The sequence below is a fragment of the Pantoea sp. SORGH_AS_0659 genome (assembly GCF_031453915.1).
Classification (GTDB): domain Bacteria; phylum Pseudomonadota; class Gammaproteobacteria; order Enterobacterales; family Enterobacteriaceae; genus Pantoea; species Pantoea leporis.
The window spans coordinates 226,546-283,537 of the sequence record NZ_JAVJAK010000001.1 but is presented as its reverse complement, the minus strand read 5'-3'; the positions used below and the strand labels follow the sequence as shown (position 1 = coordinate 283,537).

Below are 56,992 nucleotides of genomic sequence, written 5' to 3'. Positions count from 1 at the left end.
TTCTGGACGCGCATTGCCCTGATCGTTTCCGCGATTGGCGTGAGCTACTCACACGGCGCTAACGATGGTCAGAAAGGCATTGGCCTGATTATGCTGGTGCTGATCGGCGTTGCGCCGGCTGGTTTTGTGGTGAACCTGAATGCGTCGGGTTATGACATCACCCGCACGCGCGATGCCGTAAACCATCTGGAGCAGTATTATCAGCAGCACAACGAATCACTGACGCACATGGTGCAGATGGCGCCGCCTGTGGTGCCAACGCCAGATGAATCGCTTGGCGGTCCGCAGGAGTTCCATTGCGACAGCAGCCGTGCGCTGCAGGCTATCGATCGTGCGCAGCTGCTGCTGAACAATCTGCAGAGCTACGATCAGCTGACGGTTGATCAACGCAGCCAGATGCGTCGCCTGCTGCTGTGCGTTTCCGATACCGTAGATAAAGTGGCCAAGCTGCCGGAAACCAGCGCGGACGATAAGCGCTTCCTCAACAAGCTGAAAAGCGATTTGCTGGGCACCGTTGAGTACGCACCGATCTGGATTATTGTGGCTGTGGCGCTGGCGCTGGGCATCGGCACCATGATTGGCTGGCGTCGTGTTGCCACCACCATTGGTGAGAAAATCGGTAAGAAAGGCATGACGTATGCGCAAGGGATGTCGGCGCAGGTGACGGCCGCGGTATCGATTGGCGTGGCCAGTTACACCGGTATGCCCGTTTCTACCACGCACATTCTGTCGTCGTCGGTGGCCGGTACCATGCTGGTCGATGGCGGTGGATTGCAGAGTCGCACCATCAAAAATATCGCTATGGCGTGGGTGTTCACCTTGCCGGTGTGTATTTTGCTGTCGGGTTCGCTCTACTGGATTGCACTGAAACTGATCTGATGGATACCCTAAATAATTCGGATGACAGCAAGGCGGCAAGTGAGTGAATCCTCAGGAGCTTACTCAAGTAAGTGACTGAGGTGAACTCGCGCAGCTAACGCGGCTGTGATTCGAAGTATGACGGGTATGAGGGCGACGCGATGTCGCCCTTTTTATTGCCCTTTTTTATTGCCAGATAGCCATCGCAATCAAACTCACCACCACCAAAAAGCAGAGCCCGCTGGTCAGCACAAACTGCCCGCGCACGCGCTCACAGCGGCGAATGAACTCGTCGTCATGATGATCGTGATAGCGCTTCTCCCAGATATAGCGCACCAGCCGCACCTGCTTACTCGGCTGCCCGTGCGACGTGAAGAAACCCGCACCATCCACGTATTGATATAACAGCGGATCGCAACCGCGCAAAACGGCTAAAAGTGAGCGCAAAGAAGAGAAATAGCGCGCCATATTCACCAGACAAACCACACACAGAGCCCAAAAAAGCGCGATAGTGCTGATCATGTTCCCCTCCCGGCTGGAGCCGCAACGACGTCGAACGCAGCGGGGAATTGCTGTAGACGCCGCACGGGAAATAAACCAGCCATTGAATGATGTCGATTGCATTGTTGTTATGCGAACCTGAGTGCGCAACGCATATGGCAGTGGCACTTATTTTCAGTGTAGGAGATCTGTTGAATTTTTTTCCAGCGATGATTTTCGTTCAGGGCGAGTGAAAAAGCCGATAACGCTTGATCTTCCTCACAAGCGAACTTGCGCTTGCAGCATTTGTTAACAACTCTGGCTATACTCAGGACATAACAAAAACCGCCTGCAAGGCTGAAATAGTTGGTTGGTGGCGCTTCATCGCCGTCTCGCGCAAAGGAATCGCCGACCGTGAAAGCAGGAAGATTGCCCCGAATCTTGAGAAAGGAGTTTTATCATGGCTTATAAACACATCCTGATTGCAGTAGACCTTTCCCCGGAAAGCCAGTTGCTGGTTGATAAAGCCGTTTCGCTGGCCCGTCCTTATGATGCAAAAATCTCGCTGATCCACGTTGATGTGAACTATTCAGACCTCTACACCGGGCTGATTGATGTCAATCTGGGCGACATGCAGAAGCGTATTTCTGAAGAGACGCACACCGCGCTGAAAGAGCTGTCTATTAACGCCGGTTATCCGATCAGTGAAACTCTGAGCGGCAGCGGCGATCTTGGCCAGGTGCTGGTGGATGCGATTAAGAAATATGATGTGGATTTGGTGGTGTGTGGTCACCATCAGGACTTCTGGAGCAAGCTGATGTCATCGGCGCGCCAGTTGATTAACACCGTGCATATCGACATGTTGATTGTGCCGTTGCGCGACGAAGACGAAGAATAAAAATCAGGCCGGGTTACCGGCCTGATTTTTTGTAGCGGCGCAATGTATTGCGCATTGTTTGCGTTATTACCCCAGCGGCGGATAAATATCAAAGCGATGGCTTTTGGTGACCACCGCATCCTGCGTCACCACGCCCGCTAACGGCGGCGCGTAATCCGGACGCTTCACCACAATGCGCTTCTTCGCCAGACGGCGCGCCGGTTCCAGCAACGCATCAGCATCATCATCCGCACCGACCAGCGACTGAAACACCCGCATCTCTTTCTTCACCATCGCGCTTTTCTGGCGATGCGGATACATCGGATCGAGATAGACCACATCCGGCGCGGGCGTGATATCGCTCAGCGCTTGCTGGCTAACAGCGTGCAGCAGCGTCAGCCGATCGCGCAGCCAGCCGCCAATCTCCGCATCCTGATAACCGCGACGCAAACCATCGTCCAGCAAGGCCGCCACCACCGGATGGCGCTCCAGCATGCGCACGCGACAGCCCAGCGCCGCCAGCACAAATGCATCGCGCCCCAAACCGGCCGTTGCATCAACCACATCTGGCAGATAACCACTTTTAATGCCGACCGCTTTTGCCACCGCTTCGCCGCGACCGCCGCCAAACTTACGCCGATGCGCCATCGCGCCCGAGACGAAATCCACGAAGATGCCGCCGAGTTTCGGCTCATCCAGTTTACGCAACTCAAGATGCTCTGCGGTTAACACCAGCGCCATCGTCGCCTGTTCGTCCTGCTGCAAACCCCAGCGCTCGGCTAAATGTAATAAGGCGCCGTCTCCGGCGCCCGTTTCATCGATTAGACCAATTTTCACTAGCCGGTTTATCCCTGAATTCCGTAGTGTTCCAGCATCGCATCGAGCTGCGGTTCACGACCACGGAAGCGTTTGAACAGCTCCATTGGCTCTTCGGAACCGCCACGCGTCAGGATGTTGTCGAGGAACGACTGACCAGTCTGACGGTTGAAAATGCCCTCTTCTTCGAAGCGCGAATAGGCATCGGCAGCCAGCACGTCGGCCCACAGATAGCTGTAGTAACCGGCCGCATATCCGCCAGCAAAGACGTGGCTGAAGGCGTGCGGGAAACGGCCCCATTCCGGGCTTGGCACCACGGCAACCTGCTTCTTCACTTCACGCAGGGTTTCGAGGATGCGCGCACCTTGGGCGGGATCGAACTCGGTATGCAGACGGAAATCGAACAGGCCGAACTCCAGCTGACGCAGAATAAATAGCGCCGCCTGATAATTTTTCGCCGCCAGCATTTTATCCAGCAGTTCCTTCGGCAGCGGTTCACCGGTTTCGTAGTGGCCGGAGATAAACGCCAGCGCTTCCGGCTCCCAGCACCAGTTTTCCATAAACTGGCTTGGCAGCTCGACGGCATCCCACGGCACACCGCTGATGCCAGACACGCCCGGCGTTTCGATGCGCGTCAGCATATGATGCAGACCGTGACCGAATTCATGGAACAGCGTGATCACTTCATCGTGCGTGAATAGCGCCGGTTTGCCCTGCAGCGGACGGTTAAAGTTACAGGTGAGATAGGCCACCGGCTTCTGCAGGCTGCCGTCGGCTTTACGCATCTGGCCGACGCAATCGTCCATCCACGCACCGCCGCGCTTGTGTTCACGTGCGTAGAGATCGAGGTAGAAGCTGCCGCGCAGTTCACCGCTTTCGTCGAACAGGTCGAAGAAGCGCACGTCTGGATGGTAAACATCGACGTCTTTACGCTCTTTAGCGGTGATGCCGTAAATGCGTTTAACCACCTCGAACAAACCACTCACCGCGCGCGCTTCCGGGAAGTACGGACGCAGCTGCTCGTCGCTGATGGTGTAGAGATGCTGTTTCTGTTTCTCGCCGTAATACGTCAGATCCCACGGATTCATCTCGTCGACGCCGTACTCTTTCTTCGCGAAGGCGCGCAGCTGAGCCAGCTCTTTTTCACCCTGCGGACGGGCGCGTTTCGCCAGATCGGTCAGGAAGTCGATGACCTGCGCCGGATTTTCCGCCATTTTGGTTGCCAGCGATTTGTCGGCGTAAGAGTCGAAGCCCAGCAGCTGAGCCAGTTCATGACGCAGCGCCAGCTCTTCCGCCATCACCGGACCGTTGTCCCATTTGCCGGCATTCGGGCCCTGTTCGGAAGCACGCGTTGAATACGCGCGGTACAGCTCTTCACGCAGCGCAGCGTTGTCGCAGTAAGTCATGACCGGCAGATAGCTTGGGATATCCAGCGTCAGCAGCCAGCCTTGTTGCTCTTTGGCTTCGGCCTGCGCTTTGGCGGCGGCCAGCGCGCTTTCCGGCATACCCGCCAGCTCCGCTTCATCGGTCACCAGCTTGCTCCAGCCCATGGTGGCGTCGAGCACGTTGTTGCTGTAGGTCGAACCCAGTTCAGAAAGACGTGCCGCGATTTCGCCGTAGCGCTTTTGCTTCTCTTTATCGAGGCCGATACCGGACAGCTCGAAATCACGCAGGCTGTTATCCACCGCTTTCTTCTGCGCGGTATCCAGCGCCGCGTAGCTATCGCCCTCTTTCAGGTTGCGATAGGCCTGATACAAACCTTCATTCTGGCCGACCCAGGTGCTGTATTCGGACAGCAGCGGCAGCGTTTGCTCGTAAGCTTCGCGCAGTTCCGGGCTGTTTTTCACCGAGTTCAGATGGCTGACCGGCGAGAACAGGCGACCTAAGCGATCGTCAACTTCAGCCAGCGGCTGCACCAGATTTTCCCAGGTGTAAGGCGCGCCTTGCGCCACAACGCGCTCCACCGCTGCGCGACAGTCGTTCAGCGCTTCGGTAACCGCAGGAACCACATGTTCAGGTTTGATAGCAGAAAACGGGGGCAGCGAAAAAGGCGTGAGTAACGGATTGGTCATAAGCGCAGTCCTTTCATGATGAAGTAGTGGCGCGAATGCTCGCGCGACGCATTTTACTAACATGCGGCTTGATGACAGGAAAATCAATGCCACTGAGACCGGACCCACGAAGAAAAGGCTGCGCTAAGACTCAGGCGGAGAGTAAAAACACGGTAATAATCCAGCATCACGGCCGATGACGTTGTCTCATCACATGTTCCTGTCACGGCCAAAAAGCAACAAAGGCTTCAGCGCTATTGGTTTAATAGTGCTGAAGCCCATGCAAAGCGGGAATTATCGTACGGCAGCTTAATGCTCAGGGGGTTAAATACAGATGTTTAACCGGCCTGACGAATAATTAGCTGTGACAGACGTGTCTTAATACGGAAGCACAATTCACGAATCTGGAATTGATAACGCGGCATCACTAAGTCGTTAATATCCGCGCCAATGGAATCTTTAATTTGCAGATATTTATTGGTCTGGGCACCGATTTTCTGGAATTCGGCCTGATAGCTGTCAAATGACGCCTGGCTATACAGACGCATCGCGTCGAGCTCTTTACGGCACTGCTGAATGTTGCTGGAACGGTCGTCACTGAGTGAAGCCGTCGCGGGTTGCGCCGGCGCTGAAGCCACAAATGGCGTACCTTGCTGCTCTGGCGCGGTTTGCGCGGCGGATTGTTCGTCCGCAGTCGGCGGCGTTACTAAACTATGAACGGGTTGTTGTTTCGCGCAGCCAGTCAGTACCAACAGGCTTGCCACCGCGACACCAGTCATTTTTTTCATTATTGTCACCAGGAGTTGTTTGAGATGCTTTAAGCAAAAAATTATACGGTCTTCACCGGAAAGTTTCCTGCCAGAACCACCTGGCATTTCGCTCATGACCGCTTCGTTATCGGAAACTAACTTACTTAATCCGTGATGAAATTTCGAGTATCACGTCATTCCGTAGCAAATTTACCGGCAAGAAGTCTGATCGCACCGGGCTATAGCGGCGCATTGGCGCAAAACTTAAGCGGCAGCCAAAACGTCAGCAATTTTTATGCAGCGCGGCTATAATCGCGCCACACACGATGTTTTCACTCCCTTTGATCCAACCGCGGACCCCCTTTTTTTATGCTGAGTTATCGCCACAGTTTTCATGCCGGCAACCATGCCGACGTGCTGAAACACACCGTTGAAAGCCTGATCCTCACCGCCCTGATGGAGAAGGAAAAACCTTTCCTCTATCTGGATACCCACGCCGGTGCCGGACGTTACCTGCTGAGCGGAGAGCACGCCGAGCGTACCGGTGAATATCTGGAAGGCATTGGCCGCATCTGGCAGCAGCCGGATGTGCCGGAGTTGCTCAAGCCGTATCTCTCGGCGGTGCGTAATCTCAATCCGCACGGCACCTTAAAGTACTATCCTGGTTCGCCGTTGATTGCCCGCTTCCTGCTGCGTGAAGAGGACAAAATGGAGCTGACCGAGCTGCACTCCAGCGATTACCCGCTGCTGCGCACCGAGTTCAGCAAAGATTCACGTGCGCGCGTGGCGCGTGGTGATGGCTACCAACAGCTGAAAGCCAAGCTGCCGCCGCTGAGCCGTCGCGGCCTGATTCTGATCGATCCGCCATATGAGTTGAAAAGCGATTATCAGGATGTGGTGAAAGGCATTCAGGAAGGTCACAAGCGTTTCGCCACCGGCGTGTTTGCGCTGTGGTATCCAGTGGTGATGCGTCAGCAGATCAAACACATGGTTAAAGATCTGCAGGCCACTAATATCCGCAACATTCTGCAGATTGAACTGGCGGTGCGTCCAGACAGCGATCAGCGCGGCATGACGGCTTCCGGCATGATCGTGATTAACCCGCCGTGGAAGCTGAAAGCGCAGATGGAAGAGCTGCTGCCGTGGCTGCATCAGAAGCTGGTGCCCGCCGGAACCGGTCACTTCAGCGTCACGCAGATCGTGCCAGAGTAAGTTCGCCTTACCGCGTCGCCAGCCTATCAGGACTATTATCATGTGGATCATTCTGGCTGGCGCGCTTGCTGTGCTGTCGCCCGCCAAACGTTTTTCGGTACTGCTGCTCACGCTCGCCACCATTCTTGGGCTGTTCGAGGATGTGCTGGATTGGCCAGCAATGCTGCTGCTCGGCGCCATTGCCGTCATCGCCTGGATTCGCGTGGAAAATAACGCGCGCTGGATTCAGTGGGTGAGTGAAGCCGCGCTGGTTGCCATTGCCATCGGCCTGTTTGTACACTTTTTCCCGGGCTTCAAAAATCCGCGCCAGGTGGAAGATGTGCAGGCCGGGCCGCTCAGCCTGCCCTTTAGTTTCTCGTACAACTTCGATAAAGCGCTGATTCCGTTTGTGCTGCTCATCTGCTTGCCGCAGCTGTTCCGCACCCAATCCGCGCCGCCGCGACTTAAAATTTTGTGGCTGGCGCTGCTGGCGGCGATTCCGCTGCTGTTGTATGTCGCGGTGCAGTTTGGTGGCCTGGCCGTTGAACCCCACTGGCCGGAATGGTTGGGCAGTTTTATGCTGGCGAACCTGTTCTTCGTATCACTGGCAGAAGAAGCGTTCTTTCGTGGCTATCTGCAACAGCGTCTGCGCCAGCACATTGGTGCCGTGGCGGCCATGTTGCTGACGTCGCTGCTGTTTGGTCTGGCGCATTTCCCTGGCGGACCGCTGCTGATGATCTTCGCCACGCTCGCCGGATTGATTTACGGCCTGGCGTGGCAGTGGAGCGGACGCCTGTGGGTCGCCACCGGCATCCATTTCCTGTTCAACATGACGCATCTGCTGTTCTTCACCTATCCGGCGCTACAGCACTAAACCTCGAACACCGCGAAATCATGTGCCAGCTCGGTCGCTGCAAACACCGACTGGCACTCCGCCAACAGTTTTTCCCGATCCTTAGACAAATAGCGCGAGCTGAAATGCGTGGCGATCATGCGCTTCGCCCCCGACTGTTTCGCCACCTCCGCAGCCTGAATGGTGGTTGAGTGGCCGCGTCCATTGGCTTTCTCCTGCAGCGCCGCCTCCAGTGTGGTCTCATGCACCATCACATCAGCATTTGCGGCCAGCTGGAGCGCCACGTCGGTGGGCGCGGTATCGCCAAATATTGCCAGCACTTTGCCTTTGGTTGCCGGGCCAAGATAATCCGCGCCGTTGATCTCGCGACCATCTTCCAGCTGGATGCGCTTACCCGCTTTCAAATCCTGATACCACGGCCCGCGCGGTACGCCTTCGGCTTTCAGGCGCGGCGCATCAAGGAAGCCCGGTTTATCGTGCTGCTCAATGCGATAGCCATAACACTCGATCACATGATTCATCGGCCAGGCCGTCACGCGCACTTCGCCGTCATCCAGCACCAAACCGGCGTCGATCTCGATAATCTCCAGCGGATAAGAAGTGTACGAGCCACTCAAACTGAGCGCCGTCTCAATAAACTGGCGAATACCTTTCGGCCCGTAAATGGTCATCGGTTCGGGGATGCCGGCCATGGAGCGGCTGGTGAGCAAGCCCGGCAGCCCAAAGATGTGGTCGCCGTGCAGATGGGTGATAAAGATTTTCTCCAGCTTGCCCGGCTTCAGCGCAGAGCGCATGTATTGATGCTGCGTCGCCTCGCCGCAGTCAAACAGCCAGGTATCGCCGCGTTTCGACAGCGTCAGCGCTATCGCGGTGACATTACGTTGCAGGCTGGGCGCACCGCCGCCGGTGCCGAGGAATGTCAGTTGCATGCTATGCTTCCCTGTAATCGGACATAAAAATCAATGCTATTACAATCATAGGTGCAATCTTTGCGTCAATAATCGTCATAGCGTTAAACTCTATGCCAATTTTCTTCCAACAGACGGACATAACGGATGACCAGACATTTTGACTACCTCGCCATCGGCGGCGGCAGCGGCGGTATCGCCTCGATTAACCGTGCTGCGATGCATGGCCAGAAGTGCGCGCTGATTGAAGCCAAAGAGCTGGGCGGCACCTGTGTCAACGTCGGCTGCGTACCGAAAAAGGTTATGTGGCATGCGGCGCAAATCGCTGAAGCTATTCATCTTTATGGGCCAGATTATGGCTTCGATACCACGGTAAACCGGTTTGACTGGTCAATTCTGGTGAAAAACCGCAGCGCCTACATCGACCGCATTCACAGCTCGTACGACAACGTGCTGGGTAAAAACAAGGTTGAGGTGATCAAAGGTTTCGCGCGCTTTATTGATGCCAACACCGTGGAAGTGAATGGTGAAACACTCACTGCCGATCATATTCTGATCGCCACCGGCGGGCGTCCAAGCCATCCAAAGGTGCCGGGCGCGGAATACGGTATCGATTCTGACGGTTTCTTCGAACTCGATGCGCTGCCAAAACGCGTGGCGGTCGTGGGCGCGGGTTACATCGCGGTGGAGCTGGCGGGCGTGGTCAATGCGCTGGGTGCGGAAACCCATCTCTTCGTGCGTAAGCATGCGCCTCTGCGCAGCTTCGATCCGCTAATCGTCGATACGCTGGTAGAAGTGATGCAGGCCGAAGGCCCAACGCTGCACACCGAGTCGATTCCAAAAGCCGTGATTAAAAACGCCGACGGCAGCCTGACGCTGCAGCTGGAAAGCGGCCACGAGCAAACCGTGGATTGCCTGGTGTGGGCGATTGGCCGTGAGCCGGCGACCGACAACCTCAACCTGGCAGCAACCGGCGTGGCGCTGAACGACAAAGGTTACATCAAGGTCGATAAGTTCCAGAACACCAACGTGAAAGGCATCTACGCGGTGGGCGACAACACCGGCGCGGTGGAACTGACGCCGGTGGCCGTGGCGGCAGGTCGTCGTCTTTCCGAGCGCCTGTTCAACAACAAACCGGACGAGCATCTGGATTACAGCAACGTGCCGACCGTGGTGTTCAGCCATCCGCCGATTGGCACCGTGGGCCTGACCGAACCGCAGGCGCGCGAACAGTACGGCGACGATCAGGTGAAAGTGTATAAATCTTCTTTCACCGCGATGTATACCGCCGTTACCCAGCATCGCCAGCCGTGCCGTATGAAGCTGGTGTGCGTTGGCCCGGAAGAGAAGATTGTCGGCATTCACGGTATCGGTAACGGTATGGATGAGATGCTGCAAGGCTTCGCGGTGGCGCTGAAAATGGGCGCAACCAAGCAAGACTTCGATAACACCGTAGCGATTCACCCAACAGCGGCGGAAGAGTTTGTGACGATGCGTTAATATCGGTTTATTTAATAACCCGCTAATCTCGTGAATAATATCAGGATGCATAAGCATCCTGATATTATCTTATTAAATCTCGTCGCTATCTTTTTCCAGTTTAGCAGGTTTAACAAGTGATTTCTTTTCGGCTGAAGCCAATCTACGCGCAACTTTTTTTACATCTTCTGCAGCCGGTAAACATTCAGGTGTGATTCCCCGACTGAGTAACGTGTCTCTTACCGCCTGATTATTATTAACATGCTCACCAGATATTTGCCGCTCACTTTGCATTCGGAGTGTGCGAGCATTATGAATAGTAATCTCTGTGGCAAAATCCTTGGCTTTTAAAATAATGGTTGGTGCGAAATCGGCTAACGGACGACTTTCTGGTACTACCCATTGTGCTTTCATAACCTGGGTACTGCGATTAAACAGTGCAAAATCACCTTTACTGCGAATAAGTGCGAAGTTCTGGCTTCCACCCGTTTGTTCGTAGATAACGTTTGAAAGCTCTTTTTCAGTTCCGCTTAATTTTTTCCTGGCCTGCACCCGCTCAGTTTCCAGCAGCCTTAATTCAATAAGCTCAGCTTTACGCGTCTGCATGGCAAAGTAAGTCTGCGCAAAGGCAATCTCCTGCTTTCTGGGATCGCCGTTTTGGGCAATCAGATAACATGCGTACCGCGTAAGCATGACATCATCTATCTCGCGCTTCCCACCTTTGCCAAGTTCGATCATTTTCCCGACGTCGGCAAAATGATCCAGCACATCATGACCTGAGATCTCGCAAGCCGTTTTGGCTTTCAAAACCACACTTTGAAAGTTGTCCCATTTGCCATATCCCAGCAGATGTTGCACATCCCGCGCCAACCAGAACTCCACACCGCTATCAGTTTGTTGAGAACAGCCTACAAAAGCATCGGTCAGCATCTTAATATGTTTGTTTTCCATCATTCCCCCAGAGCTGCGTGTTCACATATCACTCGGAGGATCAAACTGAACAGCCTTCCGCTATACCGATAGCAGATCCGTCTTGTTTTTCGTTAATGCTTATTGAACCTCAACCGCAATCAGTCATTAAAGTAGGCGGGTATACTTCATTTCCTGAAATACAAAATCCGTTTTCTTCACTACTCAATAATCCACGCACAGGATAAGATTTATTTCGTTGCTGTAGGGTGCGCATTAATACGCACCGCAAACTTCATGGCATTGCCAGCTTATTTATTTTTACGGGGAGAACGGTGTGAACAAAGGTCGGAATCGGGCATGAATATTATTGATATCATTATGTCCGCAGGCAAAGCCTCGGTAGACGTGGCGCTCTACACATTGATTCCGATTATGGTGGTGATGTTATTCATCATGAAATATCTGGAGGTCAAAGGCGTACTGGATTTTGTTGTACGTCATGCCACACCGTTATTAAAACCCTTCGGTATTACCGGGCTGGCATTTTTTGCCATGATTCAACTTAATTTCGTAAGCTTCGCGGCCCCGCTGGCGGCGCTGGCCATCATGGAAAAGCGCGGTACGTCCGATCGTCATATGGCGGCCACGCTGGCGATGCTGTTTGCGATGGGCCAGGCCAGCACCTTTTATCCCCTGATTCCGGCGGGATTACACTGGAGCACAGCGCTAATTATTTCGATCTGCGGCGGTGTATTAGCAGCGGCGGCAACCTATCACCTGTTTGGCCGCAAACTTTCCGATGCGGCGCTATTAAATGAAGATGAGGCCGTTACCAACAGCGAAAATAAAATGGGGCTGATTGGCATCATTAATAGCGCCGGATCCGATGCGATTCGTCTGGCGCTGGGTTCGCTGCCGATGCTGATTATTTCATTATCGGTGGTTGGCATGTTGAAAGAAGCGGGCGGGATTGAAATGCTTACGCGTCTGGTGTCGCCGCTGCTGGATAAGCTGAATATTTCCGAAGTCTATATTCTTCCGGCGCTGACCAAATGTCTGGCGGGCGGCACCGCCTATTACGGCGTGGTGGCGGGATTGGTGGAGAAAGGATTATACAGCGCGCACAACATCAACGCCTCGGCGGGATTACTGATTCAGACCTTTGACCTGCCCGGCATCGGGATTTACCTTGGCCTGTCGAGCCGATTCCCGCGCCTGTTCCGCTTTGCCGTGCCTGGCATTCTACTCGGTATTGCGCTGCGTGCGACGGTGCACGCCATTCTATTCTGATGATGGCTCAAAAGCGTTGATGATGGATAGCCGCCAAACCCTCTGCTTTGTGATTATATAGAACTAAAACACAGTAAAAATCTATATACATTGCAGATATAGAAAAGAATATCTATAATATCTAAATCCAGTGAGGAGTGTTTGTAACAAGTGAGGTAAGGGAATGCCAGAGCTACATTGGCGCAAAGCTGCTCTGAAGCAGATGCGAGCCATTGCAGACGCTAACGAAAGGAAGAAGCTGAATGAGCAAGTGAATGAGTTAAAAAAGTTTCCGCTTGTTCCGCCCAATCTGGATGTTAAGTCTTTGAAAAATGGTCAGGCTGACTATCGGCTTAGATGGGGAAATTATCGTGTTTTGTTCGACTATAACAAAGGCGAGGAACCGAAAATCATCGCTATTCAGCAGGTAATGAGACGTACCAGCGGAACATATAAATAATCAAGGTAGAGATTTGCTGCCTTAATTCACAGATTCTCAACTCGTTTTCAAAAAACTGATAACGCTGAATACTGGAACATACATCCTATGATCGAATTCATCACTGACAGTGCTGGCAACCGCAAAGCGGCAATTGTTCCCATCGAGCTGTTCGAAAAAATGACTCAACATGCTGATTTCGCTGAACTATGGCAATCAATCCCTTACGAATCCGGTATTAATGATGACGCCTTGATTCCAGGTGACGTCGTAGACATCGCCATTAATAAGGGTGTCACCCTTCATGCCGCATGGCGTATTTATCGTAAGCTGACTCAAAAGCAGGTTGCTGAAGCGCTTGGCATCACGCAAGCGTCTGTCTCCGCCATGGAAAAAAGCGAAAAACCGCGTGATTTTAATCTCGCCAAGCTCGCTGAGCTTTACGAGTGCATGCCAGAACAACTTACCGATGATTAAACAAAAAGCCGGTCTTCCCGGCTTTTTTGTGCCACGCGTTCTGCATGGCACTCGCGTGATTTTTAAATTATACGATTACACATCCGCGCCGAATGCCACATCGCGTTGCCCGCGCAGCTCCGCCAACCGCCCTTCCAGCGCCGCTTCGATGTTCTGATACGCCGTACTGCCAAGCGCTAAACGCAGCGGCATGCTGGCCTGATCCAGCGTGGCGATCATCGCCGTAACGCATTTCCCGGCATCGCCAGCAATGGTGAAATCGCCTGAAAGAATTGCCTGGCGCAGCTGGCCCGCAGCGTTTTCACGATAAACTTCTAGCGCATCTGCCACGTCCAGCCCCGCGCCAAAATGGGTTGCGGTGGGGCCCGGTTCCACCAGTAGGAAATCGATACCGAAACTGGCGACTTCCTGGCGCACCGCCTCGACAAATCCTTCAATCCCCCATTTCGTGGCGTGATACAGGCTGAAATTGGGATAAGCGACCTGGCCGCCTTCCGAGGAAACCTGTGCGATGCGCCCGCCGCCTTGCTGGCGCAGGAACGGGATCACCGCACGAATCAGCTGGATTGAGCCGGTAAGATTGGTGGCGATCTGCCGATCAATCTGCGCATCGCTCAACTCTTCAGCTGCGCCGAACAGGCCGTAAGCGGCATTGCTCACCACCACATCAATGCGATCGATGGCGGCAAAGGCGCGTTTAATGGTGGGCGCGATGCTGGCGGTGTGCGCCAGATCGAGCGTAATAACCTGCAGCCGTTCGCCATAGGTTTGCTGCAGATTGGCCATCGCCTGTTCACTCCGCACCGTCGCTACTACGCGATCGCCGCGCGCCAGTAAACGTTCACTCATCAATCGGCCCAGCCCGCTGCTGGCGCCGGTAATCAACCAGGTTTTCATCTTGTGCTCCTCATATTGAAAACCTGATGGTAGATCGCTCTACTGGTGGAGATAATCAACCTAATCGCGCATGACCCGGTGAGGAAAAGCCACCAATGAGACGTCCTTCCTGGCACGAACTGCAGGCCATTAAAACGCTGGGCGAGCAGCGCAGCTTTCGTCGTGCCGCTGAAATGCTCGGCCTCAAGCGCTCGTCACTCAGCCATCTGGTGAAAACGCTGGAGCACAATCTGGGCGTACAGCTGTTTCAACGCACCACACGTAGCGTGTCGCTCACCGATGCCGGGCAGCAACTGCTGGATCGACTTTCGCCGCTGCTGAACCAGATGGATGACGTGCTGCACGACATCTCCGCCAGCCGCCATCAGCATTACGGCACGCTGCGCATCAGCGCCAGCGATGCCGCGATCGCTTTGCTGCTGGAGCACATGGTGGCGGACTTTAGCGCGCGCTATCCCGATATCCAGCTCGATTTTGCCGCGCAAGGTGCGTTGGTGGATATCACCGCCGCCGGTTTTGATGCCGGCATTCGGCTGATTGAGGATGTGCCGCAGGATATGGTGGCCGTTCCGCTTGGCGGCCCGCTGACGTTTGTCACCGTCGCCGCGCCCGCTTATCTGGCGAGAAACGCGGCGGTTAATCATCCGCGCGATCTGCTACAACAACAGTGCATTCGCCAGCGCTTACCGAGCGGAAAACGTTATCAGTGGGAATATGCGCAGGCGGAAGAAAAGCAGGAGATTGACGTGCCAGGCACGCTGACTTTGGACAGCAACGCGCTGATGGCGCAGGCCGCTCTCGCCGGTTTAGGCATTGCTTATGTGCCGTCGCTGTATGTCGAGAAAGAGATGCGCAGCGGCCAGTTGGTGGAGCTGCTGGCCGATTGGCGGGTGCAATCGGCGGGGATTGCGCTGTGGTTTCCGCCCAACCGGCATCAACCCATGGCGCTGCGGCTGTTTATCGATGCGCTGAAAGTCAGCCTGCCGCGTCATGCGTGAGGCGAGCAGCACGGCTTTTGTCTCAAAACCTGTAGCAATGGCGTTGATCACCTCATGCCTGGCGGCGTAACCTGTCGCCACAAAACCTAAAAAATACACCATCGCAAAATGATCGTACGTCCTCACCAACACTGGTTTCTCCGGCTGTTTGACTGGCATGGATCGGTGCTCAGCAACATCGTGTTCCGCCTGTCGCTTAACCTGCTGATGTCGCTGATCGCCATCTTTGGCTATCCGTGGTACTCCACTTTCGGCATTCACCTCACCACTGCGCCTTTTAGCCTGGTTGGGGTGTCGATCGCCATCTTCCTCGGCTTTCGCAATAACGCCAGCTATGCGCGCTTTCTTGAAGCCCGCACCTTGTGGGGCAGCCTGCATATCACCCAGCGCTCGCTGCTGCGGCAGATCAAAAGCATGCGTGGCGTGAGCGAAGAAAAGGTGCGGGAATTTACCGGCTTGCTGCTGGCGTTCTGCTGGTGCCTGAAACATCGCCTGCGTAAAACCGATGTGCAGGCCGATTTACAGCGTTTGCTGCCGGCTAACTGGCACAGCGCGGTGTTGCATCATCCGATGCCGACGTCGCAGATTTTAGTGTGTTTGAGTGAATGGCTGGCGCTACGCCGCGATGAAGGGTTGGTGTCGGATATTGTCTGGCAAAGCATTGATGAGAATCTGAATCAGCTATCGGCGATTCTGGGCGGTTGCGATCGCATTGCCAGCACACCGATTCCGTTCGCCTACAGCCTGATTCTGCATCGCACCGTTTATCTGTTCTGCACGCTGCTGCCGTTTGCGCTGGTGGCGGATTTGCACCTGATGACGCCGCTGGTGTCGATGTTTATCTCCTACACCTTTTTATCGCTGGAAGCGCTGGCGGAGGAGCTGGAACATCCGTTTGGCACCGCACCGAATCATCTGCCGCTCGATGCGCTGTGCGTCACTATCGAACGCAATTTGAAAGCGATGAATGGCGATATGCCGCTACCGGAACCACTGCAGCCGGATGCGCATTTCAATTTGACGTAATCAACTCTGATTATCCAACCAACGCACATACGCCTGATCCCACAATGCGGCAGGCGTGCCCGCTTTGCCGAGACCAAAACCGTGACCGCCGCTGCTGAGCTCAATCAGCTCAACCGGCACGCGCATGCGGCGGCAGGTATCGCGCATCAGTTCAGTATTATGAGGATTGGAGGTGCGATCGTCCTCGGCCTGCGCGAGGAACGTCGGGGGATAGTGACGTGTGACGTAATTTTGCACTGACCAGTTGGCTTCCTGGCTTGGCGTGGCGTTTTTCCCCACCATCATCAGATGCGTGTTGGTGTGCTGATATGGCGCTTCAAGGGTGATCACCGGATAAATCAGGCCAACGCTATCCACCTTCGGCCTGATCTGGTCAAGCGGATCCTGCGCCGGATAGGATTCGAAATCCGGACGCGCCGCCGCCATGCCAAGTAGATGGCCACCGGCAGAAAAGCCCAGCACATGCACTTTGCGCTCCATCGAACGCACCAGACGAATGGCGCGCTGCGCGTCCTGCAGCGGTGCCAGATTGCCCGCCTGCCACTTCTCACCCGGCAAACGGTAGCTGAGCACATACACGGTATAACCGTTGGCATTAAGCCAGCGCGCTACCGGCCAGGCTTCGCGGCCCATGCCGATAAAACGATAGCCGCCGCCCGCGGCCACAATCACCGCTTCGCCGTTGGGATTTTCCGGGCGGAAACGCTGAATCGCGGGTGAAACGATATTGGTCCAGGAGCCGTGCGAATTCACTTTAAGCAAGCCGGAAGGACCGCCGCCGCCCGGCGGATCGTCGGGCCACAACGGAATGACGTCATCGCGGGCAAACAGCTTGCCCGTGGTCATCGAGAGAACGGTTGCTCCAGTAGCCAACAAAAAGTGACGACGTGTAATCATCTTGCCCAGTGCCAGTATGCAAAAAATGCCAGCTTCAACAGCTGAATCTCATTATGTGACGCGTGTCTGATTTCGACGTTGGCGATTATGTACGTAAATCGTACAAAAAAGCCATAAAAAAACGCGCCTAAAAAGGCGCGAGCTTTTTCGAATACCCTAAATAATTCGAGCTGCAGGAAGGCGGCAAGGGGGTGAATCCCCAGGAGCTTACAAAAGTAAGTGACTGGGGTGAGCACACGCAGCCAACGCACCTGCAGCTTGAAGTATGACGGGTATTAGTCCTGTTGCTGGAACTGGGTCATTACCGTTTGTTCGCACTGCTGCTGATCTTTACGCAGTTTGCCGCGCTCATCTTCGCCCAACTCCAGCCATGCGCTAATCACTTCCTGCGCGATTTCTTCATTGAATTCAGGCTGCTGCATGGCCGATGAAGACTGGCTGGCCGCGAGTTGCGACTTCAGCTTCTCAGTGTAGCCATCCAAATCGCTGGTCTTCTTTTCACTGCTCACCAGATGACACAGCTGGCTGGCATAAACATTCTCTTCCTGATTATTGTCACCGTCGGCAGCCAACGCGCCGGCCGACAGCGACAGCCCAACGAGGGCGAGTAATAACGCTTTCATAATAGGCTCCAATAATTTCCAATAAATCATTTTTCGTTCTGTTCGGCGCGGGCGGCCTGACGGGCAGCACGCCAGTTCAACAATGGCGTGACCGTGATGCCGTGCAACACAATGCTGCACACCACTAACGTCAGCGCCATGTCCACCATCTGCTCCGCCTGCGGTCCACGCATGCCGTGCACCCATGCATAGGCAATATAATTGATACTGCCGATGCCGCGAATACCCAACCAGCCAATTAGCAAGCGTCGCATCAGCGGAATATCGCAGCGCCATGTGGTGATCCACACCGCCAGCGGGCGCACCACCACAAACAGCAGCAGCGCCAGGCCAATGCCGGTGAGATTCCAGTGCTGCGCCAGCGTAATACCGAGCACCACCATCATGCCCGCCGCCAGCAAACGCTCGATAGTATCACCGAAGGAGAGCGCATCGCCTATCACCAAACCCACCGATTTCACCATGCCGCTGCTGCCCTGCGCCATCCGCTGACCGGTATTCACGCGCGCTTCAGCCGGTAAGAAACGCTCCTCTTCAGACATCTCATCTTGCGGATAGTGCTTCACCACGCGCAATTCCGCACGACGTAAACCGACGCCAGCCGCAAAGGTGGCGAGGAAGCCCGACGCATCCACCGACTGCGCGGCGGCATAGCTGAGCGCAATCAGCGCCAGCGCGAACAGATCGTTGGGTGCCAGATCCTGATTGGCGGTACGTAAATGCGTCGCCAGCTGGCCGATCAGCCAGCCCAGCGCAAAGCCGATTCCCAGCCCGCCGCCAATCGCCCACAGCGCGTCTTTGGCGAACCATTCACCGAGCGCAGCGGTGCTGAGTTCGCCCGGCTGCAACAGCAAAATCGCCAGCATCAGCAGCGGCAGCGCCGAGCCGTCGTTCATGCCCGCTTCGCTGGAGAGCGCCACGCGCAGGGCATCGTCATCCCGCGCATCATTCACTGAAATCAGGCTGGCGAGCACCGGATCGGTTGGCGCGACAATGGCACCAAACGCCAGCGACATCGCCCAGTCAAAGCCGGTGATCCAGTGCACCAGCACCGTCATGCTGCCGACGGTGAGCAGCATCGCGGGAAACGCCAGCCTGACGCCAAGCCGCCACGCATGCGCGTTGAGCGGTAAGCGCAGTTTCAGCCCGGTGATAAACAGCGAGGCTGCCATCGCGATTTCAGTAAGATGCGCGGCGAGGTTGGCGTGACCGATGATGTCGACTTGCAGCAGATTGAGCATCCACGGGCCACACAGAATGCCCGCGAACAGGTAGAGACCAAATGAGGTCACTGGCCCGCGGTGTATCCAACCGGAAGCCAGTGACATAAGAAGTAAAAGACCGCCGGTGGCGGCGGTCCAGGCCAGGAAATTCATAACGCTCCGTTTTTAAATAACATTCTCCTTTAAGCCTGGCACATGTTAGGCGATCAGTTTTTCAGATGACGGCTTGCGAGGCGAATCATCAAGGCAAGCGCAGCGGCCAATGTTGCGAGTGCGACTACGCCGGTCCAACCCCAATGTGCCAGCGCCAGGCTACCCAGCGCCGCGCCGGTCGCCATGCCGATAAAAACAACGGTAAACATCAAGGCGTTAAGGCGGCTGCGTGCTTCTGGTGCCAGGCTGTAAACCAGCGTCTGATGCGCCACCAGCGTGGCCTGCACCCCCAAATCAAAACCGATGGTGCTGATGATAATCAGACCAAGCTGAGCCGGCATCGGCAGCAGCGGCAGCAGGAACATCAGCGCGAACGACACCATCACCAGCGTGGCACCGTACTGCGTAACACGCGCCGGACCGATGCGATCCGCCACGCTGCCCGCTAACGGCGCGGCTAGAGCGCCTGCCGCACCCGCAAGGCCGAATGCGCCAGCGACCGCGCTATCCAGATGGAAGCTTTGGCTGAGCATTAACGCCAGCGTTGACCAGAAGGCGCTAAAGCCCACCGACAACAAACCTTGTGCCAGCGCGGCGCGGCGCAGCGTTTGATGGTGCTGCCACAGATGCGCCAGCGACAGCAGCAAACGCGGATAGCTCACCGACGTGCCCGGCGTAAAGCGCGGCAGCACGCGCCACAGCGCCACGCTAATCAGCAACACCGCCGCCGCCGCAATCATGTACATGGTGCGCCAGCCGAAATACTCCGCCACCACGCCGCTTACCACGCGTGACAACAAAATCCCCACCAGCAATCCCGTCATTACCGTGCCGACGATTTTGCCGCGGCTGCGCTCCGGCGCTAACGCCGCTGAAGCGGGCACGATGTCCTGCGCCACGGTGGCGGTTAAACCGGTGACGAAGCTGGCGATCAGCAAGGCGTTCAATCCGCCCGAGAAGCCACACAGCAGCAGCGCGGCAACCAGCAGCAAACCTTTAATCAGAATAATGGTGCGACGATCGTGGCGGTCGCCGAGCGGAGCCAGCAGCAGAATCCCCAGCGCGTAACCGGCTTGCGTCAGCATTGGCACCATGCCGACGCTGCCAATCCCAACGTTGAATTGTTTGCTGATGATATCCAGCATCGGCTGGCTGTAGTAAATCGATGCGACGCTGAGTCCGGCACCGGCCGCGAGCGTGAAGACCAGCGGCGCGGGCAGTTTTTCAGCTGGCATGGCTGACGTTGATATAGCTGACATAGTGGATTCCCCCGTGAAAGTGCGCTTATTAAAGCGCGTTGCCGCCATACGCGGTAGACTGCTCAAACACAGAACTGTTATGCGCGGTGCGTATGAACAACCCATCCAGCCTTGATCGTATCGAACTGATGCAGACCTTTATCCGCATCGTCGAGAGCGGCTCGCTCTCCGCCGCCGCCGCCCAGCTCGGCACCACGCAGCCCACTATCAGCCGACGGCTGCAGGCGCTTGAGCAGCGGCTTGGTCTCAAACTGATTATGCGCACCACGCATGCGCTGAAACTCACCGACGATGGCGAGCGCTGTTATGCGCAGGCGCGTCAGCTGGTCGCGACCTGGCACGCGCTGGAGGATGACCTCACCGGTGCCAGCGACGACCCGATTGGCACCCTGCGCGTGCGGGCACCGCATGCGTTTGGTCAGGATCAGCTGATTGAACCGCTGATTGATTATCTGCATCGCTATCCGCGCTTAAACGTGGAGTGGACGCTGAATGACCGCACGCCAGACTTCATCAGCGAAAACATCGACTGCGCCATTCAGGTCGGTGCGCCCAGCGATGCGTCCATCGTGGCGGTGCTGCTGGCGGAAGTGCCGCGCTTTGTGGTGGCGGCACCGTCGCTGCTGGCCGCGCACCCGCCAGTTGAGGACGTCTCGCAGCTCACCAACCTGCCCTGGCTGGCGCTGACCAGTTTTTATCGCAACGAAATCGCCCTGCAGCGTATTAACGATGGCAAGCCGGTGAACCTGGCGATTGCCCCGCGCCTCGCCAGCGACAGTTTATACGCGGTGCGCAAAGCCGCCGTTGCCGGGATGGGCGCGGCGGTGGTGTCATCGTGGGTGGTGCAGGAGGATTTAGCGAAAGGGGATTTGATTCAGCTGTTGCCGGAGTGGCAAGCGCCGCCGCTGCCGGTGTGGCTAACTTATCCGTGGGCCAGCTACTATCCGGCGCGGTTACAGAAGTTTTTCGCCATGATTCGGGACGTGATGCCGAAGTTAGCCGGGACGCAGCCAGCGACGCGGTAGCGGTTGTCCCTCACCCTAACCCTCTCCCTGTACAGTCCGGGGACATGGTGAACACTTGTTCGGGGACATGGTAGACACTTACAACTAAGGCATAAGAACCCGTTTATGGAGTCGCTTATGTCCTGGGATGCGAGAGATACCATGTCATTACGTAAAGAGTTTGTTCTGTTCGCCTCGCAAGACGGGGCGAACATCCGCGCACTCTGCCGTCACTACGGCATTTCTTCCGCCACTGCCTACAAGTGGCTTCGCCGCTGGGCTGAAGAGGGAGAATCCGGTCTTGAGGACCGCCCCTGCATACCCCATCACTCTCCCAACCGCTCGTCTGACGACATCACTGACCTGCTTCGTATGGCGCATGAACTTCATCAGCACTGGGGCGCGCGCAAGATAAAGCGCTGGCTCGAAGACCGCGGACACCGCATGCCCGCCTTCAGCACCGTCCACAGCCTGATGGCCCGCCACGACCTGCTGCCGGGCTCAGCTCCGGGTGTCCCGGCCACGGGCCGGTTTGAACATGCGGCCCCGAACCAGCTCTGGCAGATGGATTTCAAGGGGCATTTTCCCTTTGGCGGCGGCCGCTGCCACCCGCTTACCCTCCTTGACGATCACTCCCGCTTCTCGCTTTGCCTCGTACACTGCGCTGATGAGCGGCGTGAGACGGTGCAGAAGCAGCTGGTCAGAGTCTTTGAACGTTACGGCCTGCCGGACCGGATGACGATGGATAACGGTTCACCGTGGGGCGACACTACCGGGACCTGGACGGCCGTCGAGCTGTGGCTTATGCGACAGGGTATCCGGGTGGGGCACTCCCGGCCTTATCATCCGCAGACGCAGGGCAAGCTGGAGCGCTTTCACCGCAGCCTGAAGGCTGAAGTGCTGCAGGGGAAGTGGTTCGCGGACGACGGTGAGCTGCAGCGCGCCTTCGATCACTGGCGGACGATTTATAACCTTGAACGCCCGCATGAGGCGCTGGATATGGCGGTGCCGGCGTCGCGCTATCAGCCATCGGCTCGGCAGTACAGCGCCAGCGTAACGTCAGCGGAATACGACGAGGGCGTGATGGTCAGGAAGGTAGATATCAGTGGGAAGCTGACTATAAAAGGCCTGAGTCTGAAGGCAGGCAAGGCGTTCAGGGGAGAGCACGTTGGCCTGAAGGAGATGCAGGAAGACGGGTGCTACGAGGTATGGTGGTACAGCACAAAAGTGGGGGTGATCGACCTGAAGAAAAAGTCGATCACCATGGGTAAAGGATGTTAAAAAGTGTTCACCATGTCCCCGAACACCTGTCTACCATGTCCCCGGACTGTACACTCCCAACGGGAGAGGGAACCGATGGTAGCGCGGTCAGCCCCCTCGCCCGCTTGTGCCGATGGTAGCACGGTTAGCCCCCTCGCCCGCTTGCGGGAGAGGGCTGGGGTGAGGGACAGCGCGCACAAACTACATCTTCACCGCTTTCTTATCCCCCTTCGACATATTGTCCAGCCAGCCCATCACAAAGGCCGACAGCACAAACGTCAGGTGGATAATCACGTACCACATCAGCTTATCGTTTTCGATGTTGCGCGCGTCCATAAAGATACGCAGCAGGTGAATCGACGAAATCGCCACAATCGAGGCCGCGACTTTGTTTTTCAACGAGCCGGAGTCCATTTTACCGAGCCAGCTCAGCTTCTCTCTGTGCTCATCAATATCCAGCTTGGAGACAAAGTTCTCGTAACCCGAGAGCATCACCATCACCAGCAAACCGCCGACCAGCGTCATATCCACCAGCGACAGCAGCAGCAGAATCAAATCGTTCTCCGCAATGCTGAAGACATGCGGCAACAGGTGAAAAATTTCCTGGAAGAATTTGATGGTCAGCGCCAGCAGGCCCAACGAAAGTCCCATGTAAACCGGAGCCAGCAGCCAGCGCGATGAATACATCAGGTTTTCGATAAAACGTTCCATAAGTTCCCATTAATCAACAGACAAGTGGGCGAGTATAACCGAACTTATGTGAAGTTATTTCAGCCCTTCTTCAGAAATTTCAGGCGCGGCGGGCAGCGGCAATGACAAACGGAACACCGCGCCGCCTTCCGGCCGATTCTCCGCCCAGATGCGCCCGCGATGGGATTCGATAATGGTTTTACCGATCGCCAAACCCAAGCCGACGCCCGGCACCGCCGACTCTTTATCACCGCGCGCAAATTTGTCAAAAATACGCGTGAGGTTCTCCGCCGCGATGCCGGGACCGCTGTCCCACACCGCAATCTCCAGCCGATCGCGATCGCGCCACGCCCGAATACCGTGCTGCGCCGCGTTGCCCGCGTATTTCAGGCTGTTTTCGATCAGATTGGTAAACACCCGCTCCAGCATGGCGCTGTCGCCTTTGATCAGCACCATCTCGGGTAAATCGAGGATAAATTCATGGTCCTTCAGCGACGGGCCCATGCTGCTCAGCGCGCCGCCAATCACCTCATCCAGCGCCACCCACTCTTCGCGCAGATTGAGTCCACCGGATTGAATGCGCGCCATATCCAGCATGTTACTCACCAGCCGGATAGTACTCAGCGTCTGTTCACGAATCTGATTGGCCTGGCCGACATACTTCGACTCTTCGCTGGCGAGATCGAGCATCAGCATCTCCGCCTGACCAAACAGCACCGTCAGCGGCGTGCGCAGATCGTGCGACAGCGCTGACAGCAGCGCATTGCGCAGCTGCTCGCGCTCGGCGGCCAGCCGCGACGCCGCCTCACTGTGCGACAGCGCCATGCGTTCCAGCGCGTTAGCAATCAACACGGTGAAGGTTTCCAGTAAACGCTGCTGCTCGGGGATCATCAGCTGACGCAGGTTTTCCGGTTCCACCACCAGCAAGCCGCGACAGTGATTACCACTTTTCAGCGGCAGAATCTGGTACGGCACCGCCGGCAAGGTATCGGTGCCCGCGCCCGCCGGTTGGCCTTTGCTGTAACTCCATTTGGCGATGGCCAGATCCGGCGGCGTACCGATCGCAGTATCGCCCACGGTTTGCAGCTCGCCCTGCTCATCCGGCAGCAGCAGTAAACTGCGCGCCTGCAGGGTGACATCGATGATGCGCTGGCTGGTGGTGGCAATATCCTGCGGCGTCAAATCGCTGCCGAGCGCTTTCGCCATCTCATACAGATGTCGCGCGCGCTGTTCGCGGTAGCGCGCCACTTTGGCCTGATAGCGCACGCCCGCTGTCAGATTCCCAACAATCACGCCCACCGCCAGCATCACCGCGAAGGTCACCAGATACTGCAAATCCGACACCGCCACGGTGCCGGTAGGCGCGACAAAGAACAGGTCGAAAGCGATGATGTTGATCACCGTGGCGAACACCGATGGCCAGCGGCCATAGCGCAGCGCCACCAGCACCACCGCCAGCAGATAAATCATCACGCTGTTGGCGGGATCAAACGCCACCAGCAGCCAGCGGCCGACGCCGGTGACCAAAATACACAGCAGCAGCGCCATCACACAGCCGCGCAGATAGAGCCGCCATTTTTCGTTGCTGGCGCGCTGGCCGCTGAGCGGATGCGGCGCATCGCGCACCGGTTCATCCAGTGCGACCACCAGCAAATCGAGATCCGGGCCGAGTTCGCCGAGGCGCTGGGCAAAGCTGTCGCGCCGCCAACGCCGTTGTGGCTGACGGCCGGTCACAATTTTGCCGAGGTTGTGCTCGCGCGCGTAACGCAGCACCGCGCGCGCTTCATCGGGATCGGAGAGCGTGGCGGTTTCAGCGCCAAGTTCCTGCGCCAGTTGCAGCGTGCGTAAAATGGCGCGACGGCGCGCTTCCGGTAGCCGATTGAGGCGCGGCGTTTCCACATACACCGCGTGCCATTCGCTGCCGAGCCGTGCCGCTAAACGCGCGGCGGTGCGCACCAGCTTTTCGCTGCCGGTATCGTCGCCGATGCACAGCAGAATGGCGTCACGCGTGTGCCACACTTTGTCGCGGCCTTGCCGATCGCGCCAGGCACGCATCTGGTCATCCACGCGATCGGCGGTACGACGCAACGCAAGCTCACGCAGCGCGAACAGATTGCCTTTACGGAAGAAGTTTTCGATGGCGCGTTCGGCGCGGTCGCCGACGTAGACTTTGCCCTCTTTCAGCCGCTGACGCAGATCGTCCGGCGGCAGATCCACCAGCACCACTTCGTCGGCGCTATCAAAGAAGGGATCGGGCACGGTTTCACGCACCTGAATGCCGGTGACGCCGCCGACCACATCATTCAGGCTTTCCAGATGCTGGACGTTAACGGTGGTGATGACGTCAATGCCCGCTTCGAGCAGCTCTTCAATGTCCTGCCAGCGCTTGGGATGACGCGAACCTTGCACGTTGGTGTGCGCCAGTTCATCCATCAGGATCACCGCCGGATGGCGCGCCAGCGCGGCGTCGAGATCGAATTCGGCGTGGCGCGAACGGCCGGTGGTTCGCCGTGGCAACAGCGCCAGCCCGTTGAGCAGCGCGGCGGTCTCTGCACGATCGTGGGTTTCTACCACGCCGGCTAACACGTCGAGACCTTGCGCCCGCAGGCGCTGCGCCTCCTGCAGCATGGCGAACGTTTTGCCCACGCCCGCACAGGCGCCAAAGTAGATTTTCAGCTTACCGCGATGGCTGTCGCTGTGGTTCAGCAGCAGCGCATCGGGATCGGGGCGGGCAATTTCGTCGTTCATCGATCGTCCATCGTAAAAACAGCGTGATGAATCGCGCCGCTACGATTGCGTGCATATACCGTAGCGGCGCAATGCATTGCGCGAGGTGTTTATCCTTGTAAATCATCCAGCGCCAGATTCAGGCGCAGCACGTTTACCGTCTCTTCGCCAACAAACGGCAGCAGCGGGCGCTCGGTGTGGCGCACAATCAGCGCCTCGACATCTTTCAGCGCCATCTTGCGCGCGGCGGCGATGCGCGGTGCCTGCCACAACGCAGCTTCTGGCGAAATATCCGGATCTAATCCGCTCGCCGATGCGGTGACCAACTCCACCGGCACCGCTTTGGGCGCTTGCGGATTCGCCGCACGCAGCGCGGCGACGCGTTCCGCTACCGCTTTATCCAGCGCCGGATTGCTGCCTGCCAGATTGCTGCCGCTGGAGGCCAACGCATTATAAGGCGCATCGCCGGTAGCGGAAGGTCGGCCCCAAAAGTGGCCCGGCTGATTAAACATTTGCCCAATCTGCTCGGAACCGCGTACCGCGCCATCCTGCTCAATCAGCGAACCGTTGGCCTGCGATGGGAACCACCATTGCGCCAGACCGGTGGTCAGCAGCGGATAGACCGCGCCGGTGAGCAGCGTAAGCACCAGTAACAATACAATAGCCGGACGTAACTGACTCATTTCTCTTCTCCTTAAGCCAGACCAAGCAGCGTTAGCAGCAGGTCAATGGCTTTAATACCTATAAACGGCACCACCAATCCGCCCGCACCGTAAATCCACAGGTTGCGACGCAGCAGCGCCGCCGCGCTCAGCGGACGATAACTCACGCCTTTCAGCGCCAGCGGGATCAGGAACACAATCACCAGTGCGTTAAAAATTACCGCCGACAAAATCGCCGAGTTCGGCGAATGCAGCCCCATCACGTTGAGCATGTTGAGCTGCGGATAGGTGGCGGCAAACGCGGCCGGAATAATGGCGAAATACTTCGCCACGTCGTTGGCGATACTGAAGGTGGTGAGCGAGCCGCGCGTCATCAGCATCTGTTTACCGATGTGCACCACTTCCAGCAGCTTGGTCGGATTCGAGTCGAGATCGACCATGTTGCCGGCCTCCTTCGCCGCCTGGGTTCCCGAGTTCATCGCCACCGCCACGTCGGCCTGCGCCAGCGCCGGTGCGTCGTTGGTGCCGTCGCCGGTCATCGCCACTAAGCGCCCTTCGGCCTGATACTGACGAATCAGCGCCAGCTTGGCTTCCGGCGTCGCTTCCGACAGAAAGTCATCGACGCCGGCTTCCGCCGCAATCGCCGCCGCGGTTAACGGATTATCGCCGGTGATCATCACCGTCTTGATGCCCATCTTGCGCAGCTCGGCAAAGCGCTCTTTGATGCCGCCTTTGACGATATCTTTCAGCGCCACCACGCCAAGCACCTGCGCGCCTTCGGCCACCACCAGCGGCGTGCCGCCAGCGCGCGCCACTTCTTCCACGGCGGCATTCACTTCTAACGGGAAGCGGCCATGATTGGCTTCAATGTGGCGACGAACCGCATCGACCGCGCCTTTGCGGATCAGACGATCCTGCACGTTTACGCCGCTCATGCGCGTTTGCGCCGAGAAGGGAATGAAGCTCGCCCCCATGCTGCTCAAGTCACGCTCACGCAGGTTAAATTTCTGCTTCGCCAACACCACGATGCTGCGCCCTTCCGGCGTTTCATCGGCCAGCGATGCCAGCTGCGCCGCATCGGCCAGCTGCTGTTCGCTGACACCCGGCGCGGGCAGAAACTGCGTCGCCTGACGGTTGCCAAGCGTGATGGTGCCGGTTTTATCCAGCATCAGCACATCTACGTCGCCCGCCGCTTCCACAGCACGGCCGCTGGTGGCGATAACGTTCGCGCCCAGCATGCGGCTCATGCCCGCCACACCGATGGCCGACAGCAGGCCGCCGATGGTGGTGGGGATCAAACACACCAGCAGCGCCACCAGCACCGTGATGCTGACCGGCGTACCGCCATACGCTGAGAACGGCCACAGCGTGGCGGTCGCCAGCAGGAACACAATCGTCAGCGACACCAGCAGAATGGTCAGCGCCACTTCGTTCGGCGTTTTACGGCGTTTCGCGCCTTCCACCATCGCAATCATGCGGTCAAGGAAGGTTTCGCCCGGATTGACGCTGCACTGAATCACCAGCCAGTCGGAAAGAATGCGCGTACCGCCGGTCACCGAGGAGAAATCCCCGCCCGATTCACGGATCACCGGCGCGGATTCACCGGTGATGGCGCTCTCATCCACCGATGCGCCGCCCTCCAGCACCTCGCCGTCGCACGGAATGATGTCACCGGCTTCCACCAGCACCACATCGCCTTTGCGCAGCGTATCGGCCGCCACGTTGTGCCAGGCTGCGCCGTAGCGCGCTTCGGCCAGTTTTTTCGCATCGCTGGTTTTACTGATGCCTTTCAGGCTGTTGGCCTGCGCCTTGCTGCGCCCTTCCGCCAGCGCTTCGGCGAAGTTGGCGAACAGCACGGTGAACCACAACCAGATGGCGACGCCGGCGGTAAAGCCCGCGTTACCGCTGAGCGCGCCGCTGGCCATGCCCACCGCCAATACCGAGGTCAGCACGCTGCCGATCCACACCAAAAACATCACCGGGTTGCGGAACTGCACGCGTGGATCGAGTTTTTTCAGCGCATCCAGCATGGCAACGCGGGTTAGCGCCGCATCAAACAGCGCCAGTTGTTGACGACTCATGATTCCGTTATCCCTGAATTGATTGCAGATGTTCCGCGACCGGGCCCAATGCCAGCGCGGGGATGAACGTCAATGCGCCCACCAGCAAGACGGTGCCAATCAGCAGCGCGATAAACAGCGGGCCGTGCGTTGGCAACGTGCCGTTGCCGACTGGCTGAATTTTCTTCGCCGCCAGCGAACCGGCAATCGCCAGCACCGGAATGATGATGCCGAAACGACCCACCAACATGCAAAAGCCCAGCAGCAGGTTCCAGAACGGCGTGTTAGCGCTCAGTCCGGCAAAGGCGCTGCCGTTGTTATTGGATGCCGAGGAAACCGCGTACAGCACTTCGCTGAAGCCATGAATACCAGGATTGGCCATACCGGCGCGACCGGCGTCGGTCATCATCGCCAGCGCGGTGCCGAGCAGCACCAGCGTTGGCGTCACCAGGATCGCCAGCGCGGTCATCTTCATCTCCCACACGTCGATTTTTTTGCCCATGTACTCTGGCGTGCGACCGATCATCAACCCGGCGATAAACACGCCAAGCAGCACGAACAGCAGCATGCCGTACAGGCCAGCACCGACGCCGCCGAACACTACTTCACCCAGCTGCATCAACCACATCGGCACCATGCCGCCGAGCGCGGTGAAGGAGTCATGCATGGCGTTAACCGCACCGCACGACGCCGCCGTGGTGATCACCGCAAACAAGCTGGAGTTGAGAATGCCGAAGCGCGTCTCCTTGCCTTCCATGTTGATGGCGCTGTCTGCGCCGAGCGCGAGGAAGTGCGGATTACCACGCAGTTCGGCCCACATCACGGTGATCACCGCCAGCACAAACATGATGGTCATCGCCCACAGCAGCATGTGGCCCTGACGACGATCGCCCAGATGCTGACCAAAGGTGAAACAGAGCGCCGCCGGGATCAGGAAGATGCTCAGCATCTGCACGAAGTTGGTTAGCGCCGTCGGGTTTTCGAACGGATGCGCCGAGTTAACGTTGAAGAAACCGCCGCCGTTGGTGCCGAGCATTTTGATCGCTTCCTGCGATGCCACCGGCCCGAGCGGCAGCGTCTGCTGCGCGCCTTCCAGCGTGGTGAGCGCATGGTAAGGTTCGAAGGTTTGAATGCTGCCCTGGCTGACGAAGAACAGCGCGATAACCAGGCTGATTGGCAGCAACACGTAAAGGGTAATGCGCGTCAGGTCACGCCATGCGTTGCCGAGCGTATCCAGCGAACGGTTGGCAAAACCACGAATCAGCGCAAACGCCACGGCGATACCGGTCGCCGCCGACAAGAAGTTCTGCACCGTGAGGCCCGCCATCTGACTGAAATAGCTCAGCGTGCTTTCCCCGGCGTAGGATTGCCAGTTGGTGTTGGTAACGAAGCTGATGGCGGTATTGAGCGCCAGATCCCAACTGAGATTAGGCAGATGCTGCGGGTTCAGCGGCAGCGCGGCCTGCGTCATCAACATCAGCAGCAGCAAGGCAAAACCCAGCGCGTTAAACAGCAGAATCGCCAGCAGATAGTGCGGCCAGCGCATGGCATCGCCGTCGGCACCGGCCAGTCGCCACAGCGCGCCTTCGGTGCGCGGCAGCAGCGGCTTGTCAGCGACAAACAGGGCGAGATAACGTCCCAGCGGTTGTGCCAGCACCATCAGTACCAGCAGAAACACCGCAATCAGCATGAATGCATTCGCCGCCATCAGAATGCCTCCGCATTAAGCAGGGCATAAATCAGGTAGCCCAGAAGAACAAACACCAGCACGATGCCGGCTATCACGCCCACGCTCACAGCAACCTCCAGAGGATTTAGGTAGTGCTGCAAGCATGCGCGGCGCGGCATAAAGAAGAGGTAAAAAGGCGGGAAGCGGGCGTAAATAAAGTATAAAAATGGTGAAGAATTAAGCGCTTTCTAACGCCCAGATGCGGTTCAGATCGATGTTCTGCCATAAGCCGCTGTCTTCCGCGCCGGTGATGCTGTCGGTGCAGAAGCTGTCGCCGAGATCGAGCGCTTCCGGTTTCACTTCGCGCTGCGCGTGCAGCGACCAGAACACATGTACTTTGGGCTTGAGCAGCGATTTTTCGCCCGCCTGTACCACCAGCGCCACGCGCCCGGAAGCCAGTCGCACCAGCGATCCCACCGGATAAATGCCGATGGTGCGTACGAAGGCGTGCAGCAGCGTGTTATCGAAATGGCCACGCCAGCTCAACATGTTGTGCATCGCTTCGGCAGGCGTCCAGCCTTGGCGATAAGGGCGATTCGAGGTGACGGCATCATAGACGTCGCATACCGATGCCATGCGCGCATACAGTGAGATTTCGTCGCCTTTCAGTCCGTGCGGATAACCGTTGCCGTCATATTTTTCATGGTGATGCAGCGCGATATCCAGCAGATCTTCACCGGCATTGGCTTCCATTAGCATCTGCGCGCCCACGATCGGATGCTGACGCATCACGGTGAACTCTTCATCGCTGAGCTTGCCGGGTTTGTTGAGAATCTCCAGCGGCACCGCGGCTTTACCCACATCATGCAGCAAACCGCCCATACCAACGCGCCGCAGCTGATGCTCATCGAGGCCCATTTTTTTGCCGAGCGAGATCATCAAACCGCACACCGCCATTGAGTGCAGATAGGTGTAATCGTCGTGATTCTTCAGGCGCGCCACGCTCAGCAGCGCCGTGGGTTCGCGGGTGATCGAACCGGCAATTTGATCAACCAGATCAAGGGTGTAATCGAGGTCGAGGCCTTGTCCCATGCGCGCCTCGTTAAACATCGCCAGCACCTGCGGTTTCCCCTGATTGAAGATGCTTTGCGCCTGATCCATCTCCTGGAAAAACGAAGTTTGAGGAATCTCTTTTTTCGGCGCAGGCGTGACGGGTGCCTGTACCGATTTGTCGAGATCGATCCATAACTGCAGGATCCCCTCATTGCGGATCATCGCGATCTGCCGTTTATCAGTGATCAGCATTTGGTTGCGAATGCGCTTATCTTTGACCCACCAAACCTCCAGTTTGTGGATAAACATTCCCTGCCGCAGTTCGTCAACATTAATCAGCTTTATCACGATATCGCTCCTTAATATCAGTGGGTGGTAAGGAGGTATCGGCAGCTGAGCAAAAAATCTTCAGAGTGGATTTGTGCGATCGGTGAGGTTTGCGCGCGAGGTACGTATAAATGCGAATTTTACGACGTTGGATCGCCATTTATGGCGACCATGATTTTAGGCTACAACCGCTGAACGCTGCGCCAGAAAGGCACTTAACGGCGTTACCCTGCTCAACTCTTCCTGTGTTCTGGCATCGTTTTCCACTTCCCATAGATCCAAATGGCGCTGCAGATTCAGCCAGAAATCGACTGAAGTATCGAAAACAGCTGCCAGCCTATAGGCCATTTCGGTGGTCAGTTTACGGTTGTTATTCACCAATGCACTGACTGTATTGCGGTGCACGTTCAACATCTCTGCCAGGTCATTCACTTTGAGGTTAAGCGGCTCGAGGAACTCGTACTGCAGAACATCGCCAACGCTGGTCGGTTTACGCATCGCCTGTTTCATTGTTGCTTCTCTTTAACGGTTAGCAGTTGGCCACAAGTGGCTGGTAGCGGTGTTTACGATAAGTGTGTGGATCGAGATAGAAATCTCTTGCCGTGCCATTAACCCATTGAAAAATTAGTCGATACTGCTCATTTATCCGTATTGAATAATATCCCAATAGCGGAGGTCTTAAGGCCTCAAAGCGATTACCCGGTGGTGAACGCAAATCATGATGCGATGTTGCGGCATGGATGATGTCGAGCTTGCGCGCCAATGCGGACTCAATCATGGCCGGGATATGCTTATGCGGCGTTGCATAAACAAAAAATAATCGCAGCCAATCATCCCTGAAACTGTGAATTGAACCCTTCATCTGCCGCCACACCTAATGTAAACATGGCAGGCAATTTATTGCACTCACGCACTGTGCTCAAGTGCAATATTTAACATCATAACGAATTTCAGATCGGGATTCCAAAAAAATATGATCCAAGTATTAAACCGCTTTAATGCCTTGCTCCTTCTCCTGCTTTTCATAAGAGGCTGCGGAATTTTGCTCCTCACCAACACGTTCAATCGGTCCCATCACCAGCAGGAACAGCAGTGCGGCGACCACGCAATGCGCGCCGACAAATACCAGCCCGATGCTGTAGCTGCCGGTCAAGCCGACGATGATGCCAAACAGCAGCGGCGTGATAAAACCCGCCATATTGCCGATGCCGTTAAAAATCGCGCCCGCCAGGCCAACCGCTTCTTTCGGTGCGGTATCGCTGACAATCGTCCAGGTTCCGGCGCCCGCCGCCACGCCTTTACCAAAGAAGGCGAACGACATCATGGCGATAATGCCGACGTTGCTGGGGATCACCGCCGCCAGGACCAGCGATGCCGCCATCAGCATGCCGACGATATACGGCGTTTTACGCGCCCAGGATAAACTCCAGCCGCTTGCCAGCAGTTTGTCGGAGATATAGCCGCCGCTGATGCCGCCGAGGAAACCAAATACCGCCGGTGCGATGGTGGCAAAGCCGGCGTCAAGAATGTTCATGCCGCGCGCCTGCACCAGATAGATTGGGAACCAGGTAATGAAGAAGTAGCTCAACGCGATGATGCAGTATTGGCCGATATAGGCGCACCACAGCATGCGGTTGCTGAGCAGCTTCCTGAACATCGCTTTGCTCAACGGCGGACGCGCTTTTAGTGTTTGCGCCGAATCAATATCTACCAGCGCACCGCCCTGCTCGATGTAGCGCAATTCATTTTCCGAGACCTGCGGGTGATGGCGCGGGCTGCGCATAAAGCCCATCCAGACAAACACCGCCAGCACGCCAATGCCGCCCAGCACAAAGAACGGCCATTCCCAGCCGAAGCGCGACACCAGCCAGCCGGAAAGCGGCGAAAAGATGGCGACGGCAAAATATTGCGCCGAGGCGAAGAGTGAAGAGGCGCGGCCGCGTTCGGCGCTGGGGAACCACATGATCACCGCGCGCGCATTGGCGGGAAAACTCGGTGCTTCAATCAGGCCCAGCGCGAAACGCAGCGCAAACATCAGCGTGAGCGCCATGGTCATGCCGCTGGAGAACTCGCCAACAAAACCCATCAGCAGCGTGGAGATCGACCACAGCGCCAGCGTCACGCCATACACTTTTTTAGTGCCGAAACGATCGAGAAACAGGCCGCCGGGGATCTGGCCGATCACATAGGCCCAGCTAAATGCCGAGAGGATCAGGCCAAGCTGGATCGCCGAAAGTCCAAACTCATCTTTGATCGCCGATCCTGAGATCGACAGGATCGAGCGGTCGGCATACGCCACTACGGAAAGAAACAGGATCAGGCAAAGGATCCCAATACGTACGTGGCTGTTCTGTGGACGATGATTGGCTTTTTGCATGGGCTGAATTCCTCAAATGAAACATGCCGGAATACCGCTTTATTTCCCTGTTGAGCAACTATAGAAAGCAGTTTCACCCACGGTCATTGTGCGAATGGCGGAATCGACGGCGCAAAATAGCGCCAGATTTAGCCGCTGGCACAAGGTGAGGTGCGGTGCTGCACAGAACCTCAAAAATCAGCAGGCTGTTGCACCGCAATGTGCGCCAACTCTAAGAAAATCCTTCGCAGTGCAACTATGAGCGCGCAAAGTAAGACGCACCCGAGAGCAAAGTGTGCGCTTAGCTGCAAAATCCAACCTTGCTGATTGTCAGCCGGGTGGCGGGCTCGTAGGCTGAAAATGATTTCATTGAGCCATTTTTAATATCGATGAAACATTCATTCTAATAACAAGCTTACTCTGGAGTCTGCGATGAAAATCCTCAAGGCGATGATGTTGCTCGGCCTGCTATCGACGTCACTATCGGCGCTGGCGGAAAAAATTGGCGTGTCGATGGCCTACTTCGATCAAAACTTCCTCACCATTATTCGTCAGTCGATTGATAAAGAAGCCAAAGCGCGTGGACTCGATATCCAGTTTGAAGATGCACGCGGCGATGTCGGACGTCAGACCGATCAGGTGCAGAGTTTTATCGGTGCGGGCGTGGATGCGATCATCGTCGATCCGGTCGATTCCGCCAGCACGCCGCAGCTCACCAGGCTGGCGCAGCAGGCAAAAATTCCGCTGGTGTACGTCAACCGCACGCCGGGCGATAAATCGCTGCCGGCCGGCGTGGTGTTTGTCGGCTCCGACGAGCGTGAATCCGGCACCTTGCAGATGGAAGCGCTGGCGAAAATGGCTAACTACAAAGGCAATGTGGCGATCATGATCGGTAACCTGACCGACGCCGGTGCGCTGCAACGCACCAAAGACGTTGAGCAAGTGGTGGCGAAATATCCCGGCATGAAAGTGGTACAGAAACAGCCCGCCAACTACGCGCGCAATGAAGGCATGGATTTGATGAATAGCTGGCTGGGCAACGATGAAGCAATTGATATCGTTGCGGCTAATAACGATGAGATGGCGATAGGCGCGGCCATGGCGCTGGCTAAAAGCAATAAAAAGGTGCTGATTGGCGGTATCGATGCTACGCCAGACGGCCTGAAAGCGCTGTCGCAGGACAAAATTCAGGTCACGGTTTTCCAGGATGCGGTCGGCCAGGGCAAAACGTCGGTGGATGTGGCGCAGAAGCTGATCAAAGGCGAGAAAGTGGATTCACACGTGTGGATCCCGTTCGAGCTGGTGACCAAAGAGAATATGCAGAAGTACGTTGAGAAGAGTCAGTAAAAGGTCAAACGCGAGCGATGAATCGCACCGCTACGAATGCGTGCACAATTCCGTAGCGGCGCAATTTATTGCGCAAAACCCATCAGTTTTTTAGTTTAGCCATCTGCACGATATCGTGATATTCGCCGTCGCGCAGGCAGGCTTTGCGCTTCACGCCCTCGCGCTCGAAGCCCAGCTTTTGATACAGGCGCAGCGCGCGTTCGTTATCGTGAAACACTTCCAGCTCAATGCGCATGATGCCGAGCCAGTTGTAGGCGTAATCGATGGCGTGGCGAATCAGCTTTTCACCAATGCCGCGCCCGCCAAACGCCGGATCGACGCTGATACCAAAACTAATGCTGTGACGCGTACGCGGACGCTGTTCGACAAACAGCGTGAGCTCACCGACCATCGCACCCTCAATCTCCGCAACAAAGCCGATGTATCCCAGCTCATCCATCTTTTCGAATTTTTTCTGCCAGGTCGCTATGCTCGGACACGGCAACTGCGTGGTCCAGCGATAAACGTCAGGATGGCTGTATAGGCGTTGGTAGGCGGCGGCATCGCCCGGCTCACGACCGCGAATGTGTAAATCCATATCGGTAATCCCTTTTCACTTGCACTAAGCTGTTAACTCTCACCATTTCGGGAAGAGTGATTCTATGTTGTATCGCCGTTTTGAACGTTTTATCAATATTTTCCAGGATGCGCCAACCGATTCCCCACCCGCCAGCGTCTGGCCGTTCTACTTCTACTATCTGCGTCAGGTGTGGCCGAGCTTTGTCGCGCTGCTGATTGTCGGGCTGGCACAAGCACTGATCGAAGTGGCGCTGTTCAGCTATCTCAGCCGCATCATTGACCTGGTTAATCACTCGACGCCCGCCTCGCTGTTCAGCGATAACTGGCAAATATTACTGTGGATGGGTTTTGTCGCGCTGATTCTGCGGCCGGTGGTGATTGCTGCGCACGATATGCTGGTGCATCAAAGTATTAACCCGAGCATGACCAGCATGATCCGCTGGCAGCATCACAACTACGTGCTGCGTCAAAGCCTGAATTTCTTCCAGAACGATTTTGCCGGGCGCATTGCCCAGCGCATCATGCAAACCGGTAACTCGCTGCGTGATTCGGCGGTACAGCTGGTGGACGCCATCTGGCATGTGGTGATTTACGCGGTGACCTCGCTGGTGCTGTTCGCCGAAGCCGACTGGCGCTTGATGATTCCGCTGGTGATCTGGATTGTGGCTTACAGCGTGTCGCTGAGCTTCTTTGTGCCGCGCGTTAAACAGCGTTCGGTGGTGTCATCGGAAGCGCGCTCGAAATTGATGGGCACCATTGTCGACGGCTACACCAACATCGCCACCATCAAACTGTTCTCGCATAACGATCTGGAGAAGCGTTACGCGCGCGAAGCCATTCAGGAGCAAACCGACAAAACCCAGCACGCCAGCCGCATGGTCACCACCATGGATATCACGCTCTCGACGCTGAATGGCTTGCTGATTGTCAGCACCTCCGGCCTGGCGCTGTGGTTGTGGAGCCAGTCGCTGATCAGCGTTGGCGCGATTGCGCTGGCGACCGGTTTGGTGATCCGTCTGGTGAACATGTCCGGCTGGATCATGTGGGTGGTGAACGGCATCTTCGAAAACATCGGCATGGTGCAGGACGGCCTAAATACTATCGCGCAGCCGCTGAGCGTGCAGGATGAACCGAATGCGAAAAACATGCAGGTGACGCGCGGCCAGATTCGTTTTGAGGATGTGCGCTTTGATTATGGCGGCAGTCGTCAGGTGATCAATCGCCTCAACCTCAACATCAAGCCGGGCGAGAAGATCGGTTTGATTGGCCCGTCCGGGGCCGGTAAATCCACCCTGGTGAATCTGCTGCTGCGGCTGTATGACATCAACAGCGGCCGTATTGTGATTGACGATCAGAACATCGCTGAAGTGACGCAGGAAAGCCTGCGCGGACAAATCGGCATGATCACGCAGGACACGTCGCTGCTGCATCGCTCAATTCGCGAAAACCTGCTGTATGGTCGTCCGGATGCGACGGAAGAGGAGTTGCAGGCGGCGATTATCCGCGCGCGCGCCGACGAGTTCATTCCGCTGCTTTCTGATCCGCAAGGCCGCACCGGGCTGGATGCGCACGTGGGCGAGCGCGGCGTCAAGCTGTCGGGCGGTCAACGTCAGCGTATCGCCATCGCGCGCGTGCTGCTGAAAGATGCGCCGATTCTGATCATGGACGAAGCCACCTCGGCGCTGGATTCCGAGGTGGAAGCGGCGATTCAGGAGAGCCTGGAAACGCTGATGCAGGGTAAAACGGTGATTGCTATCGCCCACCGTCTTTCCACTATTGCCAAAATGGATCGTCTGGTGGTGCTGGAGCAGGGTGAGATTGTCGAGATGGGCAACCACCGCGAACTGCTGGCGCACGGCGGACTTTACGCGCGCCTGTGGCAGCATCAGACCGGCGGTTTTGTCGGCGCGGATTAATCTCCACGCCGATACGGTAAGGCGTCGCGCGCTTCAATCGCCCAGCCGCGCACGCCTTCCCGTTCCTGCAGCAGAAAATCCGCCACCGCATCGCGCAAGCCGGGATGACACAGATAGTGCCACGAGTGGGTAATGTGCGGCTCAAAGCCGCGCACCAGCTTATGCTCGCCCTGCGCGCCCGCATCAAAACGCTGCACACCTTCCGCGATGGCGAAATCCATGCCCTGATAGAAGCAGGTTTCAAAATGCAGCCGATCAAACTCCGCCAGACAGCCCCAATAGCGGCCGTACAGCGTGCTGCCGTCCATTAAGCAGAACGCCATCGCTGCCGGTTGCCCTTGTAGCGAGGAAATCACCACGCGAATCGAATGCGGCATGCGCTCCGCCAGCAGGCTAAAGAAGTGGCGGGTCAGATAGGGCCGCTGGCCGCGCACCGCGTAAGTGTTGGCATAACAGGTGTAAACAAAATCCCACTGATCTTCGCGCAGCTCATCGCCGCGATACCAGCTGAATTCAAAGCCGCTGCTCATCACCTGCTCACGCTCTTTGCGCAGCTGTTTGCGCTTGCGCGACATCAGCGTGTCGAGGAAATCCTGAAAATCGCGGTAGCCTTTGTTATGCCAGTGATACTGCAAGCCGAGGCGCTCCAGCCAGTCTGGCTGCTGCTGCATGATGTGGTTGGCGAACGGCGTGGTGAAGTTGATGTGCGCGCCGCTCAGACCGTGTTGATAGAGGTTATCCGGCAGCACGCTGAGCAGTTTCAGCACCGCTTCTTCATCGCCCAGCAGGCGTGCGCCAGTCACCGGACTGAACGGAATCGCGCCCAGCCATTTCGGATAGTAAGGAATACCGGCGCGCTGACAGGCATCCGCCCACGCATGGTCAAACACATATTCACCGCGCGAATGGCGTTTGCGATAGCCCGGCAGCGCCGCACGCAGCGTGCCGTTTTCGCGCCACAGCAGGTGATCCGTCTGCCAGCCGTTTTCGGGCCGCACGCTGCCGCTCTCTTCAAGTGACAAGAGAAATGCGTGGCGTAAAAACGGTTGATCGTCAGGTAACAGCGCATCCCATTCGACGGCGGAGATCTCCGCCAGCGACGACAGATGTAGCAAAGACATTCACGGCTCCCGGCCAGATGAAAGCAGGCGCCTAGTTCAACAGGTTTTCCCGCGTGGGAAAAGGTGCAGCGCACTGAATGTGTAGGGGAACGGGTTCACTCCAGTTTTGGTAATTGCGGTTTCGTACACCCAGTTACCACAGTTCAGAAACTTGCCGGTCTCTGATCCTTCGGAAAAACCACCTTGCCGGGTGGTTTTTTCGTTTACAGAGCAAGAGATTACGCGCAGAAAAAAAGGATCTCTAGAAGATCCTTTTCAGAACGATAAACAAGTAACTATTTCATCCGAAGCAGTTTGTCGTAGTTCGGATAAATGTCATCGACCTTTTCAGTTGACCCATCTGGATACAATACGGTCATCCCTGGGCTATCCTTCCGGCTCTTAGGGGTTTCAAGACTAACTATTTTTTTTGAATATAATACTGGCTCGATAAGTATATGTTTTGAATCAAAAAGCCTGTAGTGGCGGCTCCATTTTTCATAGTTAGTATCTCCGCCAAACAGCGCTATAGTGTTCTCATTAAATACGCGATTAAAGACGGTCATGGGAAATAGCTCGTTTTTTAACGTTAAATCGCCATGAACTTCCCGCTTTCTGCCGGAACCTTCACCGCTTCCATAAGCCTGATCATCAAAACCAAAAACATAGCTTGTTGGAAGAATATGTTTCCCCGAGGCTAACGGATCATCTCCTTTCAGCTGTATATCAACCCTTATAGCACTGAGCTTCCATTCACATCGACCGCCCCCGTCAACGGCGACCCGCGCCTGCCGGATATCACCATTCCCCTGAGGTTGCAACGTCACCAGTTTAGGATTCAGCCCCCTGACCGCAGTCACATGCGACTCAGTGGTGTTGTCATAGACCTCTTTCCGACACGTCTCTGATCGGTACAAGACGTCCATTGGGATCACTTCCGTCTCAGGAGGCAATTTCACAGCCACAGTGACCCACTCCGTGCTGGCGGGCGGATTAATGGTAAAATCCGGGCGACTGGCGCAGCCGCTCAGCGGCAACAGTGCAATTGCCGGAAAAAGCGCCACGAGCGTTTTAGTTAGACAGTTCAACTTCTTCCTCCGCAACCGATTTGAAACGAATGAGAGCATTTTCTCCGCCAGGATACTTTCGGGTAATAATCAGCGAATTCCCTACCATATCCTGCAGGGCCAGGAACATCCGATTTCGCTTCGGCTCCTCCGGGGGAGAGCTGTCACCGAATGAGTCCATCTGCTGCCTGAAGTCGGCCCTGTACGTTTTACGGCTCAGCTTCCGCACCGGGTCAGCTATCTCGAGCAGCTGGTTATTCAGAAACGGCAGGTACTCTTTCACCATCGAGTGCCGGACGGGGTTGCTCGCGTGGTCAAAAGCTGGGTTGGTATTGCGTGGGAAAATCTTCTGAATATCGGCCATCGGAAACTCGCTGATAAACGCCTCCTGCGCCTCTTTCGCCTCCTCGCTTTCTGTCTCTGCCATTGACGGAACGAGGAACAGCTTCACCTTGTACTGCTGGCTGTATTTCAGCCGTCTGCACGTATTTGAATTCATCATCACCCTGTATTCTTCGAATGAACCGGTCTGGGTAGTGCGGAAGAACACCACCGGCTTACCGTGGTGCCAGTAGTGTTCCCCGATATACAGCCCTCCCATCTGCGCCGGCAGTTCGGTGGGCAGAGTCCAGAAAAAGCCTAACTAGCTATTCATTTCATCGACAACAATTTTTCATAATCTGGATAGATGTACGGAAGTATCCCTGTACTACCATCAGGATAAGTTGCAATAAGATCGCCGGGAAGCGAGTTTGGAGGAACGACTCTCACGACCTTCGACATATGAATACTCGGCTCGATCACTATTTTACTAATGCTGGAAACGCGATAATACCTTTTCCATTTTTCATCACGAATATCTCCCCCGAACAGTGTAATTACCATCTCACCATCCCTATGAGACTGAATCAAAGGGAAAAAATCAGTCTCAAACCGTAAGTTTCCCACCACGTTTTTGGGGTTACCGTACCCAAATGCATTACGGTATCCTTCATCATCGAAATCAAAGACATAACTTGTCGATATGATGTTCTTTCCATTTGCTAAAGCAGATGTTTTTGATAGCTGTATCCCTAATCGTATGCCGCTCAGCTTCCAGCCACATTTGCCTCCGCCATTCAGGGCTATCTTCGCTTCCCGGTAGCCACTGCTGTCCGTCTGACTGAGAGAGACAAGTTGTGGGTTAACCCCCCTGACGGTAGCCATATGCGACTCGGAGGTATTGTCATAGACCTCTTTCCGACACGTCTCTGAGCGGTACAAAACATCCAGCGGCAGCGCCTCCGTTTCCTGCGGTAATTTTACGGTCACAGTCACCCAATCGTTACTCACAGGAGGGTTCAGCGTATAGTCCAGACGACTGGCGCAGCCGCTCAGCGGCAACAGTGCAATTGCCGGAAAAAGCGCCGCGAGCGTTTTAGTTAGACAGTTCAACTTCTTCCTCCGCAACCGATTTGAAACGAATGAGAGCATTTTCTCCGCCAGGATACTTTCGGGTAATAATCAGCGAATTCCCCACCATATCCTGCAGAGCCAGGAACATCCGGTTTCGCTTCAGCTCCTCCGGGGGAGAGCTGTCACCGAATGTGTCCATCTGCTGCCTGAAGTCGGCCCTGTACGTTTTACGGCCCAGCTTCCGCTCCGGATCAGCTATCTCGAGCAGTTGGTTATTCAGAAACGGCAGGTACTCTTTCACCATCGAGTGCCGGGCGGGGTTGCTCGCGTGGTCAAAAGCGGGGTTGGTATTGCGTGGGAAAATCTTCTGAATATCGGCCATCGGAAACTCGCTGATAAACGCCTCCTGCGCCTCTTTCGCCTCCTCGCTTTCTGTCTCTGCCATTGACGGAACGAGGAACAGCTTCACCTTGTACTGCTGGCTGTATTTCAGCCGTCTGCACGTATTCGGATTCATCATCACCCTGCATTCTTCGAATGAACCGGTCTGGGTAGTGCGGAAGAACACCACCGGCTTGCCGTGGTGCCAGTAGTGTTCCCCGATATACAGCCCTCCCATCTGCGCCGGCAGTTCGGTGGTCAGAGCCCAGAAAAAACCTAACGTGGCGCCGAGAGGCCCAAACTTGCCGTACAGCCAGTTGTCCAGATTGGCATCAAACGGCACGCTGGTGATGGTGTCGCTGTCGTTAACGTGCCGGTAATGGGTCACCTGATACAGGCGTCCCACCGCGTCCGCAGTGAAGGTGCGCGGCATACCGTAGGTGTAAAGGATCGGCTCAATAGCCTTCATCTCTGCAGCATAAGTCAGCCCCAGAGCGCCCCCAAGACTGTGCCCGCAGATAAACAATTTTTTCTTCCCATCTTTAGCAAGTGACGCTCTTATCGCTGAAAACTGTGCATCAAAACGCCGTTTAGCCAGATGGTAGGCATCTAAAAAACCGCCGTGAATACGCCCGGCTTTTGCCAGTTCAGCGGGACAGGGCTGTGGCGAAAAAGAGGCATCCGTCAGCCAGTCGGGGAGCTCCTGCGTTCCCCGCCACGACACCACCACCTGCTCTGCATTTTCGATGTAAAAAAGCTGCGTACTGTCGAGCAACGGACGATCGTTGTCACCACCACTTTTGCCTGCTGAATCAAGAAACTCGGCAGCGGTATAACGCTGACTGAACGGCACGTCAACGACCAGAGCCTGAGAAAACGACGGAAAGTCGATGTATTCGGGCGTGCGGGACAGATCCAGACACTGTTCAAAAAAGAACTGTTTTATGACCGTATCACCGCCCTTTGCGTAGGCCATATCGGCCATCACCCCAAGGTTATAGCCGTTTGCCAGCGAGTAATCTTTCGTGTCGTGCAGCACCAGCGACCACGCCCGGAATGGACAGACTTCGATGACATGTCGCTGATCCAGCCCTTCCCGCGCAATCGGCGTCCCTTTCATCACATCGCCGCTGGGGAAATGAAACCGGGGTGGCTCATTCTCTTTCCAGTTATCAATCACTGGAAGCCGGTCGCAGAGCTGTCCGATTGTCACGTAGTGGTGCCGCTGGCCGGCCGCATCCGCCTTTTTCTGCACGTCTGACTGCCATGTAAGATCCCGGGTGGCCGGCCTGGAACGGTTTTTACTTTCCGGCTGGCTGTTCGGGTTGCGCCTGACGCCCAAGGGGCGCTGCTCCATCTCGTCAGCCAGCTGCTGCCCGTCAGCTTTTACGTTAACGCCGATCCAGTACAGGTTATCAAACCGCACCAGGCCCTGGCTGTCGGTGACGCCGACCGGCGGATTTGGCGGAGGCGTCGGATCGTAGCCGTCTTTGCCAAACCGTTTTGACGCAGCCACCTCCGCAGCCGTAGCCAGAGGATGATATTCAAGACTGACGTTCAGTCCGGAAACCGGCACGTTGTTTTCATCAACAAACTGCAACTCCATCCAGTATTTCCGGGGTTTACCCCGGCACAGTACGGTTTTAGATTTGGGTACCACGCTGGTTACACAGGTGTTATCGCCAACTATCTCCATTCCAATTCCATTTGATTTATAGGGTTAATGGGGGTTAATCATACCCCATTAGTTTCACACCTGAATTACTTTATTGAAAAATGGTCTTTAGATCAGACAGCCTCGCGGGTGAATTGAACATAACATCCGTTGCGTAGTGCCAAACATCGTTTGCAATTCCCCTAAGGCGGCGTCCCACTCCCTCATCCGCAGCGAATAGTCCTGCTGTAGCTGCTTTAATGCGCTCAGCAACTGTTTTTCCAGCTTTGTCATCGTTCGTTACTCCTGCACCAGTCTGACTGCGTTCTGCTTCGATTTCCCTTCCCCGACCGTCTAGCCCGGTGCGGCGGTTATCCACAGCGGACCGGCGCGATTTTGTAGGGTTGCCAGTCATGAACTGCACCCCAAATGCACAGTGCAGAATTTGACACGGGCGGCCCGCAGGCCGCACCCTACGATTTTCTCGTCAGCTGGAATGTTCATGGATCGCCTCGATTGTGACCGCATGTTTGTCGCCGTGCTGGAAGTGGGCAGCTTCGCCGGTGCGGCTGAACGCCTCGGCACCAGCAGCGGCCAGGCGTCGAAGCTGGTCTCCCGGCTGGAGCAGGAGCTCGGGGTGCAGCTGTTTAAACGCAGCACGCGCGCGCTCTCGCCCACCGAAATCGGTCGCGCCTATTACGAACGGGTAAAAACGCTACTCGAAGCCTTTGATACGCTGGATGCTACGGTGCGCGACAGCGCCACTACGCCGAGCGGCCGCCTGAAGATCAGCGCGCCCGGCACCTTTGGTACTGCGGTGTTGGCCAGCGTGCTGGTGGAGTTCGCGCGTCATTATCCGCAGATCGAACTCGACGTGAACTTCTCCGATCGTGCAGTTAACATTGTCCATGAAGGCTTTGATATGGCGATTCGCATCGGCAAGCTTGATGACAGCAGCCTAATCGCGCGCCGCCTTGGCGATGTGCCGATCCGCGTGGCCGCGTCTTCCGGTTATCTGCTGCAACACGGCACGCCGCAGCACTGGCGCGATTTGGCGGCTCATCAGTGCATCAGCGATACCAACTTCCGCGATCCCTGGCATTGGCCGTTCGTGACGCCGTGCGGCGACAGCGTCAGCATGCCGATTCGCGGTCGTCTCTGTTTCTCCAATACCGAAGCCTGTTTGCAGGCGGCGATCGCCGGATTGGGCATTGCGCGGCTACCAGGTTTTATTGCCGCACCCGCACTGCAGCGCGGTGAAATCGTCTCGCTATTAGAGGAATTCGCCACGCCGCCCATGGGCCTGTTCGCGCTCTATCCGCCGGCGCGTCATCTGGCGCAGAAAACCCGGCTGTTGATCGATTTCCTCGCCGCCCATTTCCAGCACCATCCGCCCGGCTAATTCCTTCCATTTTGGAAGCAATGAAAGCCATTTTGCCCGGATTATCGCCTAACCAGCAGCGCTGTATGCTCACTTCATCAACACTGAGGAGAGAAGACGATGCTGGTAAACGGTAAGTGGAGTGCAGAGTGGCATCCGGTGCAAGCCACCGATCAACAAGGCGGATTTGTGCGCCAGACCTCCCGTTTTCGTCACTGGATTAGCGCAGATGGTTCCAGCGCATTCGCTGCCGAGCCGGATCGTTATCACCTCTATGTAGCGCTGATTTGTCCGTGGGCCTCGCGCACGCTGCTGGCGCGCAGTCTGAAAGGGCTGGATAAGGTCATCAGCGTGTCGGTGGTTGAGCCGCAGCTTGGCGCGCAAGGCTGGCGCTTCGGTGATTATCCTGGCGCAGATCGCGACTGGCTGAATAAAGCCGAATACCTTCACGAACTCTACACCCGTGCCGATGCCGATTTCACCGGCCGCGCCACCGTGCCGGTGCTGTGGGACAAAAAGACGCAAACCATCGTCAATAATGAGTCAGCCGATATCCTGCGCATGCTGAACAGCGGCTTTGGCGCGCTGGCGGACGATCGCATCGATCTTTATCCCGAGGATCTGCGCGCGGAGATCGACGCGCTGAACGAATCGATCTATCCGCGCCTGAATAACGGCGTCTATCGCACTGGTTTTGCTACCACGCAGGTGAGTTATCAGCAGGCATTTAACGATGTGTTCAGCCAACTGGATGAGCTGGAGCTGCGTTTGCAGGATGGCCGTACTTTCCTGCTCGGCGAGCGCTTAACCGAAGCGGATATTCGCCTGTTCGTCACGCTGGTGCGCTTTGACGCCGCCTATCACGGCCTGTTTAAATGCAACCTGCGCCGCCTGCGCGACTATCCGCTACTCGATCGTTATCTCAAGAGTATGCTGTCGGTCTCTGGCGTGCGTGAGACGGTGAATATCGATCATATCAAGCAGGGCTATTATTCAATTAAAGCGCTGAATCCCAACGGCATTGTGCCGGTTGGCCCGGATATGGCGGCCTACGGTTTATAAGGAGCAGTGCGATGGCAAAAGCGTTAGTGATTTTTTTACATGGCGTCGGCAGCAACGGCGATGATCTCGCGGTGCTCGGCGAACATTGGGCGCGCCTGCTGCCAGATGTGGCGTTTGCCTCGCCGAATGCGCCCTATCCTTTCGAACATGCGATGGGATATCAGTGGTTTAGCCTGACCGGCATCACGCCCGAAAACCGCCCGGCGCGCGTGCGTGATGCACGCGCGGCCTTTGATGACACGCTGCAGCAGCTGATGGCGCAGCACGGCATGGCGGATGCGTGGGACAAAGTGATTCTGGTGGGCTTTTCGCAGGGTTCGATCATGGCGTTAGATGCGCTGGCGTCGGGCCGCTATCCGCTGGCTGGCGTGGTGGCCTTTTCCGGCCGTCTGGCATTTGATGGCGCATTAACGCCGCAGCCGTATACGCCTGCGCTGCTGATTCACGGCAAATCCGATGAGGTGATTCCGTTTAGCGAAAGCGTATCGGCGGAGCAACGTTTACAGCAGGCTGGCGTGACGGTGGAAGCGCGTTATGAAGCGGCAACCGGCCACACCATTTCATCGCAGGGTGCGATGGATGCCGCCGGTTTTATTGCGCAATGTTTGCAGGATTAAGGCCAGTAACGATTTAACGCCTGCCACGCTTTTTGCGCAGCCACGTCTGCTGGCTGCGCCTTCAACTTATCGTTGAACACTTCAATGCCGACCGGCCCGCTGTAACCGGCACTTTTCAGCTTATCGACAAAGCGTTCCACTTCGATGATGCCATCGCCCGGCAACAGGCGCTGGTGACGCGCGTACTCGCTGAGCGGCTGCTTATCCTGCGGTGGCATGTCGGCCATATCGCACAGCTGCACTTCGTAGATACGGTCGGCGGGAATGCCATCCAGCTGCGACGCATCGCCGCCTAACGCGCAGATGTGGAACAGATCAACCACCAAACCGATATTCGGCTGGTCCAGCCGTTGCAGCCGTTCCCACGCCAGCGGCAGTGTGTTATCTACGCTGCACCACGCCATCGGCTCATACATGATGCGCATGTTGTAGCGCGCGGCTTCCGATGCCATCCAACGTAAATCTTCATCAATACGCGCCGCCACACAATCGTCACGCGTGCTGGCCGGTGCCTGGATGGTGTCGCAGCCGATGGTTTGGGCAATCTGAATGAACTGACGCAGCTCTTCGCGTTTTTGCTGGCGGTCGCGATCCGGCGCACCGGTGAAATCGCGCAGCACCTGCACATTGGTGAAGCCAAGCTGCAACTGCTTCGCTAACTGTGGCGTACTGGCTTGCACATCGTCGCGCCAGATCTCAACCTGATCAAAACCGGCGGCGCGTGCGGCACGCAGCTTCTCCTCAGGTTCACCGTTTAACAACACCAGGTTAAGGAATTTAGGGTTACAACGCATGACACAGCTCCTTAATCGTCCGGATAATCGGTGACAAATTCTGTGCGTCACGCGCACAGAATGGCGATCAGTATCTACCTCTGAGGAGTTATTTCAAGCGCGATGGTTATCCCAGCAGATTGACCGCGGCAAAACCGGCGAAAGTCATCAGCAGCGAACCAATAACATGCACCATCACGCTCGACATCGCCCAAAGGTATTTACCTGATTGTAGCAACCCAACAATTTCTGCAGAAAAAGTGGAAAAGGTGGTTAAGCCGCCACACAAGCCAGTGACAATTAACAGTTTCCAAAAGGGATCGATATGCGGATTACGCACAAAAAAGGCCAGCGCCGCGCCGATGATAAAACCGCCCACCAGATTCACCATCAAGGTGCCGGGCGGCAAATTGGGAAACAGTGCGTTAAAACGTAATGAGATCAACCAACGCAGCGTACAGCCCACCGCACCGCCCAGCACCACCGCCAGTAACGACTTCAACATAGTTTGGAGCTCCTGATATGAATGACGCGCAGGGCCGCGGCAGGACAGAATAACACCTGACACACCGCCTTCTCCCGCGCAGGGATACGAGTGTTGTCAGGCGTCATCAGCCGTCTGTGACCAGAACGGCGGTTGAGGAAGGTGGCACGCCATCACCTTAGGCGGGAGATAATACGCTGGCTTGGCAATGCAGACAATATGGTGAAGGAGGCACAGTGTTGTCGCGGCGCGATCTATCGCGCGCATCAGTGAAGGCACCGTGCCAACCCCTCTTTGCGTAATAAATTGCGCCGCTACGGTTGGTGCCAATATCAACGTTCGAAGTGAATCACGCCCTTAATCAGTTCCCGGTTGTTAATCACATCCGCTTCAAAGCGCTCTGCCAGTTTAGAAAAATCATAATGGCGATTGAGCATCATGTCGGCACGAAGCTGCCCGTTCGCCATCAGTTCGCCTACTTTCGCGAAATCTTCCAGCGTGGCGTTGCGGCTGCCCAGCAGCGTGGTTTCCTTTTTGTGGAACTCGATATCCGGGATCACCAGATCGCCTTTGTGCAGGCCGACAAACACGATGGTGCCGCCGTGACGAATCAGTTTCACCGCGCCGTTCATCGCCGCTGGGCTGCCGGTGGCATCGATCACTTTGGCCGGCAAACGCCCACCAAACTCCGCCCGCAACTGCGCCTCAAAATCGGCGTCTAATGGATTTACCGTCGCCAAACCCAGCTTCTGCGCTACGTGTGCACGGCGTTGCTCGCTGGTGTCGGCCACCACCACATTCGCCCCCGCCGCCGCCGCAATCGCGGCCACGCCAAGGCCAATCGGACCTGCACCCACCACCAAAACCTGCTCATCCGCCGTAACGGCCGCACGGCGCACCGCATGCGCGCTGATGGCGAAGGGTTCAATCAGCGCGGCGGCTTCGGGGTCAACCTCATCCACCGCCAGCAAATTGCTGGTCGGCACGCTGAGGAATTCACAGAAACCGCCATCCTGATGCACCCCAATCACCGAGATCTTTTCGCAGCAGTTGGTTTTGCCACTTAAACAGGCATCGCACTGCTGGCAGGCAACGTAGGGAATCAGCGCCACGCGCTGGCCCAGCCTGAAGCCGCTGGCCTGGCTGCCGAGTTCTACCACTTCGCCACACAGCTCATGCCCCAACACGCGTGGATAGCTGAAAAACGGCTGATTTCCGGCCCAGGCGTGGATATCGGTGCCACAAATGCCGGCGGCGATCGGTTTGATCAGTACTTCATGGGCGGCGGGCGTCGGCTTCGCGCGCTGCTGCCACACCATCTGGCGCGGCTCGGCGACCACCAGCGTTTTCATCGTTGTCATTGGCTTCTCCTGTGCTGTTGTCGCAGTTATGGCGAAAATCGCCGATGGCAGCGTTTTGCGTTGGGGGAAGTGTGAAGCCAACCGCTTTTTTTGGGCTTTGTATGGTTTTTAATAGATAAAAAACCGGAGACGCGTATGAGCCGCAGCCAGAATCTACGTCAGAACGTGATTAACCAGATGCTGGAAGGCATTGCTAAACGGCATATCCGTTCGCCGTTACCACCGCAGGCGGCGCTGGCCGAGATGTTCAACATCAGCCGCACCACGGTGCGCCACACTTTGCAGCACCTGCATGAGCGCGGCGTGCTGGAAAAGGTGGATGAAACCTACGTTATCGTGCGCGATCCCAGCGAAGAAGATGGTTTTAACGCCCTGACGCCGCCGATCGATCAGCAGGCGCTGCAGTTTGAGCAGGCCTTTTTCAACCTGATTAATCAGCGTCAACTGATGCCGGGCGATACTTTTAGCGAGCTGCAGTTAGCCCAGCAGGTGAAGGTCAGTCCGGTTGTGGTACGTGAATTCCTGCTGCGCTTTATGCGTTATGACCTGCTGGAGCCGGTTAAGCGCGGACAATGGCGCATGAAGAAGTTCGATCAGAAGTATGCCGAGAACCTGTTTGAGCTGCGTGAAATGCTGGAAACCCACGCGTTGACCCGTTTTCTCAACCTGCCCTCGCAGGATGAGCGCTGGATGCAGGCGCGCGACCTGCTGGATCGCCATCGTTCGATGCGTGACACCATCGCCAGCAATTACCGCCACTTCGCCGCGCTGGATAAAGAGATGCACACGCTGATTCTCTCCGCCGCCAACAATCCGTTTTTTAATCAGTCGCTGGAGATTATTTCCGTGATTTTTCACTCGCATTATCAATGGGATGAAACCGATCTTAAGCAAAGAAATATCGTGGCGCTGGAGGAACATATGGCGATTCTGACAGCGCTGATTAGCCGTCAGGATGTCGAAGCGTTATGTGCGCTACACAATCATCTCGGCACCGCCAAGACATCGATGATCCGTTCGATCCGCCAGTACAATTAAAAACCGATTAAAAACCACAAAGCATTAGCTCCCGCACGAATCTGAAACATCTCCGCAACATCCCGATCTGATTGCTTCTAGTCTCGAAGTCTATCCGTTGGGGCAGCACCGTTTTGCTGCCGCAGGATCCCACACAAACGCATAACGATAAGTACCCAGATCCGGGAGGTCGCAATGGAAAATACTTCGGCTCGTGGCCGCGAAAACGCGCCACAACCGGCTGCAGACGGGCAAGATTTTATCCCGGCACGCAGTGACGTGGTGCGCTCGCCGCGCATTAGAAAGATCCAGATTACCGCTATGCTGCTGCTGCTGTTCGCCGCCATGATCAACTATCTCGACCGCAGTTCGCTGTCGGTGGCCAATATGACCATTCGGGGAGAACTGGGTTTATCCGCGACAGAAATTGGCGTGCTGCTGTCGGCCTTCTCGCTGGCGTACGGCTTAGCGCAGCTGCCGTGCGGTGCGCTGCTCGATCGCAAAGGGCCGCGCATCATGCTGGCGATTGGTATGTTCTTCTGGTCGCTGTTCCAGGCGGCCGCCGGTTTGGTGCATAACTTCACCCAGTTTATTTTGGTGCGTATCGGCTTAGGTATTGGCGAAGCGCCGATGAACCCGTGCGGCGTCAAGGTGATCAACGACTGGTTCAACATCAAAGATCGCGGCATGCCGATGGGCATGTTTAACGCCGCTTCGATGATTGGCTTGTCGATTGCGCCACCGATTCTGGCCGCGATGATGATGGTGATGGGCTGGCGCGGCATGTTTATCACTATCGGCGTGCTCGGCATGTTTCTCGCCATCGGCTGGTATCTGATGTACCGCGATCGCGATAACAACACGCTGAGCGGCGAAGAGATTCACTATCTGCAGGCGGGCAGCGTGGCATCGCGCAAAGAGCCGCTGAGTTTTGCCGAGTGGCGCGGCCTGTTTAAGCAGCGCACCATGTGGGGCATGATGATTGGCTTCAGCGGCATCAATTACACCGCGTGGCTGTATATCGCGTGGCTGCCGGGCTATCTGCAATCCACTTATCACCTCGATCTGAAAAGCACCGGTTTACTGGCTGCGATTCCATTCCTGTTCGGCGCGGCGGGCATGCTGCTGAACGGTTATGTGGTCGATGCGCTGGTGCGTCGCGGCCATGATGCGGTGAAGGTGCGTAAGATCTCAATCGTCACCGGCATGCTGCTGTCCGCCGCGTTTACCGCTTTCGTAACGCGTGCCACCGACACCACCAGCGCGGTCACCATGATTGGTATGGCGCTGTTCTGCATCCACTTTGCCGGTACATCGTGCTGGGGTTTGATTCACGCCAACGTCACGGCACGCATGACCGCTTCGGTCGGTAGCATCCAGAACTTCGCCAGCTTCGTGTTCGCCTCGTTTGCCCCGGTGATCACCGGTTGGGTGCTGGATACCACCAAGTCGTTTAGCCTGGCGTTGATGATTTGCGCCGGTGTGACGGTGTTGGGTGCGCTGGCCTATTTGCTGCTGGTGCGTAAGCCGATTACCGATGGGGTTTGAATGGTCGCCAGGAATGGCGTAATACATGTCAGTTAAGCGCAGTGCGACTTTCGTTCGCCTCGTACTGAGGCAGTTGCAGCACCTTCGTGCGGCGACCGAGCAGAGGGCGTCTGGCCACGCCCTCTGCACTCCCAGGCCTTGCGCCAGCCCAACCCGCCGCTTCGCGGTACCTTCACTCATTCACGATTCCTGACGGACCGGCGTCGATTCGCTCCTGCTCAACGCCACCTCTCGCCGCATCCATGCGGCTCGTCCTGGAATCCCTCAATCGTTCAGCGGATTGGGATGTCGCCTCAACACCCTCGCTGCAGCAGCAATGCGTTTTCTTAACTCACAATCGCTATAAGCTCCGTAAAGTCGCCATGCATGGCGACCGGGTGCCTATGAATATGCGCACCGGCAATTGGCGTTATGCCGGGCGGGTGAAAAACTGCGATTCACACTGGCGCGCGATCTCCCACAGCTTGTTGCGAATCACCTGTTTCAGCTGCAGCGTTGATTGCGACTGCGGCTGATCGCGGCGACTGATTAACATCACTTCAAACGGTAGCGGCTGCGCGACCGGCAACAACTTGAGCTGGTCGGCATAACGGCACGCGGTAAACAGATCGACAATCCCGACGCCGCCGCCCGCCAGCACCATATCAGCAATCACCGAATAGGTTTTAATCGACAGCGATACCGCCGGATTGAGCCCTTTATCGCGCAGCGCGCGGTGCAGCACCCGACCAAGCGGATCCTGATTCTGCATCATCAACAGGTTGTTGGCGCACAGCCACTCCAGCGTCACCGGCTCATGGTGGGTGTGATCGCGCGGCAGCAACGCCACCATCGACGACTGAAACAGCGGTTCCGCCAGTAAATCGGCATCCACCTGCTGACCAAACACCAGCGCGAAATCGAGCTGATTATCCATCAGCATGCGGCACAAGGTGCTGAAGTGCTCAGTGACCAGTTCCACGCTGACCGACGCCGCCTGTTGCCGCCAGTTCACCAGCGCGGGTGCTAATACCATCTGACCAAACGCATGCGCAGCACCGACGCGCACCGTTTGCCCCTCGCCGCGCCGCAGCTGCTCGGTCAGTTGGGTAATCGCCTGTAAACGCTGATAGATATCTTCCACTTCCGGCAGCAAGCGCCTCCCTTCTGCCGTCACCACCATGCCCTGCGCGCGCCGCTCAAACAGCGCAAAACCGAGCTGCTGCTCGGCGTGATTAAGCACGCGGCTGACATTCGGCTGCGACACATTTAGCAAACGCGCCGCCGCACTGATGCTGCCGGTCTGCACAATCGCCTGAAAGACTTCGATATGCCGCAGCCGCATGATTATTCGCCCCAGGTGGCTTCAAGCACGCGCAGCCAGTTGCCGTGGCAAATCTTCTCCAGCAGCTCGCGTGAATAGCCGCGTTGCGCCAGCGCCTGCACCAGTAGCGGGAATCCGGCCACGTCCTTCAGATCGCCCGGCATGGTGGCGCCATCGAGATCCGAACCAAAACCGACGCCCTCTTCCCCCACTTTTTCCAGCAGATACTCAACGTGACGCACGATGGCATCGACGCCGGTCGGCGCATGACGATCGCCATCTTCACGCAGGAACGGCACGGCAAAATTGACGCCGACAAAGCCGTTGGTTTCGGCAATCGCCGCCAGCTGGCGATCGGTGAGATTACGCGACTGCGCGCTGAGCACATGCGCGTTGGAGTGGCTCGCCACCAGCGGCGCATCGCTGATTTCCGCGGTGTGCCAGAAGCCTTTCTCATCCATATGCGACAAGTCGACCATGATGCGGCGGCGATTACAGTCGCGCACCAGCTGCTTGCCCGCAGCCGTCAGGCCGTTGCCGATATCTGGCGACGAGGGATAGAGGAACGGCACGCCGTCGCCGAACTGATTCGGGCGGCTCCACAGCGGTCCCAGCGTGCGCAAGCCGCTGGCATACAGCATGTCGAGCAGCTCGCCGTGGGTATCCAGCGCTTCCGCACCTTCGACGTGCATCACCACCGCTAACACCTTGTTCACCATGCAGTGACGAATCTCGCGCACGCTGCGGCAAATCTTCACCTGGCCATTCGAGGCCTGCTCAATGCGCAGCAGCAGCGCCAGCATGGAAAACGTCGCGTCGCGCGCTGAGTTGATAATTTCCTGAGGAAAATCTGCGAGGTCTGGCGCACTTCTTGCAATCAAAGGGTGGGACGGCACCCAGGTGGCGAAAATGCCACCTGCCATATTTCCCTGACGGATACGCGGCAAGTCCATTTGGCCCGTTTTGGTGCCAGTAAAAAAGGCATTAACCGCGTCCGGCTGATGGTGCTGCCACAGCTTATTCAGCACGTCGTTGTGGCCGTCAAAGACCGGAATATCGAGGGTAATCGAGTCAGACATGTTGTTCAGTTCCATGTTCGGGGGAAAGCGCAGCACTGCCAGCTGGCGGAGCAAATTGCACCATAAAAGGGCAAAACCACACGCGTGAAACAAAGGACGTAGAACCGGTATTAATCCTCCGGTGGGTGCCTAAAGTCAAGACAAAAAACAATCAAACGGCAATTTTTTATTTTAATTATCAATAAGTTGGGAGTTTACATGGTTACCAGAAGACGTTTTCTTGCAGGATGCACTGCTGTACCTGTTGTTTCCTACCTCAGCCTGAATGCTTCCTTTGCCGCGACGCCGCCGACCATGCTGGTGATCGCGATGCAGCTCGATAACATCACCAGCCTCGATCCACACGAAAGCTTCGAAGCCACCGGCGGCCAGATCTGCGGCAACCTCTATCAACGTCTAGTCACGCCCGATCCTAAGCAAGCCGATAAAGTGATTGGTCAACTGGCGCAAAGCTGGGACGTCAGCAGCGATAACGGCACTTACACGTTCCATCTCGATCCGGCGGCCAAATTCGCCGATGGTTCGCCGCTTACCGCAGAAGACGTGGCATTCTCGATTGAGCGTATCGTCAAGCTGGATAAGAGCCCGGCCTTTATTATCAACCAGTTCGGCTTTACCAAAGACAACGTGACACAGCGGGTCACCGCGAAAGATGCGCACACCGTGGAGATGAAACTCGGCGCGCCGGCGGCCGAAACCTTCCTGCTCTACTGCTTGTCCGCCACCGTCGGCAGCATCGTGTCGAAGAAAGCCTGTCTGGCGAACCAGCAGAACAATGACTTCGGTAACGGCTGGCTGAAACAGCACAGCGCCGGTTCCGGTGCCTTTACCCTGCGCACCTGGAATGCCAGCGAAACGGTGATTCTGGAGATTAGCCCGCAATATAAAGGCGCCAGCAAAACCAAACGCGTGATCCTTAAACACATCGCCGACCCAGCCGCGCAGGCGCTGATGCTGAAAAAAGGCGATGTTGATGCCGCGTATGACCTCACCACCGAACAGCTGCTGCAGGTGAAAAACGACAGCAGCGTGTCGCTGGTGAATCAGTCGCTGTCGGCCATCATGCTGATGTCGTGCAACACCAATAATCCGTATCTGAAAAAACCGCAGGTGTGGCAGGCGCTGAAGTGGGCGCTGGATTACGACAGCATTCAGAAAAACATTCTGTCGATGAGTTTTGTTACCCATCAAAGCTTCCTGCCGAGCGGCTTCCCGGCGGCGCTGGACGATACGCCATTCCACAAAGATCTGGCGAAAGCCAAAGCGCTGCTGGCCGAAGCGGGATATCCGGACGGTTTCGAAATCACCCTCGATCACTACTCCATGCAACCCTATCCGGACATCGCGCAGGCGATTCAGACGCAATTGGGCGCGATTGGCATCAAAGTGTCCCTTATCGCCGCCGAAAACCGCCAGGTGCTGACCAAGATGCGTGCGCGTCAGCATCAGCTGGCATTGACGGTTTGGGGCGCCGATTACTTTGATCCCAACTCCAACACCGAAGCCTTCTGCGTTAACACCGACAACAGCGATAACGCGCGTGCGCGAACGCTGGCGTGGCGCTGCAGCTGGTCAGACGATGAATTTAACAAACTCACCGAGCAGGCGCTGCATGAGCCGGATCCGACGAAGCGCATCGCGCTCTATCAGCAGATTCAGCAGTTAGGCCGCGAGAAGAGCCCGTTTATTTTCATGATGCAGAAGACCAAAAACGTGGCCACCAGCAAAGCGCTGAGTGATGTCCACATGACCGTGCTGGAGCAGTGGCCGTATGCGCAGGTGAAAAAAGCCTGATGCCGTTACTGAAGAGAATCGTCAGCACCCTGGGAAGCCTGGTGCTGACGCTGTTTGGTCTGTCGGTGTTGACCTTTTTCATTGGCCGCGTCATGCCCACCGATCCGGTGCTGGCGGCGGTCGGTGATAACGCACCGCAATCGGTGGTTGAGCGCGTACGTGTGGAAATGGGGCTGGATCAGCCCCTTTACGTGCAGTTTGGTCACTACCTCAATCAACTGCTGCATGGCGATCTCGGTAAATCAATTCTCACCTCGAATCCGGTGATTACCGATATCGCCCGCTTCTTCCCCGCCACCATGGAGCTGGCAACGGCGGCCATCATCATCGCGGCGCTGGTTGGCATTCCGCTTGGCGTGTGGGCGGCGGTGCGTCAACGTTCGTGGGTCGATCAAACCATTCGCGTGATCTGTCTCGCCGGCCATTCGCTGCCGGTATTTGTGCTGGCGCTGCTGAGCCTGCTGGTGTTCTACGCGGTGCTCGGCATCGCGCCCGGCCCCGGACGACAGGACATCATCTGGCAGGATATGGTGCCGCAGGTCACCGGCTTCCTCACCATTGATTCGCTGCTGGCCGGGGAAACGGACGCCTTCTGGGATGCGCTGGCCCACATGGCGCAGCCGGTGCTGATTCTGGCCTACTTCAGCATGGCCTACATCACACGTATGACGCGCACCTTTATGCTCAACGCGCTGAGCGGCGAGTTCGTGATCACCGCGCGCGCCAAAGGTTTGTCATCACGGCGGGTGATTTGGCGGCATGCGTTTCCCACCGTGGCGGTTCAGCTGGTTACGGTGCTGGCGCTGACCTACGCCGGATTGCTGGAGGGCGCGGTGGTGACGGAAAACGTCTTCGCCTGGCCTGGCATCGGCCAATATCTCACTACATCGCTGATGAACGCCGACATGAACC

Annotated in this window: 54 protein-coding genes and 1 riboswitch (2 of these 55 running past the window's edge); of the genes, 21 read left to right on the top strand and 33 right to left on the bottom strand. The window is 56.5% G+C overall.

Annotation, left to right across the window (positions count from 1 at the left end):
* On the top strand, positions 1-879 hold the 3' portion of the coding sequence (gene pitA / locus Q3H59_RS01395; protein WP_137386695.1) for an inorganic phosphate transporter PitA. Its footprint begins 621 nt before the window's first position; only the last 879 of its 1,500 coding nucleotides appear in the window; its start codon lies beyond the left edge, outside the window; it ends in the stop codon at positions 877-879.
* Between the two features lie 165 nt (positions 880-1,044).
* Here the strand turns inward: pitA and uspB are convergent, their stop codons facing one another.
* A complete protein-coding gene (uspB, locus tag Q3H59_RS01390) occupies positions 1,045-1,380 on the bottom strand; it encodes a universal stress protein UspB (RefSeq protein ID WP_008108136.1) in 336 nt (111 codons plus the stop codon).
* Positions 1,381-1,798: 418 nt separating this feature from the next.
* On the opposite strand from uspB, the gene uspA reads away from it, so the two are divergent.
* A complete protein-coding gene (uspA, locus tag Q3H59_RS01385) occupies positions 1,799-2,236 on the top strand; it encodes a universal stress protein UspA (RefSeq protein WP_007889892.1) in 438 nt (145 codons plus the stop codon).
* 66 nt (positions 2,237-2,302) lie between these two features.
* Here the strand turns inward: uspA and rsmJ are convergent, their stop codons facing one another.
* The 3 genes from rsmJ to Q3H59_RS01370 all read right to left on the bottom strand — a co-directional run bounded on the left by rsmJ (position 2,303) and on the right by Q3H59_RS01370 (position 5,870).
* Entirely contained in the window at positions 2,303-3,052 is a 750-nt protein-coding gene (gene rsmJ / locus Q3H59_RS01380) for a 16S rRNA (guanine(1516)-N(2))-methyltransferase RsmJ (RefSeq protein ID WP_176972605.1), read from the bottom strand.
* A gap of 8 nt (positions 3,053-3,060) precedes the next feature.
* Positions 3,061-5,103, bottom strand: a complete 2,043-nt coding sequence (prlC, locus tag Q3H59_RS01375) for an oligopeptidase A (protein WP_110867662.1) — start codon at positions 5,101-5,103, stop codon at positions 3,061-3,063.
* 317 nt (positions 5,104-5,420) lie between these two features.
* Complete coding sequence (locus tag Q3H59_RS01370; protein ID WP_233501792.1) at positions 5,421-5,870, bottom strand: hypothetical protein; 450 nt, start codon at positions 5,868-5,870, stop codon at positions 5,421-5,423.
* A 330-nt stretch (positions 5,871-6,200) separates the two neighbouring features.
* Here Q3H59_RS01370 and Q3H59_RS01365 point away from each other — a divergent pair, with 330 nt between their 5' ends.
* Together Q3H59_RS01365 and Q3H59_RS01360 are read left to right on the top strand one after the other, a co-directional pair.
* Positions 6,201-7,043, top strand: a complete 843-nt coding sequence (locus Q3H59_RS01365; RefSeq protein WP_101762727.1) for a 23S rRNA (adenine(2030)-N(6))-methyltransferase RlmJ — start codon at positions 6,201-6,203, stop codon at positions 7,041-7,043.
* Between the two features lie 40 nt (positions 7,044-7,083).
* Complete coding sequence (locus Q3H59_RS01360) at positions 7,084-7,896, top strand: CPBP family intramembrane glutamic endopeptidase (protein ID WP_309832790.1); 813 nt, start codon at positions 7,084-7,086, stop codon at positions 7,894-7,896.
* Here the strand turns inward: Q3H59_RS01360 and rnz are convergent.
* A complete protein-coding gene (gene rnz / locus Q3H59_RS01355; RefSeq protein WP_192414762.1) occupies positions 7,893-8,804 on the bottom strand; it encodes a ribonuclease Z in 912 nt (303 codons plus the stop codon). The genes Q3H59_RS01360 and rnz overlap by 4 nt on opposite strands.
* Before the next feature lie 126 nt (positions 8,805-8,930).
* On the opposite strand from rnz, the gene gorA reads away from it, so the two are divergent.
* On the top strand, positions 8,931-10,283 hold the full coding sequence (gene gorA / locus Q3H59_RS01350) for a glutathione-disulfide reductase (protein WP_222185991.1): 1,353 nt from the start codon (positions 8,931-8,933) through the stop codon (positions 10,281-10,283).
* Between the two features lie 72 nt (positions 10,284-10,355).
* On the opposite strand, the gene dinD is transcribed toward gorA, so the two are convergent.
* Positions 10,356-11,213 (bottom strand): DNA damage-inducible protein D, encoded by an 858-nt coding sequence (gene dinD / locus Q3H59_RS01345; RefSeq protein WP_210081400.1) that lies wholly within the window; start codon positions 11,211-11,213, stop codon positions 10,356-10,358.
* A 318-nt stretch (positions 11,214-11,531) separates the two neighbouring features.
* On the opposite strand from dinD, the gene Q3H59_RS01340 reads away from it, so the two are divergent.
* The 3 genes from Q3H59_RS01340 to Q3H59_RS01330 all read left to right on the top strand — a co-directional run bounded on the left by Q3H59_RS01340 (position 11,532) and on the right by Q3H59_RS01330 (position 13,359).
* Positions 11,532-12,464, top strand: coding sequence for a nucleoside recognition domain-containing protein (locus Q3H59_RS01340; RefSeq protein ID WP_101762731.1), 933 nt, complete (start codon positions 11,532-11,534; stop codon positions 12,462-12,464).
* A 163-nt stretch (positions 12,465-12,627) separates the two neighbouring features.
* On the top strand, positions 12,628-12,903 hold the full coding sequence (locus Q3H59_RS01335; protein ID WP_101762732.1) for a type II toxin-antitoxin system RelE/ParE family toxin: 276 nt from the start codon (positions 12,628-12,630) through the stop codon (positions 12,901-12,903).
* Between the two features lie 87 nt (positions 12,904-12,990).
* On the top strand, positions 12,991-13,359 hold the full coding sequence (locus tag Q3H59_RS01330) for a helix-turn-helix domain-containing protein (RefSeq protein ID WP_280172176.1): 369 nt from the start codon (positions 12,991-12,993) through the stop codon (positions 13,357-13,359).
* Positions 13,360-13,434: 75 nt separating this feature from the next.
* Here Q3H59_RS01330 and Q3H59_RS01325 read toward each other — a convergent pair whose 3' ends face one another.
* Entirely contained in the window at positions 13,435-14,256 is an 822-nt protein-coding gene (locus tag Q3H59_RS01325; protein ID WP_309832783.1) for an SDR family oxidoreductase, read from the bottom strand.
* 95 nt (positions 14,257-14,351) lie between these two features.
* Between Q3H59_RS01325 and Q3H59_RS01320 the strand changes: the two genes are divergently transcribed.
* Both Q3H59_RS01320 and Q3H59_RS01315 read left to right on the top strand, forming a co-directional pair.
* Positions 14,352-15,254, top strand: a complete 903-nt coding sequence (locus tag Q3H59_RS01320; protein WP_309832781.1) for a LysR family transcriptional regulator — start codon at positions 14,352-14,354, stop codon at positions 15,252-15,254.
* 108 nt (positions 15,255-15,362) lie between these two features.
* Positions 15,363-16,280: a bestrophin family protein gene (locus tag Q3H59_RS01315; RefSeq protein ID WP_277974206.1), complete on the top strand. Its 918-nt coding sequence runs from the start codon at positions 15,363-15,365 to the stop codon at positions 16,278-16,280.
* Here Q3H59_RS01315 and Q3H59_RS01310 read toward each other — a convergent pair whose 3' ends face one another.
* The 4 genes from Q3H59_RS01310 to Q3H59_RS01295 form a co-directional block, all read right to left on the bottom strand.
* A complete protein-coding gene (locus Q3H59_RS01310) occupies positions 16,281-17,177 on the bottom strand; it encodes an alpha/beta hydrolase (RefSeq protein WP_101762736.1) in 897 nt (298 codons plus the stop codon). It lies immediately after the preceding gene.
* Positions 17,178-17,452: 275 nt separating this feature from the next.
* Positions 17,453-17,800 carry a hypothetical protein gene (locus Q3H59_RS01305; RefSeq protein WP_101762791.1) on the bottom strand — a complete coding sequence of 116 codons (348 nt, stop codon included), beginning with the start codon at positions 17,798-17,800 and terminating at the stop codon, positions 17,453-17,455.
* 26 nt (positions 17,801-17,826) lie between these two features.
* The gene (locus Q3H59_RS01300; protein WP_101762737.1) at positions 17,827-19,176 is read right to left on the bottom strand and encodes a sodium:proton antiporter; all 1,350 of its coding nucleotides are present in this window, start codon (positions 19,174-19,176) and stop codon (positions 17,827-17,829) included.
* Between the two features lie 53 nt (positions 19,177-19,229).
* The gene (locus Q3H59_RS01295) at positions 19,230-20,435 is read right to left on the bottom strand and encodes an MFS transporter (protein ID WP_309832774.1); all 1,206 of its coding nucleotides are present in this window, start codon (positions 20,433-20,435) and stop codon (positions 19,230-19,232) included.
* A gap of 92 nt (positions 20,436-20,527) precedes the next feature.
* On the opposite strand from Q3H59_RS01295, the gene Q3H59_RS01290 reads away from it, so the two are divergent.
* Together Q3H59_RS01290 and Q3H59_RS01285 are read left to right on the top strand one after the other, a co-directional pair.
* Complete coding sequence (locus Q3H59_RS01290) at positions 20,528-21,460, top strand: LysR family transcriptional regulator (RefSeq protein ID WP_309832771.1); 933 nt, start codon at positions 20,528-20,530, stop codon at positions 21,458-21,460.
* Between the two features lie 105 nt (positions 21,461-21,565).
* Complete coding sequence (locus Q3H59_RS01285) at positions 21,566-22,720, top strand: IS481 family transposase (RefSeq protein WP_309832769.1); 1,155 nt, start codon at positions 21,566-21,568, stop codon at positions 22,718-22,720.
* Between the two features lie 180 nt (positions 22,721-22,900).
* Here Q3H59_RS01285 and Q3H59_RS01280 read toward each other — a convergent pair whose 3' ends face one another.
* From Q3H59_RS01280 to Q3H59_RS01235, 10 genes are all read right to left on the bottom strand, one after another.
* Positions 22,901-23,410 carry a TIGR00645 family protein gene (locus Q3H59_RS01280; RefSeq protein ID WP_101762740.1) on the bottom strand — a complete coding sequence of 170 codons (510 nt, stop codon included), beginning with the start codon at positions 23,408-23,410 and terminating at the stop codon, positions 22,901-22,903.
* A 54-nt stretch (positions 23,411-23,464) separates the two neighbouring features.
* Complete coding sequence (gene kdpD / locus Q3H59_RS01275; protein WP_309832765.1) at positions 23,465-26,137, bottom strand: two-component system sensor histidine kinase KdpD; 2,673 nt, start codon at positions 26,135-26,137, stop codon at positions 23,465-23,467.
* An 89-nt stretch (positions 26,138-26,226) separates the two neighbouring features.
* Positions 26,227-26,799: a potassium-transporting ATPase subunit KdpC gene (gene kdpC / locus Q3H59_RS01270; RefSeq protein ID WP_137386707.1), complete on the bottom strand. Its 573-nt coding sequence runs from the start codon at positions 26,797-26,799 to the stop codon at positions 26,227-26,229.
* An 11-nt stretch (positions 26,800-26,810) separates the two neighbouring features.
* Positions 26,811-28,859, bottom strand: a complete 2,049-nt coding sequence (gene kdpB, locus Q3H59_RS01265; RefSeq protein WP_137386708.1) for a potassium-transporting ATPase subunit KdpB — start codon at positions 28,857-28,859, stop codon at positions 26,811-26,813.
* A 7-nt stretch (positions 28,860-28,866) separates the two neighbouring features.
* On the bottom strand, positions 28,867-30,546 hold the full coding sequence (gene kdpA, locus Q3H59_RS01260) for a potassium-transporting ATPase subunit KdpA (RefSeq protein ID WP_277974208.1): 1,680 nt from the start codon (positions 30,544-30,546) through the stop codon (positions 28,867-28,869).
* Positions 30,546-30,635, bottom strand: a complete 90-nt coding sequence (kdpF, locus tag Q3H59_RS01255) for a K(+)-transporting ATPase subunit F (RefSeq protein WP_081113208.1) — start codon at positions 30,633-30,635, stop codon at positions 30,546-30,548. The genes kdpA and kdpF overlap by 1 nt, the downstream gene beginning before the upstream one ends.
* A 109-nt stretch (positions 30,636-30,744) precedes the next feature.
* Complete coding sequence (locus tag Q3H59_RS01250) at positions 30,745-31,908, bottom strand: HD-GYP domain-containing protein (RefSeq protein ID WP_309832759.1); 1,164 nt, start codon at positions 31,906-31,908, stop codon at positions 30,745-30,747.
* Between the two features lie 156 nt (positions 31,909-32,064).
* A complete protein-coding gene (locus Q3H59_RS01245) occupies positions 32,065-32,397 on the bottom strand; it encodes a HigA family addiction module antitoxin (RefSeq protein ID WP_101762746.1) in 333 nt (110 codons plus the stop codon).
* 19 nt (positions 32,398-32,416) lie between these two features.
* On the bottom strand, positions 32,417-32,749 hold the full coding sequence (locus Q3H59_RS01240; protein WP_309832754.1) for a type II toxin-antitoxin system RelE/ParE family toxin: 333 nt from the start codon (positions 32,747-32,749) through the stop codon (positions 32,417-32,419).
* Positions 32,750-32,872: 123 nt separating this feature from the next.
* On the bottom strand, positions 32,873-34,264 hold the full coding sequence (locus Q3H59_RS01235) for an MFS transporter (protein ID WP_309832752.1): 1,392 nt from the start codon (positions 34,262-34,264) through the stop codon (positions 32,873-32,875).
* A 411-nt stretch (positions 34,265-34,675) separates the two neighbouring features.
* Here Q3H59_RS01235 and Q3H59_RS01230 point away from each other — a divergent pair, with 411 nt between their 5' ends.
* The gene (locus Q3H59_RS01230) at positions 34,676-35,590 is read left to right on the top strand and encodes a sugar ABC transporter substrate-binding protein (protein WP_192415485.1); all 915 of its coding nucleotides are present in this window, start codon (positions 34,676-34,678) and stop codon (positions 35,588-35,590) included.
* A gap of 82 nt (positions 35,591-35,672) precedes the next feature.
* On the opposite strand, the gene Q3H59_RS01225 is transcribed toward Q3H59_RS01230, so the two are convergent.
* Complete coding sequence (locus Q3H59_RS01225; RefSeq protein WP_137386714.1) at positions 35,673-36,167, bottom strand: GNAT family N-acetyltransferase; 495 nt, start codon at positions 36,165-36,167, stop codon at positions 35,673-35,675.
* A 64-nt stretch (positions 36,168-36,231) separates the two neighbouring features.
* On the opposite strand from Q3H59_RS01225, the gene Q3H59_RS01220 reads away from it, so the two are divergent.
* Positions 36,232-38,064 (top strand): ABC transporter ATP-binding protein, encoded by a 1,833-nt coding sequence (locus tag Q3H59_RS01220; RefSeq protein ID WP_110867683.1) that lies wholly within the window; start codon positions 36,232-36,234, stop codon positions 38,062-38,064.
* Here the strand turns inward: Q3H59_RS01220 and Q3H59_RS01215 are convergent.
* The 6 genes from Q3H59_RS01215 to Q3H59_RS01190 all read right to left on the bottom strand — a co-directional run bounded on the left by Q3H59_RS01215 (position 38,061) and on the right by Q3H59_RS01190 (position 43,955).
* Positions 38,061-39,185: a GNAT family N-acetyltransferase gene (locus Q3H59_RS01215; RefSeq protein WP_309832749.1), complete on the bottom strand. Its 1,125-nt coding sequence runs from the start codon at positions 39,183-39,185 to the stop codon at positions 38,061-38,063. The genes Q3H59_RS01220 and Q3H59_RS01215 overlap by 4 nt on opposite strands.
* Positions 39,186-39,460: 275 nt before the next feature.
* Positions 39,461-40,252: a hypothetical protein gene (locus Q3H59_RS01210; RefSeq protein ID WP_309832747.1), complete on the bottom strand. Its 792-nt coding sequence runs from the start codon at positions 40,250-40,252 to the stop codon at positions 39,461-39,463.
* A complete protein-coding gene (locus tag Q3H59_RS01205) occupies positions 40,236-40,832 on the bottom strand; it encodes a hypothetical protein (RefSeq protein ID WP_309832745.1) in 597 nt (198 codons plus the stop codon). Before Q3H59_RS01205 ends, Q3H59_RS01210 begins: the two co-directional genes overlap by 17 nt.
* Before the next feature lie 50 nt (positions 40,833-40,882).
* On the bottom strand, positions 40,883-41,665 hold the full coding sequence (locus tag Q3H59_RS01200) for a hypothetical protein (RefSeq protein WP_309832743.1): 783 nt from the start codon (positions 41,663-41,665) through the stop codon (positions 40,883-40,885).
* Entirely contained in the window at positions 41,649-43,613 is a 1,965-nt protein-coding gene (locus tag Q3H59_RS01195; protein ID WP_309832741.1) for a lipase family protein, read from the bottom strand. The genes Q3H59_RS01200 and Q3H59_RS01195 overlap by 17 nt, the downstream gene beginning before the upstream one ends.
* Positions 43,614-43,790: 177 nt before the next feature.
* Positions 43,791-43,955 (bottom strand): MbeD family mobilization/exclusion protein, encoded by a 165-nt coding sequence (locus tag Q3H59_RS01190; RefSeq protein WP_110867689.1) that lies wholly within the window; start codon positions 43,953-43,955, stop codon positions 43,791-43,793.
* 208 nt (positions 43,956-44,163) lie between these two features.
* Here Q3H59_RS01190 and Q3H59_RS01185 point away from each other — a divergent pair, with 208 nt between their 5' ends.
* From Q3H59_RS01185 to Q3H59_RS01175, 3 genes are all read left to right on the top strand, one after another.
* Positions 44,164-45,063, top strand: a complete 900-nt coding sequence (locus Q3H59_RS01185) for a LysR family transcriptional regulator (protein ID WP_309832739.1) — start codon at positions 44,164-44,166, stop codon at positions 45,061-45,063.
* 99 nt (positions 45,064-45,162) lie between these two features.
* Positions 45,163-46,104: a glutathione S-transferase family protein gene (locus Q3H59_RS01180; RefSeq protein WP_309832737.1), complete on the top strand. Its 942-nt coding sequence runs from the start codon at positions 45,163-45,165 to the stop codon at positions 46,102-46,104.
* Positions 46,105-46,115: 11 nt separating this feature from the next.
* Positions 46,116-46,721 carry a prolyl oligopeptidase family serine peptidase gene (locus Q3H59_RS01175; protein ID WP_309832734.1) on the top strand — a complete coding sequence of 202 codons (606 nt, stop codon included), beginning with the start codon at positions 46,116-46,118 and terminating at the stop codon, positions 46,719-46,721.
* Here Q3H59_RS01175 and Q3H59_RS01170 read toward each other — a convergent pair.
* From Q3H59_RS01170 to Q3H59_RS01160, 3 genes are all read right to left on the bottom strand, one after another.
* Positions 46,718-47,515 (bottom strand): sugar phosphate isomerase/epimerase, encoded by a 798-nt coding sequence (locus tag Q3H59_RS01170; protein ID WP_217549840.1) that lies wholly within the window; start codon positions 47,513-47,515, stop codon positions 46,718-46,720. The two genes, Q3H59_RS01175 and Q3H59_RS01170, sit on opposite strands and share 4 nt — an antisense overlap.
* 106 nt (positions 47,516-47,621) lie before the next feature.
* Positions 47,622-47,999 carry a fluoride efflux transporter CrcB gene (crcB, locus tag Q3H59_RS01165; RefSeq protein ID WP_101762757.1) on the bottom strand — a complete coding sequence of 126 codons (378 nt, stop codon included), beginning with the start codon at positions 47,997-47,999 and terminating at the stop codon, positions 47,622-47,624.
* Positions 48,000-48,089: 90 nt separating this feature from the next.
* A riboswitch (Fluoride riboswitch) is annotated at positions 48,090-48,165 on the bottom strand.
* Positions 48,166-48,310: 145 nt separating this feature from the next.
* Positions 48,311-49,339: a zinc-binding alcohol dehydrogenase family protein gene (locus Q3H59_RS01160; RefSeq protein WP_309832729.1), complete on the bottom strand. Its 1,029-nt coding sequence runs from the start codon at positions 49,337-49,339 to the stop codon at positions 48,311-48,313.
* Positions 49,340-49,474: 135 nt separating this feature from the next.
* On the opposite strand from Q3H59_RS01160, the gene Q3H59_RS01155 reads away from it, so the two are divergent.
* Both Q3H59_RS01155 and Q3H59_RS01150 read left to right on the top strand, forming a co-directional pair.
* A complete protein-coding gene (locus Q3H59_RS01155) occupies positions 49,475-50,377 on the top strand; it encodes a GntR family transcriptional regulator (RefSeq protein ID WP_309832727.1) in 903 nt (300 codons plus the stop codon).
* Between the two features lie 174 nt (positions 50,378-50,551).
* Complete coding sequence (locus tag Q3H59_RS01150; protein ID WP_309832726.1) at positions 50,552-51,904, top strand: MFS transporter; 1,353 nt, start codon at positions 50,552-50,554, stop codon at positions 51,902-51,904.
* A 409-nt stretch (positions 51,905-52,313) separates the two neighbouring features.
* On the opposite strand, the gene Q3H59_RS01145 is transcribed toward Q3H59_RS01150, so the two are convergent.
* Positions 52,314-53,228, bottom strand: a complete 915-nt coding sequence (locus Q3H59_RS01145; protein ID WP_137386723.1) for a LysR family transcriptional regulator — start codon at positions 53,226-53,228, stop codon at positions 52,314-52,316.
* 2 nt (positions 53,229-53,230) lie between these two features.
* Positions 53,231-54,286 carry a dipeptidase gene (locus tag Q3H59_RS01140; RefSeq protein WP_192415468.1) on the bottom strand — a complete coding sequence of 352 codons (1,056 nt, stop codon included), beginning with the start codon at positions 54,284-54,286 and terminating at the stop codon, positions 53,231-53,233.
* A gap of 198 nt (positions 54,287-54,484) precedes the next feature.
* Here Q3H59_RS01140 and Q3H59_RS01135 point away from each other — a divergent pair, with 198 nt between their 5' ends.
* Entirely contained in the window at positions 54,485-56,080 is a 1,596-nt protein-coding gene (locus tag Q3H59_RS01135) for an ABC transporter substrate-binding protein (RefSeq protein WP_309832721.1), read from the top strand.
* A protein-coding gene (locus Q3H59_RS01130) for an ABC transporter permease (protein WP_309832719.1) crosses the window boundary here: on the top strand, positions 56,080-56,992 show its 5' portion. Its footprint extends 98 nt past the window's final position; the window shows 913 of its 1,011 coding nt (coding positions 1-913); its start codon is at positions 56,080-56,082; its stop codon lies off the right edge, out of view. The genes Q3H59_RS01135 and Q3H59_RS01130 overlap by 1 nt, the downstream gene beginning before the upstream one ends.

Bases quoted from the DNA above. Each gene is read 5' to 3' on its own strand.
- uspB (WP_008108136.1), bottom strand. From the start codon at position 1,380: ATGATCAGCACTATCGCGCTTTTTTGGGCTCTGTGTGTGGTTTGTCTG.
- uspA (WP_007889892.1), top strand. From the start codon at position 1,799: ATGGCTTATAAACACATCCTGATTGCAGTAGACCTTTCCCCGGAAAGC.
- prlC (WP_110867662.1), bottom strand. From the start codon at position 5,103: ATGACCAATCCGTTACTCACGCCTTTTTCGCTGCCCCCGTTTTCTGCT.
- Q3H59_RS01370 (WP_233501792.1), bottom strand. From the start codon at position 5,870: ATGAAAAAAATGACTGGTGTCGCGGTGGCAAGCCTGTTGGTACTGACT.
- Q3H59_RS01365 (WP_101762727.1), top strand. From the start codon at position 6,201: ATGCTGAGTTATCGCCACAGTTTTCATGCCGGCAACCATGCCGACGTG.
- Q3H59_RS01360 (WP_309832790.1), top strand. From the start codon at position 7,084: ATGTGGATCATTCTGGCTGGCGCGCTTGCTGTGCTGTCGCCCGCCAAA.
- rnz (WP_192414762.1), bottom strand. From the start codon at position 8,804: ATGCAACTGACATTCCTCGGCACCGGCGGCGGTGCGCCCAGCCTGCAA.
- gorA (WP_222185991.1), top strand. From the start codon at position 8,931: ATGACCAGACATTTTGACTACCTCGCCATCGGCGGCGGCAGCGGCGGT.
- dinD (WP_210081400.1), bottom strand. From the start codon at position 11,213: ATGGAAAACAAACATATTAAGATGCTGACCGATGCTTTTGTAGGCTGT.
- Q3H59_RS01340 (WP_101762731.1), top strand. From the start codon at position 11,532: ATGAATATTATTGATATCATTATGTCCGCAGGCAAAGCCTCGGTAGAC.
- Q3H59_RS01335 (WP_101762732.1), top strand. From the start codon at position 12,628: ATGCCAGAGCTACATTGGCGCAAAGCTGCTCTGAAGCAGATGCGAGCC.
- Q3H59_RS01330 (WP_280172176.1), top strand. From the start codon at position 12,991: ATGATCGAATTCATCACTGACAGTGCTGGCAACCGCAAAGCGGCAATT.
- Q3H59_RS01325 (WP_309832783.1), bottom strand. From the start codon at position 14,256: ATGAAAACCTGGTTGATTACCGGCGCCAGCAGCGGGCTGGGCCGATTG.
- Q3H59_RS01320 (WP_309832781.1), top strand. From the start codon at position 14,352: ATGAGACGTCCTTCCTGGCACGAACTGCAGGCCATTAAAACGCTGGGC.
- Q3H59_RS01315 (WP_277974206.1), top strand. From the start codon at position 15,363: ATGATCGTACGTCCTCACCAACACTGGTTTCTCCGGCTGTTTGACTGG.
- Q3H59_RS01310 (WP_101762736.1), bottom strand. From the start codon at position 17,177: ATGATTACACGTCGTCACTTTTTGTTGGCTACTGGAGCAACCGTTCTC.
- Q3H59_RS01305 (WP_101762791.1), bottom strand. From the start codon at position 17,800: ATGAAAGCGTTATTACTCGCCCTCGTTGGGCTGTCGCTGTCGGCCGGC.
- Q3H59_RS01300 (WP_101762737.1), bottom strand. From the start codon at position 19,176: ATGAATTTCCTGGCCTGGACCGCCGCCACCGGCGGTCTTTTACTTCTT.
- Q3H59_RS01295 (WP_309832774.1), bottom strand. From the start codon at position 20,435: ATGTCAGCTATATCAACGTCAGCCATGCCAGCTGAAAAACTGCCCGCG.
- Q3H59_RS01290 (WP_309832771.1), top strand. From the start codon at position 20,528: ATGAACAACCCATCCAGCCTTGATCGTATCGAACTGATGCAGACCTTT.
- Q3H59_RS01285 (WP_309832769.1), top strand. From the start codon at position 21,566: ATGGAGTCGCTTATGTCCTGGGATGCGAGAGATACCATGTCATTACGT.
- Q3H59_RS01280 (WP_101762740.1), bottom strand. From the start codon at position 23,410: ATGGAACGTTTTATCGAAAACCTGATGTATTCATCGCGCTGGCTGCTG.
- kdpD (WP_309832765.1), bottom strand. From the start codon at position 26,137: ATGAACGACGAAATTGCCCGCCCCGATCCCGATGCGCTGCTGCTGAAC.
- kdpC (WP_137386707.1), bottom strand. From the start codon at position 26,799: ATGAGTCAGTTACGTCCGGCTATTGTATTGTTACTGGTGCTTACGCTG.
- kdpB (WP_137386708.1), bottom strand. From the start codon at position 28,859: ATGAGTCGTCAACAACTGGCGCTGTTTGATGCGGCGCTAACCCGCGTT.
- kdpA (WP_277974208.1), bottom strand. From the start codon at position 30,546: ATGGCGGCGAATGCATTCATGCTGATTGCGGTGTTTCTGCTGGTACTG.
- Q3H59_RS01245 (WP_101762746.1), bottom strand. From the start codon at position 32,397: ATGAAACAGGCGATGCGTAAACCGACCAGCGTTGGCGATGTTCTGCAG.
- Q3H59_RS01240 (WP_309832754.1), bottom strand. From the start codon at position 32,749: ATGAAGGGTTCAATTCACAGTTTCAGGGATGATTGGCTGCGATTATTT.
- Q3H59_RS01235 (WP_309832752.1), bottom strand. From the start codon at position 34,264: ATGCAAAAAGCCAATCATCGTCCACAGAACAGCCACGTACGTATTGGG.
- Q3H59_RS01230 (WP_192415485.1), top strand. From the start codon at position 34,676: ATGAAAATCCTCAAGGCGATGATGTTGCTCGGCCTGCTATCGACGTCA.
- Q3H59_RS01225 (WP_137386714.1), bottom strand. From the start codon at position 36,167: ATGGATTTACACATTCGCGGTCGTGAGCCGGGCGATGCCGCCGCCTAC.
- Q3H59_RS01220 (WP_110867683.1), top strand. From the start codon at position 36,232: ATGTTGTATCGCCGTTTTGAACGTTTTATCAATATTTTCCAGGATGCG.
- Q3H59_RS01215 (WP_309832749.1), bottom strand. From the start codon at position 39,185: ATGTCTTTGCTACATCTGTCGTCGCTGGCGGAGATCTCCGCCGTCGAA.
- Q3H59_RS01205 (WP_309832745.1), bottom strand. From the start codon at position 40,832: ATGGGAGGGCTGTATATCGGGGAACACTACTGGCACCACGGTAAGCCG.
- Q3H59_RS01195 (WP_309832741.1), bottom strand. From the start codon at position 43,613: ATGGAGTTGCAGTTTGTTGATGAAAACAACGTGCCGGTTTCCGGACTG.
- Q3H59_RS01190 (WP_110867689.1), bottom strand. From the start codon at position 43,955: ATGACAAAGCTGGAAAAACAGTTGCTGAGCGCATTAAAGCAGCTACAG.
- Q3H59_RS01185 (WP_309832739.1), top strand. From the start codon at position 44,164: ATGGATCGCCTCGATTGTGACCGCATGTTTGTCGCCGTGCTGGAAGTG.
- Q3H59_RS01180 (WP_309832737.1), top strand. From the start codon at position 45,163: ATGCTGGTAAACGGTAAGTGGAGTGCAGAGTGGCATCCGGTGCAAGCC.
- Q3H59_RS01175 (WP_309832734.1), top strand. From the start codon at position 46,116: ATGGCAAAAGCGTTAGTGATTTTTTTACATGGCGTCGGCAGCAACGGC.
- Q3H59_RS01170 (WP_217549840.1), bottom strand. From the start codon at position 47,515: ATGCGTTGTAACCCTAAATTCCTTAACCTGGTGTTGTTAAACGGTGAA.
- crcB (WP_101762757.1), bottom strand. From the start codon at position 47,999: ATGTTGAAGTCGTTACTGGCGGTGGTGCTGGGCGGTGCGGTGGGCTGT.
- Q3H59_RS01160 (WP_309832729.1), bottom strand. From the start codon at position 49,339: ATGACAACGATGAAAACGCTGGTGGTCGCCGAGCCGCGCCAGATGGTG.
- Q3H59_RS01155 (WP_309832727.1), top strand. From the start codon at position 49,475: ATGAGCCGCAGCCAGAATCTACGTCAGAACGTGATTAACCAGATGCTG.
- Q3H59_RS01150 (WP_309832726.1), top strand. From the start codon at position 50,552: ATGGAAAATACTTCGGCTCGTGGCCGCGAAAACGCGCCACAACCGGCT.
- Q3H59_RS01145 (WP_137386723.1), bottom strand. From the start codon at position 53,228: ATGCGGCTGCGGCATATCGAAGTCTTTCAGGCGATTGTGCAGACCGGC.
- Q3H59_RS01140 (WP_192415468.1), bottom strand. From the start codon at position 54,286: ATGTCTGACTCGATTACCCTCGATATTCCGGTCTTTGACGGCCACAAC.
- Q3H59_RS01135 (WP_309832721.1), top strand. From the start codon at position 54,485: ATGGTTACCAGAAGACGTTTTCTTGCAGGATGCACTGCTGTACCTGTT.